We start from the raw sequence: 57227 nt of genomic DNA on the forward strand, positions 1-57227 counted from the left end.
CACGTGCCCTTCGGTGGCCGCAAGGGCTCCTCCCATGGCTCGCGCGAGCAGGGTCGCTACGCCGCCGAATTCTACACAACCGTCAAGACCGCATACACCCTGGCTTAATGGGCGCCGTCGCAGGCCCGCGTTACGGCGCGGGCCGCTCAAGGAAGGATAAGATGAAGAAGAAAGCTGAGTGGCCGCGCAAGCTGCGTTCGCAGGAATGGTTCGGTGGCACGGGGAAGAATGCCATCATGCATCGCTCCTGGATGAAGAACCAGGGTCTGCCCGCCGATACGTTCGACGGCCGGCCGATCATTGGCATCTGCAACACCTGGTCGGAACTGACGCCGTGCAACGCGCATCTGCGCGATCTCGCCGAGCGAGTGAAGCGCGGGGTCTACGAGGCGGGTGGTTTCCCGGTCGAATTCCCGGTGTTTTCCGTGGGCGAGAGCACGCTACGGCCGACGGCGATGATGTTCCGTAACCTCGCGGCCATGGATGTCGAAGAGGCGATCCGCGGCAATCCGGTCGATGGCGTCGTGCTGCTCGGCGGCTGTGACAAGACCACGCCGAGCCTGCTCATGGGGGCGGCGAGCGTCGACATCCCGGTCATTCTGGTCTCCGGCGGCCCGATGCTGAACGGCAAGTGGCGCGGCAAGGACGTCGGGTCCGGTACCGCCATCTGGCAGTTTTCCGAAATGGTGAAGTCCGGCGAGATGTCTCTGGCCGAATTCATGGATGCGGAGCAGGGCATGGCCCGTTCGGCCGGCAGTTGCATGACCATGGGCACGGCCTCGACCATGGCGTCGATGGCCGAAGCGCTCGGCATGACGCTGCCCGGCAATGCGGCAATTCCCGCTGTCGACGCCCGCCGGCGGGTGATCTCCCAGCTTTCCGGCCGCCGCATCGTCGACATGGTCAAGGAAGATCTGAAGCCGTCCGATGTCCTGACCAGGCAAGCCTTCGAAAACGCCATCCGCGTCAACGGTGCCGTCGGGGGCTCGACCAATGCCGTGCTGCATCTTCTGGCGCTCGCCGGTCGTATCGGCGTTGACCTGACGCTGGACGACTGGGACCGGCTTGGCCGCGACGTGCCGACGATCGTCAACCTGCAGCCGTCGGGCAAGCACCTGATGGAAGAGTTCTACTATGCAGGCGGTCTGCCGGTGGTCATTAGGGCGGTCGGCGAGATGGGCCTCCTCCACAAGGACGCCTTGACGGTTACCGGCGATACGATCTGGAACGGCGTCAAGGATGTCACCAACTACAATGACGATGTCATCGTGCCGCGCGAAAAGGCGTTGACGCAGTCGGGCGGCATCGCCGTGTTGCGCGGCAATCTGGCGCCCAAGGGCTGCGTACTGAAACCTTCGGCTGCGTCGCCGCACCTGATGCAGCACACGGGCCGCGCCGTCGTCTTCGAAAGCATCGAGGACTACCACGCCCGCATCAACCGCGACGATCTCGACATCGACGAGACCTGCGTCATGGTGCTGAAATACTGCGGCCCGAAGGGCTATCCCGGGATGGCCGAGGTCGGCAATATGGGGCTGCCGCCGAAGGTGCTGAAGAAGGGCATTACCGACATGATCCGCATTTCCGATGCGCGCATGTCGGGCACCGCCTATGGCACCGTCATCCTACACACCGCACCGGAAGCGGCGGACGGCGGCCCGCTGGCGCTGGTCGAGAACGGCGACATGATTGCGGTGGATGTTCCCGCCCGCACCATCCGGCTCGATGTTTCCGATGACGAACTGGCTCGGCGTCGGGCGGCGTGGGTTTCTCCGGTGAAGCCGCAAAAGGGCGGTTATGGCGGCCTTTACGTCAACACGGTGATGCAGGCCGACACCGGCGCCGACCTCGACTTCCTTGTCGGCACGCGCGGTTCTGTCGTCGAACGCGACAGCCACTAGCAGTTTGAGCCGCCACGGCCCGCCGATGCCGATTTATCCCGGCTTCGGCGGGCCGTGGTGGCTTTATTTTAGCGCATTCTTAAGATTGTCGAGTTCGCGAGTTTCACGCCGCCGGTATCCGGTGTAATGATGCAAGCGGAGTAGAATTTTGGGGACCGTGACGCTTTGCTCTCTTCCTGTCCGCAGGAGGCAGACGAGCGTCGCAGCATTGCATCTCAGACTATTGATTTAAGCTTCGTCTGTATTCGCGGGAGGTGTGTGTTGCTCTGCCGTGGTGCCGGTCGTTCACTTGCAGCAAAGCGGGTGATGCATGATCCTACGTGAACGGATCGATATTCCTGCCGACAAAACGTTCGACATTTGCATCGTCGGGGCCGGTGCGAGTGGATTGACGATCGCGTCGGATTTCGCCGGTGGACGCGTTTCCGTCTGCGTGCTCGAAAGCGGAGGGGCCGATGCGATCCCGACGGCCAGTGATCTCTCGGCGGGCGAAAGCACCGGGCTCACCTATGCCGAACTCGATACATGCAGGCTGCGCGGCTTGGGCGGCAGCACCCAGGCCCTGGGCTGGGGTGGTCTCTGCAAGCCGCTCGACGAGCAGGATTTCGCGGTACGCCCCTGGGTCCGGCACAGCGGCTGGCCCTTCGGCCGCGAGCATCTCCTTCCCTATTACCGACGCGCGCAGAAAACGCTAGGGATTGCGGATGTCGAGGCGCTTGGCCAGCGGCAGCCGCTGTTTCCGGGGAGGTCCGACATCATCTCCGTCGATCATCTCGAGCTCTGTCGGCACAATCGGCCCGGCAAACGCCTGCGTCATGCCCTCGAAAACGCTGACAATATCAGCATCCTTCTGCATTCCACGCTGCTCTATCTTTCGTTTGATGAAGAAAAGCGCACGGTCGGATCGGCTGTCGTCAAAAACGGGGCTGACGAAACCATTCACATCCGAGCGCGGACGTTCGTGCTTGCCGCCGGTGGCATCGAGAACGCGCGTCTCTTGTTGCTGAGCGGCGGACCGGGGAGCGACGACAGAACCACTGGGCGGTTTTTCATGGATCATCCGCGATTTTCCATCGGCACGCTGGTGCCGGCCAATGGCAGTGTTCTGAGAACTCTCAACGCTCTTGATCGAATCCGGATCGCGCGCGGCCAGCGGATCCGCGATGCGTTGAGTTACACGCGACAGCGCCCGTATCTCGTCAACGGGCTGACGCTGCCGGCGGAATTGCAGCAGCGCGAGGAGCTTCTCAATTATCGAGCATGGCTCGAGCCATGCTTCATCGGCCAGGACACAGCCAAGCTGCAGGCGATGAAAGAGAAACTGCTCGCTTACAGGGAGCAGCGGCTGCATGGCGTGGAGGCGAAGTCGGCGGTCCGCGCGGCGGGCAAGGAGGGTCTGGTCAGTTGGACCTGGCTCATGCATCTCGTGCGGCCCTCAAGCCTTCTGCGTTCCTTTCGCCTGCTTCACATCGTGGAGCCGGAACCGGAACCGGAAAGCCGCGTCATGCTGTCGAACAAGAAGGACCGTTTCGGATTGCCGATGGTCAATCTGCGCTGGCAGCTTTCGGCCAAAACGGTCGATTCCGTCATGCGTACGATCGCAATTTTAGGCAGCGAGTTGACGAAGACCGGCCTGGGCAAGCTGATCGTGAAACCAGAGGAATTGACCGGGCTCGAAAAGCCGATGTGGACCTGGCACCACATGGGCACGACACGGATGCACGTGGACCCCGGTCAAGGGGTCGTGGATACGCAATGCAAGGTCCACGGAACGGATAACCTTTTCATCGCTGGCAGTTCAGTTTTTCCGACGGCTGGAAATGATACGCCAACCCTTACCGTCGTGGCGCTCGCCCACCGCCTCGCCGACCATCTGCTGCAGGTGGTTGGCGGATAGCTTGTCGGTGACTGGGGCGGTCGACGCACCAGCCAGCGCAATCCTTCTCAAAGTTTCATCCGACCCCAGGAAAAACAGCTGCGCCGCGATCGTACGGCTTCATTTTTCCGTCGGCGCGCTGGCGCCGGCCAAATCCGGAAAGCCGCGTCATGCGGACGACCCTAAGCTGAATTTACGGCGTTTCAGGAGATGGTTCTGGGGGACCTTTAGGCACAGGCACGAGATGGAATTGCTCAGCCCAATGGCATAACCCCACCGCTCCAGCGTTGAGCGCTGTCCCGCTTTCCGTCAGTGAATAGACGACCTTGGTCGGGGAACCCGGATAGACTTTTCGGTTCACAAGCCCGTCGGCCTCCAGTTCACGCAATTGCTGCGTCAGCATCTTTTCACTGACCGCAGGGATAGACTGCCGCAGCCGGCCAAATCGACGGGGCGCTGTGCCGAGCTCGCAAAGGATAGTTATCTTCCACTTGCCGGCGACCATCTTCATCGCTGTCGAAAAACCATTGTCCATAGGCCAGTCCGTCCCATTCGCCTTACCTGCGGGTAACCACTTACGCTTCTGTGCGTATTGGCACAGTACTCTTCACATCGTAGCTCTCTCAACGGCAAGCGTACCGAGCGTTGTGCCGACCAATATGGGGTGTCGGAATGAGGCCTGCAATCAGTGTTTTGGGGACCGGACGCATGGGATCGAGGGACCGAACAGCATCTTGCGGCCAGCCAGCCGACCCCATGACGGCCAGCTGGTTCCGGCAAAAGAAGGAGGACGCGCTCGGGTCTTGTTGCCTGCGCAGCAATTCAAAGTGCTACAGCGACCTTTGGGCGTCAAATAAGACGCGCGGCGCTGTAGTCAGACCAATGATCCATAGGAGTAGAATAAAATGCCTTTAGCGCATCTCATCGATTCGTACTGCGCTGCATGGTCGAACGAGGACGGCGAGCAGCGGCGGGCGTTGCTGCTGCCGATCTGGGCCGACGGCGCAACGTATACGGATCCAACAGTTCATGCTGCTGGCGCAGAAGAACTGCTCGCGCACATCGCAGGAATACAGGCCAAGCATCCTGGTGCACGCATTGCACGGACAAGCGACGTGGATGTTCATCATGGGATCGCACGCTTCGCGTGGAGGTTTGTGATGCCGGACGGATCATCCTTCCCTGAGGGGCTGGACATCATCTTCCTCCACCCTGGGCAGGAGCGGATAACACGGGTCGTGGGCTTTTTCGGGCCGTTGGTAAGGTCTTCAGGGGCATAGGCCCCCAATGGCGTGCTGTGGAAGCCGATCTGCAAAGAGGGTGTCGGCCCGATGCACCGGCGTTTTCGGCATTCGATATCGTCGAACGAGATCGAGAATTGATGCCGGACGGAGTTCGATGGGGCGCACTGCGGTGCGCCCCATCGCCAACCTTATTGGCTTTGCGTCTGGCTCTGGCTTTGCGCCTGCTGCTCGACGGTCACCGATACCTTCAGCGTCTCGTTGGCCTCACCATGGATCAGACCCGATATCGGGGCCGCATCGCGGTAGCAGAGGCCGGAGGCGATGCGCACATAGCGGTCATCCGGGCAGATCTTGTTGGCGGCATCGAAGCCGACCCAGCCGAGGCCAGGCAGATGGATCTCGGCCCAGGCGTGGCTTGCTGTCTGCTCCGTTTGCCCTTCCATCATCAGGTAGCCTGAGATGTAGCGCGCCGGCATGTCGAGCGAACGTGCCGCCGAGATCAGGATATGGGCATGGTCCTGGCAGACGCCGTGGCCGGCCTCGAGCGCATCCTCGGCCGCCGTCTCGGCGTGGGTTTCGCCGGCCTTGTACTCCACCGCCTCATGGATCATCGCCATCAATGCATGCATGCGGGCAAGATCGGTGTCGCCCTCGGCCGATTTCGCCAGGTCGCGGATCAGCTTGCCCCCCTTGGTCAAAGGCGTTTCGCGGGCATAAAGCCAAAGCGGGACGTAGGACTGATGCGGGCCCAAGACGCCGTGGCGGTCCTCGGTGTGGACTTCGCCGCTGGCGGTAATGCGGATCGCCTCGCGGTCGCCATCGACGCTGACGAGATGGACGCGATTGCCGAAGTGATCGTCGTAGCTCACCTCCATCACAGCACCGTCGACGAGCGTCTGCCAGCCGAGCACGGTCTGGCCGACCCCGGTGATCGGCGTCAGGCGCAGCCGCTGCAGCGCATACTGCACCGGCTCGTCGTAGTGGTATTCGGTCGTATGGCTGATTTTCAGGTGCATGCTGTCCTCCCGAAATTCAGTTGAAACGATAGCCGTCGGAGATTTCCTGTCCCAGAAGATTGTTCTGGCTGATGAAATCCTCGAGATATTCGTGCAGGCCCTGGTCCATGATGTCGGTGATCGAGCGGCTGCGCAGCGCGGCCAGCGTACGTTCCGCCGTTTCGTGCGCCTCGTGGCGCTCGCCATATTCGCGCTCGAGATAGCCGAGGTTGCTGGCGATCTTTTCATAGCAATAGGCAAGCGAACGCGGCATGCGACCGTTGGAGATCAGGAAATGGGCGATATTCGCCGGCTTCAGTTCGGCATCATAGACCCAGCCGTAGGCGCGGTGGGCCGAGACCGAGCGCAGGATCGATTCCCACTGCACATTGTCCATCGACGAGCCGACGGCGGCGACCGCCGGCAGCAGTACGTAGTATTTGACGTCGAGGATGCGCGCGGTGTTGTCGGCCCGCTCGATGAAAGTGCCGATGCGTGAGAAATTGAAGATCTCGTTCCTGAGCATCGTGCCGTGGAAGGCGCCGCGGATGAGGCCGGCGCGACGCTTGATCGTGTCGATGATCTCCGGCATGTCGGTCGGACGCGCTTTCCTGGAGAGCATCGCCTTCATCTCGAGGTAGCATTCGTTGGTCGCTTCCCACGTCTCGCGCGTCAGCGCCGTGCGCACCATGCGGGCGTTGTGGCGGCCCGCCTCGATGCAGGACATCACGCTCGATGGATTGCTGCGGTCGCGCAGCAGGAAGTCGATGGCATCGATGCTCGTCAGCGCCTCGTGCACTTCGTCGTAGAGTTCGCGCACACCAGCGCTTTGCAGCACGCCGTCCCAATCGCCTTCCGTTGCGCCGCTGCGCGTCAGCGCCATGCGCAGGCCGGCATCGATTAGCCGGGCGCTGTTTTCGGCGCGTTCGATGTAGCGGAACATCCAGTAGAGACCGTTTGCAGTTCTTCCCAACATGGTCTCAGTCCTCCAGCACCCAGGTGTCCTTGGTCCCGCCGCCCTGGCTGGAATTCACGACAAGCGAACCAGCCTTGAGGGCGACGCGCGTCAGGCCGCCGGGAATGATCTGCACCTTGTCGGAGACAAGGACATAGGGACGAAGATCCACATGCCGGGGCGCGATGCCCTTGTTGACGAGGATCGGAACGGTCGACAGCGACAGTGTCGGCTGGGCGATGTAGTTGGTCGGGCGTGCCTTCAGCTTTTCGGCGAAGAGCGCGCGCTCCTTCTTGCTGGCTGTCGGGCCGACCAGCATGCCGTAGCCGCCGGAGCCGTGCACCTCCTTGACGACAAGTTCTTCCAGGTGTTCGAGCACGTATTTCAGGCTTTGCGGCTCGGAACAGCGCCAGGTCGGCACGTTTTCTAAGAGCGGCTTGCGGCCGGTATAGAACTCGACGATCTCGGGCATGTAGGAATAGATCGCCTTGTCGTCGGAGATGCCGGTGCCGGGCGCGTTGGCAATGGTGATGTTGCCGGCGCGGTAGACATCCATGATGCCGGGAACGCCGAGCGCGGACTCCGGGCGAAATGTAAGAGGATCGAGGAAGTCGTCGTCGACGCGGCGATAGAGGACGTCGATCGCCTCGTAACCGCGGGTCGTGCGCATCTTCACCTTGCCGTCGATCACGCGCAGGTCCGATCCCTCGACCAGCTCGACGCCCATCATGTCCGCTAGGAAGGCATGTTCGTAATAGGCGGAATTGTAGATGCCGGGGGTGAGAACGGCGACGCGCGGCTTGCCGCTGCAGCCGGGGGGCGCCAGCGACGCCAGGCTCTGGCGCAGCAGGTTGGGATAGTTCTCGACCGGGCGCACGCGGTTCTGATGGAAGAGTTCGGGGAACATCTGCATCATCGTTTCGCGGTTTTCCAGCATGTAGCTGACACCGGACGGCGTGCGGGCATTGTCCTCCAGCACGTAGAACTGATCCTCGCCGGTGCGCACGATGTCGGTGCCGACGATATGGGTGTAGACGCCGCCCGGCGGCCGGAAGCCGATCATCTGCGGCAGGAACGCCACGTTCTTCTCGATCAACTCGCGCGGCACCCGTCCGGCGCGGATGATCTCCTGCTTGTGGTAGATGTCGTCGAGGAAGGCGTTGAGGGCGATGACCCGCTGTTCGATGCCCTGGGCGAGCTTGCGCCATTCTCGACCTGAAATGATGCGGGGGATGAGGTCGAAGGGGATGAGCTTTTCGGAGCTGTCTGCGTGTCCGTAGACCGCGAAGGTGATGCCGGTTTTCCGGAAGATGTTCTCGGCGTCCTTTGATTTCGCTATGAGCCGATTTCTGTCCTGGCTGGCATACCATTCATGATAGGTCGAATATGGCTGGCGCGGACTGCTGTCCGCATTCATCATTTCGTCAAATGCCAAAGGCGTGATCCCCTTATTTTTGACCATTTGAGTACAACGCTGGATGCAATGCAAGAAGCGTGCACAGTCGCGGGACAAGAAAGTTTTGGCGCGTTATCCCGCCGCTTCCGGGCAAGGCGATGCTCAACAATGGGGCGGGGACGGCCAGTCACCCGATCGGCCCCGACTTTGGCGTCTTAGAAAATAAGCAAATGCTTGAAATTTGGGCGTGTCTGGGAAGCTAGCCCAGGCCGAACACGGTGATTGCGGCGGCTGCCAGACCGGCCAGAACCAGCAGCGACAGCATGGCGGCGGCGCTGGCGCGCGGCCCGGCATCGGCGAGCTTGCGGATGTCGACCTCCAGCCCGAGTGCCGCCATGGCGATGACGGTGAGCCATGTGGCGAGGTGAGCAGCACCGGCGGCGGCCGCGTCGGGGATCATCCCGCTGTTGCGGGCGACCGCCACGGCGAGGAAGCCGAGAATGAACCAGGGCACGAAATACGCAAACGTGGCAAGGCGCACGCGGCGATTGCCGGCAGGCAGGTTAGGCGCCAGGGGATGCGCCTCGCTCTCGCGGTTGATGATCGAGAAGCACAAGACGACCGGGCCGAGCATCAGCACGCGCACGAGCTTGACCAGCGTGCCGACCTGGACGGACAGGGCGCTGAACGGAGCGGCAGCGGCCAGTACCTGCGGTACGGCGTAGACGGTCATGCCGGCCAGAACGCCGAAGCCATAGGGCGACATGTCGAACCAGCCGCCGATCAGCGGCAGGGATAGAACGACGGCAATGCCGAGAATTGCGGTGAACGAGATGGCGGCGGCGACGTCATCGCCCTCAGCACCGATGGCCGGCGCGACGGCGGCGATCGCCGAATTGCCGCAGATGGCATTGCCGCAGGCGATCAGGGTCGCCATCCGCTTTGGCAAGCCGAGCAGCCGCGCTATCAGATAACCGGAGACGATCGACAGAAAGACGATGCCGACGATGGTTGCGAGCAGCACCGGGCCGCTTGCCAGGATCGCCTTGAAGCTGAGGGTCGCGCCGATGAGGACGATCGCCGCCTCCAGCAGCAGCCTGGAGGAAAAGCGGATGCCGGCCATCCAGCGATCGCCCGGTGTCCAGAAGGTGCGCAGCAGGGCACCGAGAAGGATGGCGATAACAAGCGCTTCCAGCCATGGCCGGCCGGTCCAGCTTGCCTCGAGGCGCTCAAGGCCGAAGGCGGCGAGTGCTACGAGACAACAGAGGATCAAACCCGGCGCGATGCGCGCTATGCGGGAAGAGAGCGTGGGTGCGGGGGCGGCCGATGGGGAATGCGATCTGGACATGGCCGCAACCTAGTCCGATTGATGAATCAGTCTAACGGATTGTTCTTGTCAATTCGATCGCTTTTTGCGATTGATTTTCCATGACCCTTGATCAACTTCGCATTTTCGTGGCTGTCGCCGAGCGTCTGCATATGACACGCGCGGCCGAGGCAATGAACGTCACGCAGTCTGCCGCCAGCGCGGCGATCGCGGCGCTTGAAACGCAACACAACGTCAGGGTGTTCGATCGCATCGGCCGCGGGCTGGCGCTGACGGAGGCGGGGAAGGCGTTTCTGCCGGAGGCGAAAGCCGTGCTTGCGCGCGCGACGGCTGCGACCGCTTGCCTCAACGACCTCTCGCATCTGCGCCGCGGCACGCTCGCGATCGCCGCAAGCCAGACGGTGGCAAGCTACTGGCTGCCGGCACGTCTCGCCCGCTTCACCCATGATTATCCGCATATCGACGTGAAGCTGACCGTGCGCAACACGGCGGTGGTCGCCGAGGCGGTCGAGGAGGGAACGGCGCAGCTCGGCTTCGTCGAGGGCAGGGTCGATGCGGAAAAGCTGGACCATCGCAGCGTGGCGGTCGACCGCATCGCGATCTATGCGCCACCCCGCCACCCGCTTGCCGGAAGGCCGGTCGATCTCGAAGCGCTGCTTGCCGCACGGTGGGTGTTGCGCGAGGAAGGATCGGGGACGCGGGCAATGTTCCTGCAATCGATGCGGGCACATGGTGCGGATATCGATCAGCTGAAGGTCGAACTCGAATTGCCGTCGAACGAGGCGGTACTGACGGCCGTCGAGAGCGGTCCCTTCATCACCGCCGTTTCCAGGCTCGCCGCCCAGCCTTTCGCCGATAGCGGCCGGTTGGTGGAATTGCCGTTCGAACTTGCCGAGCGCAGCTTCGAATTGTTGACGCATCGCGACCGCCAGTTCAGCCGCGCGGCCCGCGCTTTCGTCGATCTGCTCTAGGCGAACGCGAAGGCGATTGCCATCCGGTTCGGCTGCCCTAACAATAGTCGCGCCGGTCCCGGGCGGGCCGGTTCTGGTCTTGCCAGGAGGTGCACCGTGTTCGAAATCGTCGAAAGGCCGGCGCAGCGGATTGCCGGCTCCTTCTGGGAGGGGACCTTCGTCGAGGCGGCCGACGGGGCCGTTCGCCGGCTGATCGCTGAGATGCAGGAGCATCACCTGCGTGTCCATCCGAAGGACCATCCGACGCTCGTCGGTCTGTCGTGGAACGACCGTCCTGATGGCTTCCGCTATCTCGTCGGCTTTGTTTCCCAGACGGCGGAAACGACGCGTCACCCTGGCCATGTGGACCTACCGGCCATGCGTTTCGTCAGCGCCATGCACCACCCTGATGATGGCGACGTCTTCGCGCATTATCAGCACATGTTTGACTGGATCGGGTCTGAAGGGCTCGTGGTCGATACCGGCAGGCTGCACTATCGCGAAGAGTACGAGCCGGGCTTCGTCTCTCTCTCGCTGTCGTCGCTCAGGTTGATGGTTCCGATTACAGCGCCGCGCGTCAAACATGACGCGCAAAGGACGCTGTAACACTTTGAACTTGCTGCATAAGTTTGCCATTAATCGATTCCGATTTAAGGAACTATGCAGTAGCTGATCGTCAGTATCAGAAAAATTGCTTTGACCATCAACGCCCCCGCGTCTATCGCGGCTGACCTCCCTTTGCCCATTCGGATAGGTCAATGACACTCGCCCGCCTGGCTCCGGCCATCTTCGTACTGCTCTGGTCGACCGGTTGGGTCGTCGCCAAATATGCGGCCGTCTATGCCGATCCGCTGACGTTTCTGGTGCTGCGCTACACCCTGGCGATCCTGCTGTTCATCGGCTTCTGCCTGGTGACCGGGGCGAAATGGCCGAAGTCGTGGTCGGCCGCGGCCCATGCGGTCGTCTCCGGCATGTTTCTGCACGGGCTTTATCTCGGCGCCGTCTGGTGGGCGATCGGGCAGGGCGTGCCGGCTGCGATCTCGGGCATCATCGCCGGGTTGCAGCCGTTGATGACGGCCGTCGCCGCCTCCGTCGTCATCGACGAGAAGCTCAGCGTTCAGCAGAAACTCGGACTGGTGCTCGGCTTCTTCGGCATCGCGCTTGCCGTGCTGCCCAAGGTGTTTTCGATCGACACCGGCGCAACGCCGATCCACCTTTTCCCTGTCATCATCAACGTGCTCGGCATGGCCGCCGTGACCTACGGCACGCTCTACCAGAAGCGGCACCTCCAGAGCGGCGACATCCGTACGATCGCAGCGCTTCAATATCTCGGCGCCCTGATCGTCACGGTCCCGCTGGCCCTGGTGCTGGAGGATCTGCACGTCACCTGGAACCTGCAGATCTTTGCGGCACTCGCCTGGTCGGTGCTGGGGCTTTCCATGGGCGCGGTCGCGCTGCTGCTTTATCTGATCCGCCGCGGCCAGGTATCGCGCGCAGCCTCGCTCATCTATCTCGTGCCGCCGCTTGCGGCCGTGCAGGCATGGCTGTTCTTCGGCGAGGCGCTGACGCTGCCGATGATCATCGGCACGGTCATTGCCGTTGCCGGCGTCTATCTCACCAACCGCAAACAGCAGGCATAAAAAACGGCGGGCCGAAGCGACCCGCCGTTCTTATCACTTTGTTTTTACGCATTTCCTGATGGAAAACCTGCTTCGCAGGCTTTCTGAAAATGCGCTAGGCAATGTCTTGCCGATCAGCCCTGCTGGCCGCGGTTGCCGCCACCGGCGCCACGACGCATGCCGCCCTGGCCGCCTTCGCGGCGGTCGCCGGCCTGGCCTTCAGGGCGCGGGCCCTTGTTGCGCCATTCGCCCGGCTTCTGGCCGGGACGACCGTGGTGCTTCTTGGGTTCGTGGTTGCGGTTGCCTTCCGAACGGCCGTCGGCGTGGGGCTGGCCAGCCGGACGCTGATCGCGGCGGTCCTGCTTCGGGCGGTCGTCGCGCAGAAGATCGTCACCGGCAAAGCTGCTTGGAGCCAGTGCCGACTGGCGAGCCGGGCGTTCGCGGCGCGGGCGGGCGTCCTGACGCTGGCCGCCGCCGCCATTGCCGCGGTGCTGGCCGTTGCCATTGCCGTTGCCGCGACCGCCGCGTCCCTTGGACGGACGGGCCTGGTCGGCAGGCGCTTCGCCGCTGGCAACCGCGATGTTGATGCCCATCAGCTTCTCGATGTCGCGAAGCAGGCGGATTTCGTCCGGTGCGCAGAAAGCGATCGCGATGCCGTCGCGGCCGGCGCGGGCAGTACGGCCGATGCGGTGAACGTAGGCATCGGGAACTTCCGGCAGGTCGTAGTTGTAGACGTGGGTGACGCCGGGGATGTCGATGCCGCGGGCAGCGACGTCGGTTGCCACGAGCACGCGGATCTCACCGTCACGGAAGGACTTGAGCGCACGCTCACGCTGGCCCTGGCTCTTGTTGCCATGGATCGAGGCGGCCTTGAAGCCGACGTGGTCGAGATGCTTCATCAGCTTCTCGGCGCCATGCTTGGTACGGCTGAAGATCAGCGACAGGCCATCCGGATTGTCGGTCAGGGTCTTCTTGAGGATGGTCGTCTTCAGGTCCTTGCCGGGGACGAAATGAACATACTGTTCGACCTTGTCGGCGGCCTTGCCCGGAGGCGTCACCTGAACCTTGACCGGGTCGGTCAGATATTCGCCGGCGAGTTCAGCGATCAGCTTCGGCATCGTCGCCGAGAACAGCAGCGTCTGGCGGTTCTTCGGCACGAGCTTCGAAATCTTGCGCAGGTCATGGATGAAGCCGAGATCGAGCATCTGGTCGGCTTCGTCGAGCACGAGGTAGCGACCCTGGGTCAGCGTCACGGCCTTGCGGTTGATGAGGTCGAGCAGGCGGCCCGGCGTTGCGACCAGGATGTCGACGCCGCGGGCGAGCTGTTCGGTCTGCTTGTTGATCGAGACGCCGCCGACGACAACGCCGATCTTCAGCGGGGACTTCTTGACGAACAGCTTGAGGTTGGCTGCGATCTGGTTGACCAGTTCGCGGGTCGGCGCCAGCACCAGGGCGCGGATGTTGCGCGGGTCGGGGCGCTTGCCGTCGGCAACGAGCTTTTCGATCATCGGCAGGCCGAAGGCGGCCGTCTTGCCGGTTCCGGTCTGGGCGAGACCGATGAGGTCGTGGCCCTTCAACACCAGCGGAATGGCCTGCGCCTGGATCGGCGTCGGCTTTTCGAAGCCGTTGGCGGACAGGGTCTCCAGAATGTGTTCGGAAAGACCAAGATCTTTGAAGGTGGACAAATGTATATACCTTTTGGGGGCGCCAAACGCATTCGCCGGAACCGCTATCTGCTGTTCCGGTGTCGTTTGGCGTCAAGAACCCCGCGTGAATTGGGAACTTGTGGGTTAAGAAAAAAGTCGTCAAGCGCCTGTGCTGTCGCCGGTTACGGCGTATGGTTGCGCTTTTCCTTCTTCACGGCTTTCTGTGTTGCCGAGGGCGCGCTCACGCGGCGGCCTGAAGGTGACGCTGCGTCCATGTCGTCGTTTTGGCCCCAAAAGTCAAGGTCCATCTTTTCGCAGGTGCGAAATGAGGTGGGGGCTATTCGGCGACCGACAGCTCGAAATCGGCGTCGGCAGCCTCCTGGCCGTTGACGAGGATCACCACGCGATGGGTGCCGGAATAGTAACGACGGGTTGTGATTGGCCGAATCGCGTGACGCTTTTCGATCCTGATCGTCGCGCCCGGCTCCAGCGTCGCCGATGTCCACTTGAACACCTTGGGCGAGGTCGTGCCATTCGCTTTGCGGTGGTGTACGGCGTAGTCGATCATGATCTTCTGGGTGGTCTTCGCGGTGTGCCTGACCGAAAGCTTGAAGACGAGGCTTTCGCCGAGCGCGATGTCCGACCGGTCGAGCGAGAAGGCTGCGTCTATGCCGGCGGGTGCGGCAAAGCCGAAGTTCGAAAGAGCTGCCTCATGTCCCTGTTTCAGAAGCGTTCGCGAGGCATGGCGCAGCAATTGCTGCCGCTCCGGCGAGGCACCCACCATGTGTTCGGCCACGAAACCGGCCACCAGATCCGGGTGATCCTTGGCAATGTCGTTGAGGCTGTTGGCAACCGAGCGGCGCACATAGTCCTCGGGGTCGTCGAGGAGGGCCGTCAGGATCGGCAGGATCGGCTGGGGATCGCGGATGAGCTTCGGCAGCCGCATTGCCCAGGGCAGGCGCGGGCGGGTGCCTTCGCTCGCCAGACGCCTGACATGGTGATTGGCGTCCGTTACCCATGAGCCGATGATCGTGAGCGCCCGCTCCTGGTCCGTGTCGATGAACACGCGGATACCGAACTCGGAGGTGAAGTGCGGCGTCAAAGCGCGCAGCAGCCACAGCGATAGCTCGAAATCGCCAAGCCCGCGTGCGGCGACATATTGGCTGACGGGCAACAGGGTCCAGCCGCTGAGGCCGGGCCTCTCGTCGGTGTGCAGACAATCGCCAAGCTTTGCCGCGGCTTGCGGGAAGGACTGCGGTAGGGTTTCGATGAGCGCATCGCGGATCTGCAGCGATCGTTGCATCAGTTCCAGTGCCTCGAGATTGTCGCTGGCAAGCGCCTCGAACCTTTTGCGGTCGAATGTCGGGCAGACCGCGCTCAGGCGGTCTGCGATGGCGGTGACGACGCCCGGATGCAACAGGTTTTTCAGTGGCTCCGCCATCTCTCGGTACTCTCCCGGCTCAGATCTGCTGTTCGACAGCAAAATGCTGCATCAGCATTACCGCGCTGATTGCCGCCATGTAAGGGGCGAAATCCGGGTCGCGACGCACGCGTTCGCCTGCCGATCTGGCATCATCGAGCGTTTCCCACTCGACCAGATCCGCGAGCATGTCGGGCTTTTCGCACGAGCCGACGGCGCGCCAGGAAATGAAGCCCGGATAGTTTGAAACGGCCTGCATCGCCCGATGGCGCGCGGCTGCGGCCGCGGGCTTGTCCACAACGATGCAGACGGCGAGTTCGAGGATGCTCTTGGTGGTCATGTCATGCTCCATGTTGATTGCCGCTTGACTAAAGCACAGTGCAACTGACAGCCTTATGGCCATAGCCTTACATCGACATGCGATGGGAATACGCGAATGAGACCTGCCGACCGGCTGTTTCGAATCATCCAGCTCATGCGGGCGACCGGCCGGGCGATGACGGCGCAGGAAATCGCCGACAAGATGGAGGTGGCGCGGCGGACCATCTACCGCGACATGGAACACCTGATGGCTTCGGGTGCGCCGATCGACGGCGAGCGCGGTGTCGGATACCTCCTGCGCGAGAGCTTTGACGCGCCGCCGCTCGCTTTCACCTTCGAGCAGCTCGAAGCGCTGGCCTTCGGCGCGCGGGCCGTGCAGATGCTTGGCGACCACCGGCTGGCGCAGGCCGCGCGCGAGGCCATGGAAAAGATCGAACACGGACTTCCGCCCGAGCACGTGGCGCGGCTGCGCAGCGCCCCGATCCGCGCCTTCCGTTCGGCGCTGCAGCCGAAGCCGCCGCCGATGCTGGGTGACCTGCGCCGGGCGATCGCCGAGGAGCGCAAGGTGCGCATGGCCTATGAAAGCCTCGCCGATCAGAGCTCGGAGCGCACCGTCTGGCCGCTCGGCCTCAGCGTCTTCGGCCATCACTGGCTGCTGACCACCTGGTGCGAGCTGCGCCAGGACTTTCGCGACTTCCGGGTGGATCGCATCCGGGAGATGAAACTCGAGCGCGATCATTTCCAGTCGTCACCAGAGCGCAGCTTCGACGCCTATCTCTCGCGCATGTAGGATGACACCGTAAAAGTGCGCGCGATCGAGGAAAAGATGGAACCGGATCGGGCTTCATCCGTTTCTATTAAGGGCTTATTCTGGCCTGCCCACGAGCAACATCATTGCATGGGAGACAATCGTGCAGAACCGGACTTGGATACTGGCCGCGGATGGCAATACGGCGCGCTTCGTCAAGGGCGTCAACCTGCGGAAGGACGAACGTCAGCACCCGGAAGAAGAGGTTATTCACACCGACCCGAAACGCGCCCAGGATATCATGGCCGACAAGCCGGGACGCAGCCATTCGTCCGTCGGTCATGGCCGGTCGGCGATGGAATACAGCAGTGATCCGGTACGCGAGGAAAAGCATCGCTTTGCCGTCGATGTGGCCAGCAGGCTCGAAGGCTATCTGAACGACAACGCCTTCGACAGCCTGGTGATCTGCGCGGCGCCAAGGACGCTCGGAGATTTGCGCAAGCTGCTTTCTGCCAATGTAAGGCAGAAGACGGTGGCCGAAATCGACCGCAACTGCGTCACTGTGCCGATCGAGCAACTGATCGCCACCGCCCGCTCGGCCGTTTATCCCTGAAGCTTTTGCAGGGAAAGTGCTTAGCGGTTTCCCGTCTGGGCATGCGTAAGGCAGAGGGCGGAAATGCTCTCATACGCATGCCGCATCTTGATGTAACAAGGCGTCCCGTCAGAAATCCGTCGGGACGCCGCCTTCCTCCTTGCGTTTTGCAACGAAGGCGTCGAGTTCGTCTTCGATCACCGGGTCCAGCGGCGGCCGTTCGTATTCGTTGAGCTTCTGCTTGAAGACACGGTTGGCGTGGTCATAGGTCGTCGGCCGGCCCGCCTCCGTCCAGGTTTCGAAGTTGCGCCAGTCGGAAAGGATCGGCGAATAGAACGCTGTCTCATAGCGTTGCAACGTGTGCAGCGTGCCGAAGTAGTGCCCGCCGGGGCCGACGTCGCGCACCGCGTCGAGCCCGAGTGCATCCTCGCTGACATCGAGCGGCGTCAGGAATTCCGCCACCATCTGCAGCATGTCGACGTCGAGGATGAATTTTTCGAACGAGGCGGTCAGTCCGCCCTCGGTCCAGCCGGCCGCATGCATGACGAAGTTGCCGCCGCCTTGCGTCAGTGCCCAGAGCGATAGCGCGGACTCGTAGGCTGCCTGCGCATCGAGCGTATTGGCGGCGTTGGTGTTGGACGTGCGGTAGGGAATGTTGTAGCGGCGGGCGAGCTGGCCGCCGGCAATGACCGCCTTCATGTATTCCGGCGTGCCGAAGGCGGGTGCGCCCGTCTTCATGTCGACATTCGAGGTAAAGCCGCCATACATGACCGGCGCGCCGCGCCGGACCATCTGGGTGAAGGCGATGCCGCACAGCGCCTCGGCATTCTGCTGCACCAGGGCACCGGCGATCGTGACCGGCGCCATGGCGCCTGCGAGCGTAAATGGCGTGACCACCACCACCTGATTGCGCGAAGACATTTCGATGATGCCCTGCAGCATCGGCCCGTCGAGGCGCAGCGGCGAGGAGGTGTTGATGATGGTGAACAGCGACGGTTCGCGCTCCATCTGCTCCATGGATATGCCGCGACCGATGCGGGCGATCTCGATGCCGTCGGTGTTCCGCTCGCGGCCGAGCGAATAGACGTGGAAGACCTTGTCGGTGAGCTTCACCATGTCGGAGAGGCAGTCGAGATGACGCACGGATGCGTGCAGGTCGACCGGCTCGACGGGATAGCCGCCGGTGGTGTGGATGATGTCGTAGGACTGGGCGAGCTTCACCAGCTTGCGGAAATCCTCCTGATTGCCGGTGCGCCTGCCGCCTTCGCGGTCGGCCACGAAGGGGGCGCTGGCGATCTGGGCGAAGACCAGATTGTTGCCGCCGATCGCGACGTTGCGGGCCGGATTGCGCGCATGCATGGTGAAGGAGGAGGGAACCGAAGCGATCATCTCCATGATCAGCCCGCGATCGAAGCGCACGCGGTCGGTGCCGGGGGTGATATCGGCGCCCGCTGCCTTCATGCGCTGGCGCGCCTCGGGCAGGATGACATCCATGCCGATCTCTTCCAGGATCGTCAGCGACGCCTGATGGATCGCCTCGAGCGCGTCTTCTGACAGTACCGAGGATTTGCTCTGGGTGTTGACGAGATTGAGATATTTACCGCCTGAGGATTTTCGTGTGCGCTCGCCACTGCGGCCGCCGGGCCGGCGTCGCCGCTCGAGCGGGGCTGAGGAAGTTTCACCTGTGGCAGCATCCGGAAACTGATCGTCGTTCATGAAAAACCCACCGCGTTGCCGATGGATTTCTGTCGCAGATTTTTCGCGGTCATGCCCCTGCCATTTGCGACAGTTCAGTTCTCTGGTGGAGTAAAGGCCGTCAAAATGCCCGCGGACGCCGACTGCTCGCCTCGCTCAGCGCTTGTCTCCGCGCAGCATCTCGCGCTTCCCGGCGAAGCCCTTGCGCTTCTCGACGGCAAAGCCGGCCGCCTGCAGATTGCGGCGAACGAAGCCGGCGGCGGCATAGGTGGAGAAGCTGCCGCCGGCCGCGGTCTTGTCGAACACCAGCCGCATCAGCTCCTCCGACCACATGTCGGGATTGCGGGACGGTGCAAAACCATCGAGGAACCAGGCATCGAAGCGCTCCTTCGCTTGGGCGAGCCCCTCCAGTGCTGTGCCGCAAACGACGGTCAGGCGAACGCCATCGCCAAGATCGATCTCGATCCTGCCGTCGTTGGTTGCCGGCCAGCGATCGGTGAGGGCCAGCCGTTCGGCGTCGATCTCCGGCCAATGGGACAAGGCGCGGGAGATTTCCTCCGCCTGCATGGGAAAGCGCTCGAAACTGACGAAATGCAGCGTGCCGTCCGTGGTCGCCGTAGCTTTCCATTGCCGCCAGGTTTCACAGAAATTGAGGCCGGTGCCGAAGCCCAGTTCGCCGATGGTGAATGCCCCGCCGGAGGCCCAGCGTTCGGGCAGGCCGTTGCCGGCGAGGAACACATGTCCGCATTCGAGCCGACCGTCGGTGCGGCAATAAAAATGATCGCCAAACTCCCTGGAATAGGGCATATCGCCCTCGTGCCAATCGAGGCTTTGATGGGCCGGGGGCTGGTTCGGTTCTGCGGCGGATCCTGTCATGCGATGGCGATAATCCCGCCACCGGAGAAGGTCAATCGATGAGCGAACTTTTGATCGTCGGCGGCGGCATCATGGGGCTCTGGGCAGCCCTTACGGCAGCACGGACCGGCATGGACGTGCAACTGGTCGACGAGCATCGCATCGGGGCCGGCGCCAGTGGCGGCATACTCGGCGCGCTGATGCCGCACATGCCGGACAAATGGAACGCCAAGAAACAATTCCAGTTCGACGCCCTGGTGTCGCTCGAAAGCGAGATCGAAACGCTCGAGGCCGAAACCGGACTTTCGGCAGGTTACCGCCGCAGCGGGCGGATCATGCCGCTTGCGAAGCCGCATCTGCGCGAGATCGCTCTTCGCCACGAGCAGGATGCGACCCGCAACTGGCGGGCAGGCGACCGCCAGTTCTTCTGGCACGTGCGCGACGAGCTGCCGTCCGGATGGCTCAGTGCCGAGGCGGCGGCTTGCGGATTGGTGTTCGATACGCTTGGCGGTCGGCTTTCTCCACGCCAGATGCTGGCGGTTCTGCGTGCGGCACTGGCGCAATCGCCGAACGTGCGGATCGTCGAGGGGACGGGCGTTCGAGCAATCCATCCGGGCCAGGGCCGCGCCGAACTCGATGACGCCACGGAAATCGCCTTCGGCCATTGCATAGTTGCTGCCGGCGTCGACAGCTTTCCGCTCGTCGATGCGCTGTCGGGACCTCTCCGTGGACCGAGCGGCACGGGGGTCAAGGGCCAGGCGGCGCTGCTTCTGGCCGATGTCGATCCGCAATTGCCCGTCATCTTCACCGACGGCGTCTATATCGTCGCCCATGACGACGGGCATATCGCGGTCGGCAGCACCAGCGAGAACAAATATGCCGATCCGCAGTCGACGGATGAACTGCTGAATGAGCTGCTGGTGCGCGCCGAGGCGCTGGTCCCGTCCTTGCGCGGGGCGGAGGTGGTCGAGCGCTGGGCCGGCATCCGGCCGAAATCGACCGGCCGGGAGCCGATCGCCGGGCGCCATCCGGATCACGAAAACCTGTCGGTCCTGACAGGCGGCTTCAAGGTGAGCTTCGGCATCGCCCACCGCCTCGCGCGCTTCGTCGTCGACGAGATCACCGGCCAGCCGTTGATCGACATTCCGGGATCCTTCTTGTGCCAGAATCACATAGCGGCACTTCGCGAGAAACATCTTTAAGCTGGCGGCATAAGAACGGCCCCGCCATCGGCGGAGCCATGTCGGGACGATCGTAAACCCGATCCTTACATCCAGTAAGGCGGCACGCCGTAATAGTCATAGACCCGGCGTCCGTTCTCGCTGTTCCAGTCGTATTCCTCGTTGCCGTGATATTTCGGCGCCCGCTCGACCTGTTCGCGAGTCACATCAGTCCGATAGCCGCCGAGGTTCTCATCATAGGTCAGCTTGGCCCAAGGCAGTGGATAGTGATCTTCCCCGATGCCGAGAAAACCGCCGAACCCGAGCACGGCATAGGCCACGCGACCGCTGCGCTTTTCCAGGATAACGCGCTCGATCGAGCCGATGTGCTTGTTGTCGGCGCCATAAACCTTCGTGCCTTCAACCTTGTCGCTGGCGATCAGGTCATGGGTTTCCTTGATCCCGGCGTCCTGAAGGTTCGCATTGTGATAGGTCACGCTTCTTCTCCATCGTTGTTTGCTACCTCAGGGGAACGGCTGGTCGGTGGGATGGTTCCGAAAAAGCTGCGGGCGCGATCCGGACGGTAATCGCGTGGTATTGCCCCTTCCACTTCGTCAAGCTGTCACGCAAATCACCTAAGACGCGGGCAATAGAGCGTCGCGTCTTCCCGGGGAGGGTATTGTTGAAGCTCTAAGATTTTGAACCTGCGCACCCTGGCGACGATCGAGATCGATTGTCGCGGGTCTGTGCCAGAACGGATTTCCGGAGCATGCGCATGCGTTACGCCATTTGTTTCACGCCGCCGATGGCCGACCCGCTTTCAACGGTTGCCGCCAGTTGGCTCGGCCGCAATGTCTATTCCGGCGAGCCCACCGAGTTACCATCGATCTCCGGATTGACCGCATCCGAGATCGCCTTCCATACGGCTGTCCCGCGTCGCTTCGGCTTTCAGGCGGTGGTGATGTCGCCCTTCCGGCTTCACCCCGATATGGACGAGGCGCAGCTACTCAAGGCGCTGATGCATTTTGCCGGCGCCCAGACGCCGTTCGAGATCGAGCGCCTGGAAGTGGCCCGGCTCGGCCACTGCTGGGGACTGATGCCGCAGATCCCGAGCACGGCGATGCATCTGCTGGCCGCCAGCATCATCCAGGAATTCGACGCGTTCCGCGCGCCGCTCAGCGAAGACGACATCGAGCGCTCCGACCCCGACAGGCTGACGGCGCCGCAATTTTCCAACCTGCATCGCTGGGGCGATCCTCATGTGATGGATGAATATCGCTTTCACATGATGCTGACCGGGCCGCTCAATCTGGACGCGATGCGCAGCATCGAGGCACCGCTTCGCGACCTGTTCGAACCATGCCTGGCGCCGCCGCTGACGATCGGCAGCCTGGCGCTGTTCGTGGAGCAGGAATCGGGCGCGCCGATGCGCGTCCACTCGCAACACCCGCTCGGCAAGATTTCGGCGGCCAAGCGGGCCGAACGGATCAAGCGGCCGGCAGCCGAGGCGACGCTTGCGCCAGGCCCTATCCCGCCACTGTCGCGGATGGTCGCCTCGCTGATGGCCGGCCGCTAACCGTCTGCACCGACGTCATTTTGTCTCGACAATCCGGTCGGCGGTGATACCGTTCCGGAAAATTCGAAGGGTGATTTGATGTCTGAGACTTCCTATCCGCGTGACCTCGTCGGCTATGGCCGCAACCCGCCCAAGGCAAACTGGCCGGGCGATGCGCGTATCGCCGTGCAGTTCGTGCTCAACTATGAAGAGGGCGGCGAAAGCTGCATCCTCGATGGCGACCTGGCCTCCGAGAGCCTGCTCTCGGAGATCGTTGGTGCACAGCCTTGGCAGGGCCAGCGCAACCTCAACATGGAATCGATTTATGAGTACGGTTCGCGCTCCGGTTTCTGGCGGCTCTGGCGCATGTTCACCAGCCGCGACGTGCCGTTGACGGTCTACGGCGTGACGTTGGCGATGGCTCGCAATCCCGAAGCGGTCGCCGCCATGAAGGAAGCGGGCTGGGAGATCGCCAGCCACGGCCTGCGCTGGCTCGAATACAAGGATTTCCCCGAAGAGGTGGAGCGCGAGCATATCCGCGAAGTCGTTCGGCTGCATACCGAACTGACCGGCGAGCGCCCGCTTGGCCTTTACCAGGGCAAGCCTTCAAGCAACACGCTGAAGCTCGTTCTCGAAGAGGGCGGGTTCCTCTATTCCTCCGATTCCTATGCGGATGAGTTGCCCTATTGGGTGGCGGGGCTGACGGCCGACAAGCCGCATCTGATCATCCCCTACACACTCGACGCCAACGACATGCGCTTTGCGACGAACCAGGGTTTCAACTCCGGCGACCAGTTCTTCACCTATCTCAAAGACACGTTCGACGTGCTCTATGAGGAGGGCAAGGAAGGCAACGCCAAGATGATGAACATCGGCCTGCACTGCCGCCTCGTTGGGCGTCCAGGCCGCGCCGCGGCGCTGGCGCGGTTCATCGACTATGTCATGTCGCACGACAAGGTCTGGGTGCCGCGGCGCATCGACATCGCCCGTCACTGGTATGAACACCACAAGCCGGAAGGGGCTCTCTGATGTCCGATCGCGACGCCTTCGTCAGCCGCTTCGGCGGCGTGTTCGAGCATTCTCCATGGGTTGCCGAACGGGCCTACGACCGGGCGGCCGCAACGGGACTTTCGGCCGGCAACGTGCACTCGGCACTTTGCCAGGCCTTTCGCGCCGGTCTGCCGCGCGAAAGGCTGGCGGTGCTGCGCGCCCACCCGGATCTTGCCGGCAAGCTGGCGATCGCCGGCAAGCTGACGGCGGACTCGACGGCGGAGCAGGCGTCGGCCGGCCTCGACCGCCTTTCGGCCGACGAGCATGCCCGGTTCACGGCGCTGAACGAGGCCTATACGCAGAAATTCGGCTTTCCCTTCATCATCGCGGTCAAGGGCCTGACGAAGAACGACATTCTCGCCTCGTTCGAAAGGCGCATTGACAATTCGACCGAAGAGGAATTTGAAACCGCCTGTGCGCAGGTGGAGAAGATCGCCCGCCTGCGGCTGCAATCCATGCTTCCAGGAGACGAAAATGCCTGACATACCCGTTCGCTATCTGCGCTCATCTTTACCGAGGGCAGTCGAACCGGACCATGCCGACGCCGCCGGCAATGAGCACCGCGGGGCGATGGCCTGATGTCGCGTATTCTTTCGATCGAACCCCTGACGCAGGATGCTTTCGCGCCGTTCGGCACGGTCATCGAGGCTGATCCGGCTTCGATGCGGTACATCAATGGCGGGACCACCGAACGCTTCCATGGCCTGGCGCGTGCCGATGTTGTCGGCGAGGGTGCCGATGTCATCATCAATATCTTTCGCGGCCAGCCGCGCGCCTTTCCTTACGCGGTGGCGATGATGGAGCGACACCCCTTCGGCAGCCAGAGCTTTTCGCCGCTCGAGGACCGGCCCTGGCTCGTCGTCGTTGCCGAAGACGAGGGGGGCCGACCGGGAATGCCGCGGGTGTTCCGGGCGAACGGGCGGCAGGGCGTCAACTACGGGCGCAATGTCTGGCACCATCCGCTGATGTCGGTGGGCGCGGTCAGCGACTTCATCGTCGTCGATCGGGATGGGCCGGGAAACAATCTCGAAGAATATGTCTACGACGAGCCCTTCGTCATCGAGAGCGCAATATGAAGGAAGAGCAGCGATGAGCAGCACCGGCCGCCTGACCACCCATGTCCTCGACACTGCGCTCGGCACGCCGGCCGAAGGCTTGCGCATCGACCTCTTTTGGCTCGAAGGCGACGAGCGGCAACTGATCCGCACCGTTCATACCAACAGCGACGGACGCGTCGATGGGCCCATGGTCGAAGGCATCGGCTTCATGGCGGGCAGCTACGAGTTGGTCTTCCACGCCGGCGACTATCTTCGTCGTGTCGGTGCGGACCTGCCGGAGCCTGCCTTCCTCGACCTGATCCCGCTGCGCTTCGGCATTGCCGATCCGGCCAGCCATTATCACGTGCCGCTGCTTCTTTCGCCCTACGGCTACTCGACCTATCGCGGCAGCTGAGCGTGGGTGGATGAGTGTTCGCGGCGTAAAATTCAGTCGAAAACCGTCGCCTTGATCGGGATTGTGTGAGACGATTTTGAGACTCACGAGGGGAATTCGATGCGTTTCATCAATCCGATCCCTTTCGTCCGCGACATCGATCGATCCAGGGACTTTTACCGGGAGACACTCGGTCTGACGGTGTTGAAGGACTTCGGAAACTTCGTTCTCTTCGAGACCGGTTTTGCGATCCACGAGGGTCGTTCGCTGGAACAAACAGTCTGGCGGGAAGTCGGTCCCGCGGAAGAACCCTATGGGCGAGGGAACCTGCTGCTCTACTTCGAGCATGAGAATATCGAAGCGGCCTTCGAAAGCATTGCGCCGCAGGTGGAGCTGATCCACCCGATTGAGCGGCAAGCCTGGGGACAGCGGGTGTTCCGTTCTTATGATCCCGACGGGCACGCAATAGAGATCGGAGAGCCGCAAACTCTTGGATCTACTGCATAATTCCTCAAATCTGATCCGATTTGAGGATAGAATTATGCAACAAGTTTGAAGCGATACAGCGTCCTTTGCGCGTCATATTTGACGCGCGGCGCTGTAAAGGCGACCTGCATCAATCCTGAAGCTTACGACTGAACCGCCCGTCTCAAAGGACGGTTCGCCGCAAGAAACGATCGCATACGTTTAGTTTATGCGACCAATTTGGAACTGCAGGCATTCCACACACGTGTTGGAGGCCGGCCGCGAAGCCGCCCTTTTCAGGCAATCCGGCTTCGCCGGTTGGCGCGCTCGATCAATCCGCGAGAATGTCGCGGTTGACGTCGTTGATATCGCGCTTGCCGCAGAGCGCCATGGTGATGTCCATCTCCTTGCGGATGATTTCCAGCGCCTTGGTCACGCCTTCCTTCCCCATGGCGCCGAGGCCGTAGAGGAAGGGGCGGCCGATATAGGTGCCCTTGGCGCCCATGGCGACGGCCTTCAGCACGTCCTGGCCGGAGCGGATGCCGCCATCGAGATGCACCTCGATCTGGTGGCCGACCGCATCGACGATGCGCGGCAGCATGCTGATCGAGGAATGGGCGCCATCGAGCTGGCGGCCGCCGTGGTTGGAGACGATGATCGCGTCGGCGCCGGTCGCCGCCGCCATCTTGGCGTCTTCCGGATCGAGAATGCCCTTCAGGATCAGCGGACCGCCCCAGCGCTCCTTGATCCATTCGACGTCCTTCCACGAGAGTTGCGGGTCGAACTGTTCTGCCGTCCAGGCGCCGAGCGAGGACAGGTCGGTGACGCTCTTGGCGTGGCCGACGATATTGCGGAAGGTGCGGCGGTTGGTGCCGAGCATCTTCATGCACCAGCCGGGACGTGTCGCCATCTGCCAGAGATGCTTGGGGGTCAGCTTCGGCGGGGCCGACAGGCTGTTGCGCAGGTCCTTGTGGCGCTGGCCGAGGATCTGCAGGTCGAGCGTCAGCACCAGTGCCGAGCACTTGGCGGCCTTGGCCCGGTCGATGAGGTTCAGCACGAACTCGCGCTCGCGCATGACGTAGAGCTGGAACCAGAAGGGCTTGGTTGTGACCGACGCGACATCCTCGATTGAGCAGATGCTCATGGTCGACAACGTGAAGGGAACGCCAAAGGCTTCGGCCGCCTGGGCTGCCAGCATCTCGCCATCGGCGTGCTGCATGCCGGTCAGCCCCGTCGGCGCCAGCGCCACCGGCATCGACACTTTCTGGCCGATCATGGTCGTTTCCAGCGAGCGGTTGGTCATGTCGACCAGCACCCGCTGGCGCAGCTTCACCTTGGCGAAGTCTTCCTCGTTGGCGCGATAGGTGCCCTCGGTCCAGGCGCCGCTGTCGGCGTAATCGAAGAAGAGCTTCGGTACGCGGCGCTTGGCAAGGGCCTTGAGGTCGCTGATTTCGAGGATTTGCGTCATGGAAACGGCCTTCATCTGAAACACAGGTTAGAGCGGGATGCGGGCGGAAAGCCGCGGACACTTTTCCGCACCCAACTCTTGGGATGACTACCGAGGCCTTACCATGTTTGCCGGAGGCTTGTTAATAGCGCGGACGCAAAGAGGTCAATTTTTTTGACCTCTTTGCCAATGACGGTGAAGTCAGGCAGCAGCGAGTGCCGCCTTGGCCGGTTTTCCCGCCACATAGGTCTCGACGATCGCGCGGTCGTCGCCCATGGTCTGGAGCAGGAAAAGTTCATCGGCGAGTGAGTTGACCACTTCGGCGCGCAGCGCCATCGCCGGTGTTGCCGCCATGTTGAGCACGATGAAGTCGGCGTCGGTGCCGGCCTCGAGCGTGCCGATGCGATCGACCAGCGACAGCGCCTCGGCGTTGCCGCGGGTCATCATGAAGAAGCTGTCGAACGGGTTCAGCCGCTCGCCCTGCAGTTGCAGGATCTTGTAGGCCTCGTCGAGCGTCTTCAGCATCGAATAGCTGGTGCCGCCGCCGATATCCGAGGCGACCGAGGTGCGTACCGGCTTTTCGCGCCGGTTGAGCGCCCGCAACGGGAAAAGGCCCGAGCCGAGGAAGAGGTTGGATGTCGGGCAGAAGACCGCGACCGATCCCGTCTCGCACATCACGTCCGCCTCGCGGTCTGAGAGGTGGATGCAGTGGCCGAACAGGCTCTTCGGCCCAAGCAGCCCATAACGGGCGTAGACGTCGGTATAATCGGTGGCTTCCGGATAGAGTTCGCAGGTAAAGGCGATCTCGTCGCGGTTTTCCGACAGATGTGTCTGGACATGCAGGTCGGGAAACTCATGCACCAGCGATTTTGCGACGTCCATCTGCTCCGGCGTCGAGGTGATGGCAAAGCGCGGAGTGATGGCGACATGGTTGCGGCCCTTGCCGTGCCAGTCGCGGATTACCGCGCGGGTCTCGTCGTAGCCCATCTGCGGCGTATCGAGCAACCCCTGCGGGGCATTGCGGTCCATCATCACCTTGCCGGCGATCATGCGCATGTCGCGGCGTAGCGCCTCGGCGAAGAAGGCGTCGGCGGATGCCTTATGCACGGTGCAATAGGCGGCCGCCGTCGTCGTGCCGTGGCGGACCATTTCGTCGAAGAAACGGCTGGCGATGCGCTCGGCATGGGCGGTCTCGACGAAGCGGCACTCTTCCGGGAAGGTATAGGTGTTGAGCCATTCCAGCAGGTTGGCGGCGTAGGAGGCCATCACCTGCATCTGCGGGAAATGCAGATGCGTGTCGATGAAGCCCGGCACGATCAGGTGCGGGCGGTGATCGATCTCGACGATATCATCCGCTGCCTCGGCCTTCACAGTCGCGTAGGTGCCAGACGTTTTGATCCGGCCGTCTGCGACCAGCAGCGCGCCATCGCTTTCATAGGTGTAGGCGGCGCTGTCCTCGATTGCCATTGGCGCGCGGTGAAAGCTCAAGAGGCGGCCGCGGATGAGCGTCGTTGTCATTGTGTCTTGCCTTCCTCGACGGCGCTTTCGAACCAGGCTGCCAGCAACTGGCGCTCGTCCGTCGTCATGTCGGTTATGTTGCCGGGCGGCATGGCATGGCTGCGCCCCGCCTGGATATAGATTTCGCGGGCGTGGGCGGCAATCTCCTGATCGCTCTCTAACACCACGCCCTTCGGCGGCCGGGCGATGCCCTCATAGACCGGTTCGGCTGCGTGGCACATGGAACAGCGGGTCGAGATCGCGTCCTTGACGGCGGGGAAATGCGCATTCTCCGCAAACCGGGCAAAGACCGGCGCGACCTCGGCTTTTTCTTCGCCGGTCAGCACCTTCGGCACGGTCGACAGCCACATGATCAGGATGAAGAGGAGGACGGTGACGAGCCACGTCCAGGTAGGCCTACCCTTGCGGGCATGGGTCGTATTGAACCAGTGCCGGATGGTGACACCCATCAGGAACACCAGCGCCGCGATGATCCAGTTGAAGGCGGTGGCAAAAGCCAGCGGATAGTGGTTCGACAGCATGAAGAAGATGACCGGCAGGGTCAGGTAGTTGTTGTGCAGCGAGCGCTGCTTGGCCTGGGCGCCGAGCTTCGGGTCGGGCGTGCGCCCGGCGATCAGGTCGGCAACGACGATCTTCTGGTTGGGAATGATGAGGAAGAAGACGTTGGCCGACATGATGGTGGCGGTGAAAGCGCCCAGATGCAGGAAGGCGGCGCGGCCTGTAAACACCTGGGTATAGCCCCAGGCCATGATCACCAGCGCCACATAAAGAAGCGCCATCAGGCCCCAGGTGTTGTTGCCGAGCGGCGACTTGCAGAGCAGGTCATAGAAGACCCATCCGATGCCGAGCGAGGCGAGCGAGATCAGGATCGCGGACGTTGCCGAGATATCGAGCACGTGGCGATCGATCAGGAAAAGATCGGCACCGCCGTAATAGACCAGACAGAGCATGGCGAAGCCCGAAAGCCACGTCACGTAAGATTCCCATTTGAACCAGGTCAGGTGCTCGGGCATCGAGGCGGGGGCGACCAGATATTTCTGGATGTGGTAGAAGCCACCGCCATGCACCTGCCATTCCTCGCCGTAGGCTCCAACAGGCAGGTGGTCGCGCTTCACGAGACCGAGGTCGAGCGCGATGAAATAGAAGGATGAGCCGATCCAGGCGATGGCGGTAATGACATGCAGCCAGCGCACAGCAAAGGCCAGCCATTCCCAGGCGATGGCGAACTCGTACATTCAGGTCCCCTTTATTCTCTCCGTCAGCGCACCTTGCGCAAAAACCGGGAGTTGGGGAAGGGGGCGAATGCGCCTCCAAGCGTAAATTGCCGCGATCGGGACGATTTCGGGGTGAATTCACCCGGAATGATAAACCTGATGGATTCTAATGGGTTACCCTAGCTCGCGGAAGCCGCCTTGCGCTCTTCTACCCAATCGGCCCCGAACTGAACCGACGGGCAGAGTTCGCTGAGGATCCAGTCGCGGAAGATGCGGATCTTCGGGGTGTTGCGGCGCGCATGCGGGTAGGCCAGCCAGTAGTCGCAGCCGTCGCTGCAGCGCAGGTCGAAAGGCTGGTAGAGCCGGCCAAGCGCTACGTCGTCACCGTAGAATTCCGGTGTCAGGATCGCCACGCCCTGGCCGGCAACGGCGGCGCGCGCCTCGAAGGATTGCGCGCCGAGCCGGCTTGTCGGGCGGCCCTCGAGATCCGGATCGTCGACGCCGGCGGCCGAAAACCAGATCCGCCACCAGGGGTCGCCGGCATCGATGATCCTGAGCTTCAGGAGATCACGCGGCTCGCGGATGCCGCCAACGGTTTCGGCGAGTGCCGGGCTCAGCATCGGGCTGAACTCGACGCGCATCAGCGGATGTGTGTCGAGGCCCGGCCAGACGCCGGCGCCGGAGCGGATGGCGAGATCCGTGGGTTCCTTGGCAAAATCGACGAGGTTGTCGTTGGTGTCCAGGCGCACGGCGATGGTGGGGTGGGCGAGCTGAAACGAGCCGATGTTGCGGGCGAGCCATTGCGAGGCGAAGGTCGGGGTCGAGCTGATCAACAGTGTGCTGTCGATATCGCCGCGCGCTGAGGAGACGGCCTCCTGCAGCATCTCGAAGGCTTCGGTGACCCGTGGCGCCAGCCGCTGGCCGACATCGGTCAACGCGATCTGGCGTGGGCGGCGCAGGAACAAGGGCTCGCCGACGCTCTCCTCGATCAGCTTGACCTGGTAGCTGACGGCGGTCTGGGTCATGCCCAGCTCCTCGCCGGCCTTGGTAAAACTGCCGAGCCGGGCGACGGCTTCGAAGACCCTCAACGCATTCAGCGGAAACTGCTTGGACATCTTCATGGATAAGTTCTCTTGATGCATGCAGACGGATGTTCGATTGGAACTCAATCCTCTTCCACGGCATCCTGCAAGTCAACTTCCCAAGACGAACAGGTGCTCAAAATGACTTGCGACGTTATCGAACATACTGAAAGAAAACCGCTTCTTTCGCTGGATGCGGTCGTGCGGCTCACGTCCACCCTGTTTGGCCGTGCCGTTGTCGCCAAGCCGGTGCTCGACGTCAATGCGCTGTCCGACCATATCAAAAGAGACATGGGTTTCATGGATGGCCGTGGCCCCTATGGGGACGATGTCGAGGCGCAGGCCGACGCGCACCGCCTCGTCAACATCGACGAGCTGCCCCGGATCTGACCGGAGCTCTCACACGCCGCGCGTCGAACGGGATGCGCGGCGATGTCATCAATCAAGACGATTGTCGAAGGCGTTCGACGGCCATCAGCACGCGCTCCGGCGTCGCCGGCGCATCAAGGCGCGGGCATTCGCGATAATCGGCAACGCTCGCCACCGCCATCGACAGCGCCTCGAGCACGGAGATCGGCAGCATGAAGGGCGGTTCGCCCACGGCCTTTGACCGCCCGATGGTCTTTTCCGCATTTTCCGACCACTCGGCCAGTTTGACGTTGAAGATCTTCGGCCGGTCCGAGGCGAGCGGGATCTTGTAGGTCGAGGGTGCGTGCGTGCGCAGTCGGCCCTTGTCGTCCCACCACAGCTCCTCCGTTGTCAGCCATCCCATGCCCTGGACGAAACCGCCTTCGATCTGGCCAAGGTCGATCGCCGGATTGAGCGAGCGGCCGACATCGTGCAGCACGTCGACGCGATCGACCATGTATTCGCCGGTCAGCGTATCAACAGATACTTCCGACACCGAGGCGCCATAGGCGAAGTAGTAGAAGGGCGTTCCCCGTCCGGTCGCGCGGTCCCAATGGATTTTCGGCGTCTTGTAGAAGCCGGCGGCCGAAAGCTGCACGCGCGCCGTATAGGCAAGCTTGATGAATTCCGGGAAGGGTACCAGTTCTTCGCCGATCTTCACGTGATCGGGAACGAAAGTGACGTTTTCCGCCGTCGTCTGCCAGCGCTCGGCTGCAAAGGCGACGAGCCGTTCCTTGATCTGGCGCGCCGCATCGAAGGCGGCCATGCCATTGAGGTCGGAGCCGGACGATGCAGCGGTCGCCGAGGTGTTGGGGACCTTGCCGGTCGTGGTCGCGGTGACGCGCACGCGGTCGAGATCGACCTGGAAGCTGTCGGCGATGACCTGCGCGACCTTCACATAAAGGCCCTGGCCCATTTCCGTGCCGCCGTGGTTCAGGTGGATCGAGCCATCCTGATAGATGTGCACGAGGGCGCCGGCCTGGTTAAATGCGGTCATGGTGAAGGAGATGCCGAACTTCACCGGCGTCAGCGCGATGCCCTTGCGAATGACACGGCTCGCACGGTTGAACTCGATAATGGCCATGCGGCGCGCCTGGTAATCGGCGTCGACTTCAAGCTCGGCGACGATCCGGGCGATGATGTTGTCTTCGACCTGCTGGTGGTAAGGGGTGATATCCCGGCCGGAACCCTTCTCGCCGTAGAAATTGAGCTTGCGGATCTCGAGCGGATCCTTGCCGAGAGCGTAGGCGATCTCTTCGATCATGCGCTCGCCGCCGACCATGCCTTGCGGGCCACCGAAGCCGCGATAGGCGGTGTTGGAGACGGTGTTCGTCTTCAGCGGCTGCGACGTCAGTTTTACATGCGGGTAGAAGTAGGAGCTGTCTGCGTGGAACAGCGCGCGGTCGGTCACCGGTCCGGAGAGATCGGAGGAGTAGCCGCAGCGCGCAGCGTAATTGGCGTGAACGGCGTGGATGCGGCCTTCCTCGTCGAAGCCGACATCGTAGTCGACGAGGAAGTCGTGACGCTTGCCGGTGGCGGTCATGTCCTCGTCGCGGTCGGGGCGAAACTTGACCGCACGGCCGAGCTTTTTCGCCGCCACGGCTGCAAGGGCTGCGAACTGGTTGCCCTGCGTTTCCTTGCCGCCGAAGCCGCCGCCCATGCGGCGCACATTGACCGTGACCGCATTGGAGGGAACGCCGAGCACGTGCGAGACCATGTGCTGGATTTCGCTTGGGTGCTGGGTCGACGACCAGACGGTGACCTCGTCGTCCTCGCCGGGAATGGCAAGGGCGATATGGCCTTCGAGGTAGAAGTGCTCCTGGCCGCCGATGCGCATCCGGCCCTTCAGCCGGCGCGGCGCCTTTTCCAGTTCAGCGTCGGCATCGCCCCGCTGCAAGGTCAGGGGCTGGGTGACGAGCTCGCCGCCATGGGCTACCGTATCGGTGATATCGGTGAAATGCGCCAGGTCGCGATAGCTGATCTTCGCCAGCCGGGCAGCACGACGGGCGATGTCGCGCGTCTCGGCGATGACGGCAAAGGCCGGCTGGCCGTGGAACTGCACGATGCCGTCGGCAAGCACCGGCTCGTCATGCAGGTGGCTGGGGCTGATATCGTTGGAATGCGGCATGTCGCTCGCCGTCAGCACGCAGACGACGCCGGCCGCCGCGGCGACGGCCGAGAGGTCCATGGCGGTGATTTCGGCGTGGGCGCGGTCGGTCATCCCCAGCGCACCGTGCAGCGTGCCCGCCGGTTCCGGCATGTCGTCGATGTAATCGGCGGTGCCGGTCACGTGCTTGTGGGCGCTGTCATGGCGCTGGTGCGAATGCATCTGCCCCTTGATCGCCTTGCGTTCTTCGAAGGTCGACTTGTCCATGATTACCTCTCTCCCGCCGCGTAGCGCACGAGCTCCGCCGGCTGGCCGCCACTTTCCAGGAAAAAGCGCATCAGCAGGTTCTTCGCCGCCAGCATGCGATAGGTGCTGGTGGCGCGCCAATCGCTCAAGGGCTGATAGTCGGCCTCGAAGGCTGCCTGAGCGGCGCGCACCATTTCCTCGGTCCAGGGCTTGCCGATGAGCGCGGCCTCGACGGTTGCAGCGCGTTTCGGCGTGCCGGCCATGCCGCCAAAGGCGATGCGGGCGGTCTCTACCCGGTTGCCGTCAAGCGAAATGCGGAAGGCGCCGAGTAATGCGGAAATGTCCTCGTCGCGGCGCTTGGAGAGCTTGTAGGCCGCAAACAGCTCACCCGCCGGCAGCGCGGGCACGAAGACGCTCTCGACGAATTCGCCGGCTTTGCGGTCCTGCTTGCCGTAGGCGATGAAGAAATCTTCAAGCGGCAGCGTGCGCGTCCCTTCCGTCGAGCGCAGCGTGACAGTTGCCCCCAGCACGATCAGGGGCGGTGGACTGTCGCCGATCGGCGAACCGTTGGCGATGTTCCCGCCGATCGTGCCCATGTTGCGCACCTGTTCGCCGCCGATACGGTCGATCAACCGGCCGAAGGCTGGATAGGCTTTGCTGAGCGCTGCAAAGGCGGCTGAATAGCTGACGCCGGCACCAATGGTCAGGCCGCCGTCGCTTTCCTCGATGCGCTGCAGTTCGGCGATGCCGTTGATGAAGACGACGGGATCGATCGGACGCATCTGCTTGGTGACCCAGAGGCCGACATCGGTGGCGCCGGCAACCACCGTCGCGCCTTTGTGCTCGGCAAGAGCGGTCGCGAGGCCGGTGGCATCCGCCGGCACGATCAGACAGCTTTCACCGTGGCGGACGGTGATCGTTTTCTCGGGTTGAAGCGCCTTGAGGCGGGCGATGGTGGCCTCGCGCGCAGCCGTGATCGGATCGAAGATAGCAGAAGGCCGCGCGCTTGCGGCGGCCTCGGCCGCCTTGACGATCGGCTCGTAGCCGGTGCAGCGACAAAGGTTGCCTTGCAGCGCCTTTTCGATGTCGGCCCGGCTGGGATTGTCGTTCGAAAGCCAGAGGCCATAAAGCGACATGACGAAGCCGGGCGTGCAGAAGCCGCATTGTGAGCCATGGAAATCGACCATCGCCTGCTGCACGGGATGAAGCGTTCCATCCCTGGCGGCGAGATGCTCAACGGTGACCACATGGGTCGCATGCAACGATCCGACGAAGCGGATGCAGGCATTGACGCTTTCATAGACCAGCGTTTCGCCGGCGAGCCGGCCGACGAGCACGGTGCAGGCACCGCAATCGCCCTCCGCGCAGCCTTCCTTGGTTCCTGTCAGCCGGCGCTCAAGCCTGAGATAGTCGAGCAGGGTCGTGGTCGGCGCGACGTCGGAAAGCGCCACCTCGCTATCATTGAGGATGAAGCGAATGCTGTCGTCGTCCTTGCGTTCCCTAACCTTAGGCATGCCATTCATTCCTGCTGATGCATGGCCGCAAAAACCGGAAGCGTTCCCGGCGACGGACCATGCGCATTTTCATAGAGTTAGGGCGTCGTCCGCCTCGTCTCAATGGACGGGCGGCTCTCTATTGCGCCGTCCAGCCGCCGTCCATGGAAACATGCGTGCCGGTGATCTGCGCCGCATCATCGCTTGCGAGATAGACGGCGAGCGACGCTACCTGCTCGACGGTGATGAATTTCTTGGTCGGCTGGCCCTTGAGCATTACGTCGTTGATGACCTGCTCTTCGGTGATGCCGCGGGTGCGGGCCTGATCCGGGATCTGCTTTTCGACCAGCGGGGTCAGCACATAACCCGGGCAGATCGAATTGGCGGTGATGCCATTTTCCGCAACTTCGAGCGCGACGGTCTTTGTCAGCCCCATGATGCCGTGCTTGGCGGCGACATAGGCCGATTTGAACGGCGAGGCGACGAGCCCGTGGGCAGAGGCGATGTTGACGATGCGGCCCCCGCCCTTTGCCTTCATGCCGGGCAGGGCGGCGCGAATGGTATGGAAAGAGGAGGAGAGGTTGATGGCGATGATCCGGTCCCATTGCTCGACCGGGAAATCCTCGACCTTCTCGACATATTGAACGCCGGCATTGTTGACCAGAATGTCGACGCTGCCGAAGCGTTTTGCCGCCGTTGCCATCAGGTCGGCGATCTCGTCCGGCTTCGTCATGTCGGCCGGGTGATAGATGACCGTTCCCGTGGTGAGCGCCCCGACTTCGTCCGTCGCAGCCTTGATTTCGTCCGGCGTGCCGAAGCCGTTCAAGACGATGTTGGCGCCGCCCTTGGCAAAAGCCTTGGCAATGGCAAGGCCGATGCCGCTCGTCGAACCGGTGATGACCGCAGTTCTCGTCATTCCTGATCTCTCCCTTTGCAGCGCCGCTGATCTTGCCCGTTTTTTGCGGCGCAACAGCGTCAACCTACGCGTAAAACCGCTGAGGTGACAATTGTGTTTTTCAGGCCGCCGACGCAGAGTTGCGGCGGGAGGCCTTGTCACGATTTCTTGCGTTTTGTTTTCGTTTGACATTCGTTTTGCCATCGTATTGAAGTTTTTCGAAATGGACGCCACGCCCAAGAGGAAGGGCGTCGAGACACGTGATGTGAGGCCGGGGAGGGGCATATGGGCGGATATATTCTCGCGATCGATCAGGGCACGACATCGAGCCGGGCGATCGTCTTCGACGGCAAGCAGCAGGTAGCAGGCCTCGACCAGAAGGAATTCAGGCAGCACTTTCCGAAATCCGGCTGGGTCGAGCACGATCCGGAGGAAATCTGGGATAGCGTCGTCGTCACCGTCAACGAGGCGATCAGGAAGGCGGGGATCTCCCCAAGCGATATCGCCGGCATCGGCATCACCAACCAGCGCGAAACGGTGGTGGTCTGGGATCGCGAAACCGGCAAGCCGATCCACAACGCCATCGTCTGGCAGGACCGCCGCACATCAGCCTATTGCGACAAGCTGAAGAAACAGGGTCTCGAAAAGACCTTCACCAAGAAGACCGGTTTGCTGCTCGATCCCTATTTCTCCGGCACCAAACTCAACTGGCTGCTGTCGAATGTGAAGGGCGCCCAGGCCAGAGCTGCCAAGGGCGAGCTTTGCTTCGGCACGATCGATACTTTCCTGATCTGGCGGCTGACAGGCGGAAAGTCCTTCGTCACCGATGCGACCAACGCCTCGCGCACGCTGCTCTACAACATCGCCGACAATGCCTGGGACGACGAGTTGCTCGACATCCTGCGCGTTCCCCGCGCCATGTTGCCGGAGGTGAAGGACTGCGCCGCCGATTTCGGCGTCACCGACAAGGAGCGCTTCGGCACGGCGATCCCGATCCTCGGTGTTGCCGGCGACCAGCAGGCCGCCACCATCGGCCAGGCCTGCTTCAAGCCGGGCATGCTGAAATCGACCTACGGCACGGGCTGCTTCGCATTGCTCAACACCGGCAAGGACATGGTGCGCTCGAAGAACCGGCTGCTCACCACCATTGCCTACCGGCTGGATGGCGAAACCACCTATGCGCTCGAAGGCTCGATCTTCGTTGCCGGCGCGGCGGTGCAGTGGCTGCGCGACGGCCTGAAGGTCATCAAGGCGGCTCCGGACACCGGCACGCTTGCCGAAGGCGCCGACCCGTCGCAGGAGGTTTACCTCGTCCCGGCCTTCACCGGTCTCGGTGCGCCGCATTGGGATCCCGACGCTCGCGGCGCGATCTTCGGCATGACCCGCAACACCGGGCCCGCCGAGTTTGCGCGTGCCGCGCTCGAAGCGGTCTGCTACCAGACGCGCGATCTGCTCGAAGCCATGCACAAGGACTGGCGCAGCAACGGCAAGGAAACCGTGTTGCGCGTCGACGGCGGCATGGTCGTCTCGGACTGGACGATGCAGCGGCTTTCCGACCTCCTCGATGCGCCGGTCGACCGGCCGACCATCCTCGAGACGACGGCGCTCGGCGTTGCCTGGCTCGCCGGCAGCCGCGCCGGCGTCTGGCCGAAGCAGGAGGAGTTCGCCAAGTCCTGGGCGCGCGATCGCCGTTTCGAGCCGGCGATGGACGAAGCGACGCGCAAGACGAAGCTCAAGGGCTGGCGCAATGCGGTCAAGCGCACGCTGACCTAGAGCATTTCCAGGAAAAGTGCGAAGCGGTTTTCCGTCAGGAAATGCGTAAAAACAAGGAGATAGAGCGTTTCTGCGACTCCGCTTAAACCGGAAACGCTCTCGCCCCGGACCCTTGGCTTGATCCAAGCGCCGTTTGGCATCATCCGGGAAACACAGTGTTTCCCGGACGCGCATTTGCTGCTTTCGCCGGGGCCAACTATCTGTCGGTAGAACAACGATAGGATGGGCATCATGGAACTCGGGCTTTACACATTTGCGGATGTCGATCCGAACGCTGCCGACAAGGGCCGGGAAGGCCAGCGTCGGCTTGCCAATTTGCTGGAAGAGATCGAACTGGCAGATCAGGTCGGCCTCGATGTCTTTGGCCTTGGCGAACATCACCGCCCTGATTATGCAGCCTCGGCACCAGCCGTCATCCTTGCGGCAGCCGCCGCGAGGACGAAGACCATAAGGCTGACGAGTGCCGTGACGGTGCTGAGCTCGGACGACCCGGTGCGCGTGTTCCAGCAGTTTTCCACGCTCGACCTTCTCTCCAACGGCCGGGCCGAAATCATGGCCGGGCGCGGCTCGTTCATCGAGTCCTTCCCGCTCTTCGGTCAGTCGCTCGACGATTACGACCAGCTCTTTGCCGAAAAGCTCGACCTGTTGATGGCGCTGCGCGAAGCGGAAAAGGTCTCCTGGGCGGGCGAGATGCGCCCTGCGATCAGCGATCGCGGCGTCTATCCGCGTCCGCTGCAGGAGGTGCTGCCGCTGTGGATCGCCGTCGGCGGCACGCCGCAGTCGGTTGCCCGTGCCGGTGCCCTCGGGCTGCCGGTGGCACTTGCGATCATCGGCGGAGAGCCGCGCCGGTTCGCTCCGCTGTTCGATCTTTATCGCGAGGCCGCCCGTCGTGCCGGCCAGGATCCGGCAAAGCTGAAGACCAGCATCAATGTCCATGGCTTCATCGCCGATACGACCGATCTTGCCGCTGACCAGTTTTATCGCCCGCAGGCCGAGGTGATGAACCGCATCGGCCGGGAGCGCGGCTGGGGGCCGACGAACCGGGCGCATTTCGACCAGGCGCGCAGCCCTGCCGGCAATCTCTTCCTCGGCGACCCCGAAACCGTGGCGGAGAAGATCGTCGAGAACTGGAAGCTCTTCCGCAACGACCGCTTCCTGCTGCAGATGGCGATCGGCCCGATGCCGCATGCCCAGATCATGCGCGGCATCGAACTCTACGGCACCAAGGTCGCGCCGCTGGTGCGCAAGGCGCTTGCCGAGCAGGGGGCCGGACAGACCGTTTCGGCCTGAGCCGCCACAGGCCGTTCATGTCTCGCTTGTCGGCGCTGGAAAATCCGGCACCGACCGGTTACATGTGGGCACGAAAGCGAGACACGGATGACCCTCAACAACGAAGAAGATCTGCTGCGGCTGAAGGAAATCGGCCGCATCTGCGCCAATGCGCTGCAGGCTATGGGCGAAGCGCTCGAGCCGGGCATCACCACGGCGGAACTGGATGCCATCGGCCGCAAGGTGCTGGAAGAGGCAGGTGCGCGCTCTGCGCCGGAACTCTGCTACCAGTTTCCGGGCGCCACCTGCATCAGCGTCAACGAGGAAATCGCCCACGGCATCCCCGGCAGCCGCATCATCCGCGCCGGCGATCTCGTCAATATCGACGTTTCGGCTGAGAAAGACGGCATCTTCGCCGACACCGGCGCTTCCTTTCCGGTGCCGCCGGTCTCGGCAGCCATCGACCGCCTCTGCCGTGACGGCAAGCGGGCGATGTGGGTCGGCCTCAAGCAAGTGCGTCCGGACCAGTCGCTTGCAGCGATCGGCAATGCGATCGGCGATTTCGCCCGCAAGAACCGCTATTCGCTGGTCACCAACCTTGCCAGCCACGGCATCGGCCGCTCGCTGCACGAGGAGCCGAAGGAGATCGCGACCTGGCCGGATCCGAGCGAGCGGCGGCGCATGACCGACGGTATGGTCTTTACCGTCGAGCCGTTCCTCTCGATGGGCGCGGACTGGGCCGAGAGCGGCGACAAGGACGACTGGACGCTCTACAGCGAACCGCGGGCACCGACCGTGCAATATGAGCACACGGTCGTCGTCACGCGCGGCGGTCCGTTGGTGGTGACGCTGCCCGGCTGACGGGCCATCGTTCGATTCCTTCAATAGGACATTCAATTATAGTGATTTGTGGTGTTCGTTTTGCAGTGCAATAAAACTGCTTATGACCACGATCGACAGACCACATCACGCAAGCCTCGCCTCCACCGCTACCGCCGGCGCCATTGCCATGGCGGTCGCCATGGGCTTCGGCCGCTTCTCCTACACGCCGATCCTGCCGGCGATGATGACGGACCTCGGCCTATCGCCGGCGGATGCCGGCCTCATCGCCTCGGCCAATTTCGTCGGCTATCTCGCCGGCGCCGTGCTTGGCGCTTACGGCTGGGCGCATGGGCAGGAGCGAAGGATCGGGCTTGCTTCGCTCGCGGCAACCACACTGCTGCTGGCGGCGATGGGCCTGACGTCCTCGGTCTTGGTGCTCAGTCTCATCCGCTTTCTCGCCGGCCTTGCCAGCGCGTTTTCGATGATCTTCATCTCCGGCATCGTCCTTGGTCACGGGCTGTTGGCGCGGTCTGAACATGTGCCGGCCATGCATTTCGGCGGCGTCGGGCTCGGCATCGCCTTCTCCTCGCTCTGCGTCTGGTTGGCACCTCTCGCTGGCGCCGCCGGGCTTTCAGCGTCGCAAGCCGACTGGTTCACCGGCGCTCTTGTCGCGCTTGTCGGCACGGTCGTCGTCGCTCTGATGCTGCCGGCCGGTCCCGTCTCCGGCAACGGCGCCGCACGTGAAAAGCCGCTGACCTGGACCCGCCCCCTGACGGTGGTGACGCTGACCTATGGGTTGTTCGGCTTCGGTTACGTGATCACGGCCACGTTCCTGGTGGCCATGGCCCGCGACGCGAGCGGCGGCCACAGCATCGAGTTCCTTGCCTGGCTGTTGACGGGCCTAAGTGCAGCGCTGTCGGTCTATCTCTGGCGCTTCGCCGTGCCGCGCTTCGGGCTTGCCGGTGTTTACGCGATCGGTCTTCTGGCCGAGGCTGTCGGCCTTGTGCTCACCGTCAGCCTGCCGCTGCCCTATGCGCCGCTTGCCGGTGGCCTGATGCTGGGCGCCACCTTCATGATGATCACCGCCTACGGCCTGCAGATCGGCCGGCATCTGGCGCCGGAAAGTCCGCGCAAGGCACTGGCGCTGATGACGGCGGCCTTCGGTATCGGCCAGATCATCGGTCCGGTGGTTGCCGGCTGGTTGGCCCAGCGCACCGGCAGCTTTGCAGCGCCGACCTTGATCGCGGCCGCGGTGCTGTTCGTCTGCGGCGGGGTGATCGTTGCCGAACTCAGGCGGATCGCAGCGGCGCTGCCGCGCTGAGCGGCGGCGGGAAGGTTGCGCCGCTTGCCGTAACACATGATGAAATAACGGTAACGTTCATATTACCTGATTGTTGAAAAAGGTGCTTTGCCCTAGTTTCGGCGCTTCGAGAGGCGAGTTGTTCTCCTCCCCCGAAACGAGAGTGCCGTACTTTGTTCCTATCTTTCTTCCCGAAGCCGAAGCTCTTTTTCATTTCCTTTGTCGTCTGGTCGCTTGTCGCCATCGCCTTTTGGTATGGTGAAGGCGAGCAGTTGGGTGCAGTCTTCGGAATGCCGCCCTTGCCCTCGGATGCGCCGCCGATCACCGGGATTTCTGCCTTCTGGTCGCCCGCCTTCCTCTGGTTCTATCTCTACTTCGGGCTGGTCGTCGGGCTGTTCGCAGCATTCTGGTATGTCTATTCGCCACATCCCTGGCAGAACTGGTCGATCCTCGGCTCAGCCCTCATTCTTTTCGTCACCTATTTCCAGGTGCAGGTGAGCGTCGCGATCAACAATTGGTACGGGCCGTTCTGGGATCTGATTCAGGCGATCGTCTCGAAGACGAAGGTGGTGACCGCGGCAGAGTTCTACGGAGAAATCGCCGTCTTCCTCGGTATCGCCTTGGTCGCTGTCGCTGTCGCGGTCATGACCCGCTTCTTCGTCAGCCACTATATCTTCCGCTGGCGCACGGCGATGAACGAGTACTACATGGCCCACTGGGGCAAGCTGCGTCGTATCGAAGGTGCTTCGCAGCGTGTCCAGGAAGACACAATGCGCTTCTCCACGACGGTGGAGGGCCTCGGCGTCAGCCTGATCGACAGCGTGATGACGCTGATTGCGTTTACGCCGGTATTGATCCGGCTTTCGGCCAATGTCACCGAACTGCCGATCGTCGGTGACATTCCCTATCCGCTGGTTACGGCCGCTGTGCTTTGGTCGCTGTTCGGCACGGTGTTCCTGGCGCTCGTCGGCATTAAGCTGCCGGGCCTCGAGTTCCGCAACCAGCGTGTGGAAGCGGCCTACCGCAAGGAACTGGTCTATGGTGAGGACCACGCCGATCGCGCTCAGCCGCCGACGGTCGCCGATCTCTTCGAAAACGTTCGCCGGAACTATTTCCGGCTCTATTTCCACTATCTCTACTTCAACATCGCCCGCATTTTCTATTTGCAGATCAACGGCATCTTCTCGTTGCTGATCCTGGCGCCGTCGATCATCGCCGGCAAGATCACACTCGGCGCGTTGAACCAGATCTCGGGTGCCTTCGGGCAGGTGACGTCGTCGTTTCAGTACCTGGTTTCATCCTGGCCGACGATTGTCGAACTGCTTTCGATCTACAAGCGTCTGCGCGCCTTCGAAGCGGCAATCGACGATGAGCCCCTGCCGGAAATCGAGCAGAAGTTCATCGCGGTTGGTGGCGAGGAAGAACTGGCCTAAGCTGGGCCAGGAGAGGACCAATCAGAAGGCGGAGCGATCCGCCTTCTTTTTTGCCTGCTCGATCATCGGCAGCGCCTGGGCGTAGCTGACGCAGGCGACATCAGGCTTGCTGCAGACCTCGGTCAGCAGCCGGTCGAGCGCGCGCCAGTAGGCGCCGCCATTCATCTCGACGAAATGGAAGCCGAGCTGCAGCGGGATGCGGTTGCCGGCATATTCCTTGTCGAAGGCTTGTCTGTAGGCCTCGTAGGTGCGCGCTTCGAAGGTGGCGCTGTCCTTCTTGTTTTCGATACCCATGGAATGGCGCACGAACAGATTGTAGTCCATGCCGATCACCGGCCGCTTGGACGGCCCTTCCGGGATCAGCGGCAGGCCGAAGCGCGGCAGACCGTCCTTCTCCATCGGCCAGCCCGGCCCCTTGGTCACCAGGCTCGCGTCATAGGTAAAGACCGATGCCTTCAGGGCTGGCAGCAGGCCGTCGCTCAGCGACAGGTAGGGCGCACGGAAACCCTTGATGCCGGTGCGGGCAAATTCCGCCCAGCCTTGCGGCTCGGCATCCGGCCTGTCGGCCTTCTTCCAGGCATCGCGCAGGGCGATGTCGAATGTCGAGAATTCGCTTTGCCAATCGGCCTTCGTCCAGCCCTTGCCGTCGAAATGGCCGCAGGCGTGGCTGGCAATGTCGTGACCGTCGAGATGGGCCTGCCAGATGTGACCGGCGCGGGCCGCGATTTCCTCTCGGCTCTGGGCAAAGCCGACATTGGAACGACCCGGTTTCAGCCCCGGCGGTCTGTAGCTCTGCTTGCCGTCGGCGCGCGTCATCAGGAACGTGCAGGAGAGGAAATAGGTGAAATGCGCATTGGTGCGCTTGGCCATCGCCAGGCTTTTCTCCCACAGCGCGTTGTCATGCGCCCCATCGAAAGACACGATGACGAGCTGCTTGTCCTTGGCAGGAACGGTCGGTGCGGCCATATCGGGCGTGGGTTCGGCAGCCGCGACGAGGGCAGGGCAAAGGGCGAGGGAAAGGGCAATAAATGTTCGGATCATGATATCTGCGACGATTTGCGTATGCCGTCCCTTTATCCAGGAATGCGGCAATCCTTTGATCTGTCTGGAAATTTCTGTGCACTCCGGCTATGTCGATAGCCGACAGAACAATAATGAAGGACGGGTGACGACATGGCGCTACTGATATTGGGTATCGTGATCTTCTTGGGCATCCATCTCGTTCGCAGCTTTGCACCCGGCCTGCGCGCATCGGTGATATCGAGCAGCGGCACCGGCGCCTGGCATGCGATCCACGGTATCTGTGCGCTTGTTGGCCTCGGTCTGATTGCCTATGGCTTCGATCAGGCGCGCGCCACCACCGGCATGCTCTATACGCCCCCGGTCTTTCTTGCACACATCGCGCTGACCCTGATGCTGATCGCCAGCATCTGTCTTGTGGCCGCCTATCTGCCCCCGGGCAAGATCCGCGCGGCCACAAAACATCCGGCGATCCTCGCAATCAAGATCTGGGCACTTGCCCACCTGCTTGCCAATGGCGAGGCGTCGTCGGTGCTGCTCTTCGGCACCTTCCTCGTCTGGGCGGTGATCCTGCGCATTTCGATGAAAAAGCGCTGGCGCGCCGGCGAAATCACCTATCCGGCGTTCGTTTCCTATCGCTACGACCTCATCGCCATCGTGCTTGGTGCGGCCCTTTATGGCGTGATTGTGTGGAAGTTGCACGAACTGGTGATCGGTGTTTCGCCTATGGTTGTCGGCTAAATAACGCGCGCCCCCTTACAACAGCCGCAAAATCGGGTAGAAGGCGCAAAATCCTAATAGCGTGCAGGGAAGGCCGAGAGGCCGGGGCAATCGATGGCGAACCAAGACGACAGCTTTATCCGCGAGGTGAATGAAGAACTGCGTTCGGACCAGATGAAGAACATCTGGGCCCGTTTCGGCAGCGTCATCGTGGCGATTGCCGTGCTCATCGTTCTCGGAACCATCGGCAAGGTCGGCTACGACTACTGGCGTGACAACGCGTCGTCGAAGTCCGGCGACGAGTTCCTCCAGGCGCTGAACCTCGCCAAGGAAAACAAGGCCGACGAGGCGCTGGCCGCCCTCAACAACTTGCAGAAGGACGGCTATGGCGCCTATCCGGTGCTGGCTCGCCTTCGTGCGGCGACGCTGCAGGCCGAGAAGGGCGAGACCGATGCCGCCATCAAGGCGTTCTCGGAGATCGGCAAAGACACCGGCCTGCCTGAGGCGCTTCGCGACGCCGCCCGCCTGCGCGCCGCCTATCTGCTGGTCGATACCGGCACCTATGACCAGGTTTCGGCCGAAGTCGAACAACTGGCCGTGCCGCAGAACAATATGCGCCACTCGGCCCGTGAGGCGCTTGGCCTTGCTGCCTACAAGGCCGGCGATACCGCCAAGGCGAAGAGCTGGTTCCAACAGATCGTCGATGATCCCCAGAGCCCGCGCAATGTTGCAGGCCGGGCGCAGATGCTGCTCGACGTGATTGCCGCGAGCGGCAAAGCCTAAGCGCATATCCCTGAAGGCCGGCACCGGCCTTTGGAAAGGATATGTTGATTTTCAAAGTGTTGGAGCGCTGTATGTCTTGACGACGTGCAGCGCTTCAGGACGGAAACGGATACGTTCATGAGTTTCACCGTCGCCATCATCGGGCGCCCCAATGTCGGCAAGTCCACCTTGTTCAATCGTCTGGTTGGCAAGAAGCTGGCGCTCGTCGACGATACGCCGGGTGTCACCCGTGACCGCCGTCCGGGCGATGCCAAGCTCATCGACTTGCGCTTCCGCATCATCGATACCGCCGGCCTGGAACAGTCCGCACCCGACAGCCTTCAGGGCCGCATGTGGGCGCAGACCGAAGCCGCGATCGACGAGGCCGACCTGTCGCTGTTCGTGGTCGACGCCAAAGGGGGCCTGACGCCGGCCGACAACACACTTGCCGAGATGCTGCGTCGGCGCGGCAAGCCGGTCGTGCTCGTCGCCAACAAGTCCGAGGCCCGCGGTTCCGACGGCGGCTTCTATGACGCCTTCACGCTCGGTCTTGGCGATCCTTGCCCGATCTCGGCCGAACATGGCCAGGGCATGCTCGATCTGCGCGACGCGATCGTCGCTGCGATCGGCGAAGACCGTGCCTATCCTCAGGAAGACGACGTTGCCGAGACCGATATCGACCTGCGCCCGACCACCGGCGAAGCGGCGGAAGAGGACGACGAGGCCGAGCCTGCCTATGACGAGACCAAGCCGCTGCGCGTGGCGATCGTCGGCCGGCCGAATGCCGGCAAGTCGACACTGATCAACCGCTTCCTCGGTGAAGACCGGCTTTTGACCGGGCCGGAAGCCGGCATCACCCGTGATTCGATTTCGGTCGAATGGGACTGGCGCGGCCGCACCATCAAGATGTTCGACACCGCGGGCATGCGTCGCAAGGCCAGGGTGCAGGAGAAGCTGGAGAAGCTTTCGGTCGCCGATGCGCTGCGCGCCATCCGCTTTGCCGAAACGGTGGTCATCGTCTTCGACGCGACCATTCCGTTCGAAAAGCAGGACCTGCAGATCGTCGATCTCATCATTCGCGAAGGCCGGGCCGCCGTGCTTGCCTTCAACAAATGGGATCTGGTCGAGGACTGGCAGGCCGTGCTTGCCGATCTTCGCGAAAAGACCGAGCGGCTGTTGCCGCAGGCGCGCGGCATTCGCGCCATACCGATCTCCGGCCATACCGGCTACGGCCTCGACCGCCTGATGCAGGCGATCATCGACACCGACAAGACCTGGAACCGCCGTATCTCGACGGCGCGTCTCAACCGCTGGCTCGATTCCCAGCAGGTGCAGCATCCGCCACCGGCTGTCTCCGGCCGCCGCCTGAAGCTGAAATACATGACGCAGGTGAAGGCCCGCCCGCCGGGCTTCATGATCTCGTGCACGCGGCCCGACGCGCTGCCGGAATCCTATACCCGCTACTTGATCAATGGCTTGCGCAACGATTTCGACCTGCCGGGCGTGCCGATCCGCATCCACTATCGCGCGTCGGAAAATCCCTTCGAGAATAAGCGCAAGAAGCGCTGAGCCATCGGCGGCAGCGTCTGTGTCTTTGCAGCCCCTCGCGTCGATTTTGACGCGCAAGGGATGCTATCATGCCCAAAATCCGCAAGCGGCGGTCGGCTGCGGCGATGCCTCAGTCGACGAGCTTGTTCTTGTCGACCAGCGCGCCGTGATGGCCGATGACGCCGGCAGCGATGCGGGCGGCAAAGGCTGCAGATTCACTCGGCGTGTCGCCCGTGACGAGACGCGAGAGGAAGGCACCGTTGAAGCTGTCGCCGGCGCTGGTGGTGTCGACCACGCGCTCGACCGGCGTTGCCGGGACGTGGCTTGCTTCTGATCCCTCGAACGCCAGCGTCACACCCTTTTCCCCGTCCTTGACGACCACGTCGGCGACACCCAGCGCCTTGTAGCGCTCGATCGTCGCCTTGATCGAGCCGTCACCGAAATGCGTGACCTCGTCGTCGAAGCTCGGCATCACCAGGCTGGCGGCACGGGCGCCATCCGTCAGTGTCTGGCGCATGCGCTCGGCGTCGTCCCAAAGGCGAGGACGGATATTGGGGTCGAAGACGACGCGTTTACCCGCGGCCTTGGCGCGGCGCAGTTCGGCAAGCAGCGTTTCCACCGCCTCGGGCGCCAGGATCGCAAGGGTAATGCCGGAAAACAGGATGAGATCGGCGCCCTCGATGGCGCGGCGCAGATGCTCTGGGTCATCGGCGAGAAGTCTCGCTGCTGAAGCCGAGCGCCAATAGGAGAAGCTACGCTCGCCGTCCTTCAGATGGATCATGTAGAGGCCCGGCGTGCGACCCTTGATTTTGCGGACGGCCGCCGTGTCGATGCCCTTCTCGGCCATGAAGGCGAGCATTTCGTCGGAAACCGTGTCGGTGCCGACGGCAGAGCAATAGGCGACGGACCAGTCGATCGGCAGGAACAGGTGTGCATAATAGGCGGCGTTGAAGGTGTCGCCGGCATAGCTTTTGCGCAACAGGCCGCCCTCGGCCTGCATCAGTTCGACCATGCACTCCCCGATCGAAAGCATCGTTCCCGCCAACGTCTTCTCTCCCTTTGGTTTTTGCCGTGCTGACGGGATAAGGTTCAAGACCGGTCTCGGCAAGAGTTGTTTTTAGGGCGCTTGAGATTTGAGCGATGACTTGGCTGCCCTCCGGCGTTTACTCCCGCGCCGGGCGCGGTTACATCTTGGCGCACAGATCGGTTTCACGGGGGCAGGGCATGGCGTCTCAGCAGGTTTCGGGTGACGATTGGTGGCGCGGCGCTGTGATCTATCAGGTCTATCCGCGCTCGTTTCAGGATACCGATGATGATGGCATCGGCGACTTGAAGGGCGTCACGCGGCGGCTCGGCCACATCGCCTCGCTCGGCGTCGACGCCATCTGGCTGTCGCCCTTCTTCACCTCGCCGCAAGCCGACATGGGCTACGACGTCTCGGATTATTGCGACGTCGACCCGATGTTCGGCACGCTTGCCGATTTCGACGCGATGCTGGCGGAGGCGCACCGCCTCGGCCTCAGGGTGATCATCGATCAGGTGATTTCGCATTCATCCGACCGCCATCCCTGGTTCGTCGAAAGCCGGACCAGCCGCGAGAATCCGAAGGCAGACTGGTATGTCTGGGCCGATCCGAAGCCTGATGGCACCGCGCCCAACAACTGGCTTTCGATCTTCGGCGGACCGGCCTGGGAGTGGGACGGGGCGCGCAAGCAATATTACATGCACAACTTCCTTGCCTCGCAGCCGGACCTCAATTTCCACAATTCTGATGTTCAGGATGCAGTGCTGGATGCAGCGCGCTTCTGGCTCGACCGTGGCGTCGACGGTTTCCGGCTCGATACCGTGAACTTCTATTTCCACGACCGCCATCTCAGGGACAATCCGCCGCTGGTGCCGGATCCGGATGCGACGAGCAATGATGCGCCCGACGTCAATCCCTACGGCATGCAGGATCACCTCTACGACAAGAGCCAACCGGAAAACGTCGCCTTTCTCCAGCGGTTCCGGGCCTTGCTCGATGGTTATGGCGGCCGAACGACGGTCGGCGAAGTGGGGGACGGCGCGCGATCGTTGAAGACCGTGGCCGCCTATACCAGCGGCGGCGACAAGCTGCACATGTGTTATACCTTCGATCTGCTCGGCCCGGATTTCACTGCAGGTCATATCCGCCGCTGCGTCGACAATTTCCAGAAGGCTGTCACCGACGGCTGGGTGTGCTGGGCTTTTTCCAACCACGACGTCATGCGCCATGTCAGCCGCTTTGCGCGAAGCGATGCGGAACGGGAAGTGGTCGCAAAGCTGGCAATCACGCTTCTGGCGACCTTGCGTGGCTCGATCTGCCTCTACCAGGGCGAAGAGTTGGGTTTGACGGAAGCGGATCTTGCCTTCGAGGATTTACGCGATCCCTATGGCATCCGCTTCTGGCCGTCGTTCAAGGGGAGGGATGGCTGCCGCACGCCGATGGTGTGGGAGGCGGCCGCCAGGCATGCCGGGTTCTCCGTCGGAAAACCGTGGCTGCCGGTGCCGACAGAGCAGGCCCGCCTGGCGGTCGATACGCAGGAGGCTGGCGCTGGCACGGTGCTCAACCATTATCGCGCCATGCTGGCTTTTCGCCGGTCGCATGCGGCCCTGCACGATGGTGACATGTCGTTCATCGAGAGCAACCGCGACCTGCTGGCATTCATCCGCGAGAAGGATGGCGAGCGGCTGCTCTTCGTCTTCAACCTGACGCGCGTGCCGCAGGAATTTCTCGTTTCCGACGCGGCGATGGAAGGCGTGCCGTTGCCGGGTCAATCGGTGCGGGTCGCCGGCGGCGTGCTGAAACTCGATGCTCTGAGTGCCTATTGCGGGAAGCTCTGATGCGTGTGTTGCTAATGGACGGGGAGATGGTCGGCCGCTGGCTGGAGATGCGGCTTGCGCTCTGGTCCGACACGCCGGCCGCCGTGCACCGCGACGAGATCGATAGCAGTCTGGCTGCAGCCGAGCGACAGGCCGCGTTTCTTTGCGAGGACGATGCCGGTGTCGCGGTAGGCTTCGCCGAAGTGTCGCTACGCACCGACTACGTCAACGGCTGCGAGACATCGCCTGTTGCCTTCCTCGAAGGCATCTATGTGCTTCCGGGCTATCGCCGCCATGTCGTTGCGCGGGCGCTGATTACCGCGGCGGAACGCTGGGCGATCAGTCGCGGCTGCCGCGAGCTTGCATCCGACACCGATATCGACAATCTGGAAAGCCATGGCCTGCATATGGCGCTCGGCTTCGAGGAAACCGAACGCGTCGTCTATTTCCGCAAAGAGCTGTCGGTCGCCGCGGATAACTGAGCGAGCCGCGCTTCAGCCGATCAGCATGAACTTGTCGACGTCGACGAGGCCGCGGTCTGATATCTTCAGGTGCGGGATTACCGGTAGCGGCAGGAAGGCAAGTTGCAGGAATGGCTCTTCCAGCGTGGCGCCCAGCGCAAATGCCGCCTGGCGCAGATGGTGCAGGGTGTCGCGCACGGATTCGTGCGGTTCCAGGCTCATCAGGCCCGCGACCGGAAGCGCGATCTCGCCGGTGAGCTTGCCATCCTCGACGACGACGAAGCCGCCCTTGATCTCGCCAAGGCGATTGGCGGCGGTCGCCATGTCCTCGACGTTGACGCCGACGACGCAGATGTTGTGGCTGTCATGGCCGACCGTCGAGGCGATCGCGCCCTTCTTCAGGCCAAACCCCTGTACGAAGCCGTTGGCGTGGTTGCCGTTGACGCCGTGGCGCTCGATCACCGCCACCTTGATGATGTCGCGACCGAGGTCGACGCCGGTCTCGTTGCCATCCGCGGGCAGCCGGTAGCGGCGGTGCTCGGTGATGATCTTGCCCGGCAGGACGCCGATGACGGATGTCTCGCTGTCGGAGTAGGGCACGCCGAAGTCGCTGGCATTGACATGGCCGGCCTTGACGCTGTCGAGGCCGACGGGGGCGACCGGCTTGCGGGTGGCAAACAGTGCGTCGGTGACGCGGCGGCCGCCGGAAAAGACCATCTGCGCCCGGCAGCTTTCGAGACTGTCGACGACGACGAGGTCGGCGCGCCAGCCGGGGGCCACAAGGCCGCGGTCGCGAAGGCCGAAGGCGCGCGCGGCCGAGATCGAGGCGGCGCGATAGATCGCCAGCGGCTCGACGCCGGCGGCGATCGCGGTGCGGATCATGTGGTCGAGGTGGCCCTGCTCGGCGATATCGAGCGGATTGCGATCGTCGGTGCAGAGCGCCAGATAGGGCGAAAGCCGCTCGGTAATGATTGGCATCAGCGCGTGCAGGTCCTTGGAGACGGAACCTTCGCGCACCAGGATATGCATGCCCTTGCGGATCTTCTCCATCGCCTCGTCCGCGGTGGTGCACTCATGTTCCGTGCGGATGCCGGCCGAGAGATAGCCGTTGAGGTCCTTGCCGCGCAGCAGCGGCGCGTGCCCGTCGATGTGCCCACCCTGGAACGCCTCGAGCTTGGCGAGGCATACCGGATCCTTGTGGATGACGCCGGGGAAATTCATGAACTCGGCAAGGCCGATCACCTTCGGATGATCCCGGAAGGGCAGCAATCTTTCGATCGGCAGGTCGGCGCCCGCGGTCTCCAGATGCGTCGCCGGCACGCAGGACGACAGTTGCACGCGGATATCCATGATGGTTTCGAGAGCGGAATCGAGAAAGAACTGGATGCCCTCGGTGCCGAGCACGTTGGCGATCTCGTGTGGGTCGCAGATAACTGTGGTGATGCCGAGCGGCAGCACGCAGCGATCGAACTCATGCGGGGTGACGAGCGAGGATTCGATGTGCAGATGCGTATCGATGAAGCCGGGAACGACGATGCGGCCGGAGATATCGATCTCCTCGCGTCCCTCATAATCGCCATAGGTGCCAACGATGCGGCCGGCCGATATGGCGATATCGGAGGCGATCAGTTCACCCGTCACCAGATCGAAGAAGCGCCCGCCCTTGAGCACGATGTCGGCCGGCTCGCGGCCGACGCCCTGGTCGATCATTCGTTCCAAAGCCCTAGACATCTCTGCACCCCTCACTTCAGACCCGTAGATAAGATTAACCCTCTCCCCGTTGCCGGGGAAAGGGCCCTATTCGCAGATGGACGACGCAATCAGATATTGTTGACGAGAACGTCGCGAAGCTTGTCGAACAGCTCGTCGATCTCTGCCTTGGAGATGATCAGCGGCGGCGACAGCGCGATGATGTCGCCGGTGGTGCGGATCAAAAGGCCCTTTTCGTAGGCCTTCAGGAAGGCATTGAAGGCGCGCTTGGTCGGTTCGCCGGCGATCGGCTGCAGTTCGATCGCGCCGATCAGGCCGACATTGCGGATGTCGATGACATTAGGGCAATCCTTGAGGGAATGTAGGCCGTCTTCCCAATAGGAGGCAAGCTCGGCGGCGCGTGTCAACAGGCCCTCTTCCTTGTAGGTGTCGAGGGTGCCAAGCGCTGCAGCCGAGGCGATCGGGTTGCCGGAATAAGTGTAGCCGTGGAAAAACTCGATCAGGTGTTCCGGGCCGTTCATGAAGGCGTCATGGATTTCCGAGGTCACGAACACCGCGCCCATCGGGATCACGCCGTTGGTCAGCCCCTTCGCGGTGGTGATGATATCCGGCGTCACGTCGAAATACTGCGCGGCGAACGGCGTGCCGAGGCGGCCGAAGCCGGTGATGACCTCATCAAAGATCAGCAGGATGCCGTGCTTGGTGCAGATATCGCGCAGCTTCTTGAGATAGCCCTTCGGCGGGATCAGCACGCCGGTCGAACCTGCAACCGGCTCGACGATGACGGCAGCGATCGTCGAGGCATCGTGCAGGGTGACGATGCGCTCAAGCTCGGTCGCCAGATCTCCGCCATGCTCGGGCTCGCCACGGGTAAAGGCGTTCTGGGCCGGCAGGTGCGTGTGCGGCATGTGGTCGACGCCGGTCAGGAGCGTGCCGAACATCTTGCGGTTGGAGACGATGCCGCCGACCGAGATGCCGCCGAAATTGACGCCGTGATAGCCGCGCTCGCGGCCGATCAGGCGGAAGCGCGAGCCGTCGCCCTTGGCACGGTGATAGGCGAGCGCCACTTTCAGCGCGGTCTCGACCGATTCAGAGCCGGAATTGGTGTAGAGAACGTGGTTCATGCCCTCAGGCGCGATATCGACCAGGCGGTTCGCCAGTTCGAAGGCTTTTGGATGTCCGAGCTGGAAGGCCGGCGCATAGTCGAGTTCGCCTGCCTGTTCGCGGATCGCCTCGGTGATCTTCGGGCGACAATGGCCGGCATTGACGCACCAGAGACCCGCCGTGCCGTCGAGGACCGTGCGACCGTCATGCGTCGTATAGTGCATGTCCTTCGCGCCGACGAAGAGGCGCGGTTCCTTCTTGAACTGCCGGTTGGCAGTGAACGGCATCCAGAAGGCGCGCAGGTCGTTCGGCGTGGTGTTGAGGCGGTTCGACATTCCAGTTCTCCTCGGCATGGTCCCGTGTCGGGCGATCGCGCCCGCTTGGATTCTTTTACCCTTTGGTCAAACTATCAGGGCGCCGGTTCGGGTCAAGTCTGGAGCGCCGGCGCGTTATCGCTCAGGGCGCGCCCCGGAATTCGAGTGCGGTATATTCCGCTGGTGGCAAATGCCCGCCTATCCGAGGCGTCCCAAGAGTGGGAATTTCCGTTATCGGCTCAGACGTTTTCTCAAGTTTAACCTGTTTGCGTCAACGCTACCGCGCCGTGTATCGCCGGATCCATGGCAGTGTTTCCCGCCGTCCCCCGACGGTGCGGTCCGGTGGCGAAAGATGCGGAGTGGCGAGACAGTGTCGAGGTTGGGGATAGCGCCGGCGGCCATTGCCGTCCTCTTTCTGCCAGGCATGGCCGCGGCCGCCGACCTGATCGTCGACGGACGCTTCGAGCAAGGCCGGGACACTTTTTGGGCCGGGGAAGGCGTGGCTCTGACCCGGAGCGGAAGGCAGCTTTGTGCCGACGTTTCGGCGGGCGGTGACACCTGGGACAGGCTCATTGGTGTCAACGGGTTGAAACTCGAGCCCGGCCTTCACTACAGGCTCTCGCTGTCGACCGCGGCTGATCCTGCCCGTGCCGTGTCCGCCCGCATCCAGCGTGGCGCCGAGCCCTGGACGGTGCAGAGCGAGTTCAGCATCGCAGGCGCGCCGGAGCGTGCGCCGTTTTCGGCAGATTTCATGGCCTCCGAAGAGGATGAGGCCCAACTGATTTTCCCGCTCGGCGGCGCTGAAAAATCCTGGCGCTTCTGCATCGATGACTTGTCCTTGGTGGAGATCGAGGCCTCTGCTGGTGCGGCCAGCCGAGCGAACCAGGGGCCGGCCATTCGGGTGAACCAGCTCGGCTATTTCACCGATGGTCCAAAGCGGGCAACGGTGATCTCCGATGCGCGCCGCGCCATTTCCTTCCAACTGATCGATGCAGGCGATGCCGTCGTCGGCGAGGGGACAACGCGACCGAGCGGGTTTGATCCGTCCGCCGGCGTCAGGACGCACGTGGCGGACTTTTCCGCCTATGCCGTTCCCGGCAACGGGTACCGACTGGTCTCCGGTGACTGGACTAGCGATCGCTTTTCGATCTCTGACGATCTCTATGGCCGCCTGCGCGTAGACGCGCTCTCCTGGTTCTACCCGCAGCGCAGCGGTATCCAGATCCGCGGCGATATCGCCGGCAAGGCCTATGCCAGGCCGGCTGGGCATATCGGCGTCGCGCCGAACGAGGGCGACCAATCAGTCGGCTGCTTGACTGGCGACGAGGCCAAGGCGCTCTATGGCGACTGGTCCTGCTCCTATCGTCTCGACGTTTCCGGCGGCTGGTACGATGCCGGCGATCACGGCAAATACGCGGTCAACGGTGCGGTCTCGGTCGCGCAGCTGCTGGCGACATTCGAGCGCGGCCGTGTCTTTGGCGGTGCTGCCTCGCCCGTCCTCGGCGATCGGCTTTCGCACATTCCCGAAAGCGGCAACGGCATTCCCGATCTGCTCGACGAGGCGCGATGGGAGCTGCAGTTCCTGCTTGCAATGATGGTGCCGGACGGTGAGCCGCTTGCCGGGATGGTGCACCACAAGATCCATGACACAGAGTGGTCGTCGCCGCCGATGCTGCCAAGCGAGGATCCGAAACCGCGGGCGCTGCACCGGCCCTCGACGGCGGCGACCTTCGATGTGGCGGCCGTTGCCGCGCAGGCCTCGCGGCTGTTCGCGAAGGACAACCCGACCTTTGCCGCAACGCTGCTTTCGGCAGCGCGCAAGGCATGGGTGGCGGCCAATGCCAATCCGGTCCTGCTCGCGCCGAAATCCGACGGCAATTCGGGCGGCGGCGATTACGATGACGACGACGCGTCGGACGAACTCTATTGGGCCGCGGCAGAACTGTTCCTGACAACCGGAGAGGCGACGTACCTCGATGCGCTGCGCGCTTCTCCGCACTGGTCCGGCGATGTGCTGCCGTCGACCGGCGCGTTCCACTGGCGCAATGTTGCCGGTTTCGCCCGGCTGCAGCTGGCGCTCTACGGCGTAGCCCTGCCCAAGGCCGAACTCGACATGGTGCGAAGTTCGGTTCTGACGGCCGCGCGGACATTCCTGTCGCTGCAGGCAGCGGAACCGTTCGGGCAGATCTACCGCCCGGCGAACCACCAGTACCACTGGGGATCGAACCAATTGATCCTGCAAAACATCATCGTCCTGTCGACGGCCTTCGACCTTTCGGGCGACAAGGCCTTCCTCAATGCCGCGCGCGAAAGCATGGATTACATTCTCGGCCGCAATGCCATGGCGATGTCCTACATTACAGGTTATGGCGCGCGCTCGCCCGAGAACCAGCACAGCCGCTGGTACGCGCACCAGGTGGACCCGACCCTGCCCAATCCGCCGGTTGGCTCGCTTGCCGGCGGGCCGAATTCGACGCCGGTGGATGCGATCGCCAAGCAGCGGCTGCAGGGCTGTGCGCCGCAGACCTGCTATGCCGACGATATCGAGGCTTATGGCTCCAATGAGATCACCATCAACTGGAATGCGCCGCTCGTCTATGTCGCGTCGTTCCTTGCCGACGCACGCTAGGGGGCTGCAGCAATGACCGGGATAGCCTTTGTCGGAACCGGCTTCGTTGCCGACTACTACATGACGACGCTTGCCAACCATCCGCAACTGCGCCTCGCCGGCGTCTGGGATCGCGATGAAGCCCGCCTGGCGGCGTTTGCCGGCTACTGGAAGGTCAACCGCTACGCTTCACTGGACGCGGCGCTGGCGGATCCCGCGGTCACGATCGTCGTCAATCTGACGACGCCGGAAAGCCACTACATGGTAAATCGCGCAGCACTTCTGGCCGGCAAGCATGTCTATTGCGAAAAGCCGCTGGCCATGGATGTCGAGCAGGCCAGCGAGCTGGTGGATCTGGCGCGAGTGCGGGGGATGGTGCTTGCCGGTGCGCCGGCCAATGCGCTCAGCGAAGCGCACGCGCTCTGCACCTCGCTTCTTGCGAGCGGCGCCATCGGCACGCCACGCCTCGTCTATGCGGAAATGGAAGATGGTCCGGTGTTCCAAGCCAACTGGCGCGAGTGGCGCAGCCGTTCCGGCGCCCGCTGGCCCGGCGTGCATGAGTTCGAAGTCGGCTGCACACTCGAACATGCAGGTTATGCCGCAAGCTGGCTCGTTTCGCTGTTCGGACCGGTTGCCGAAGTCAGCGCCATTTCCGCCCTGACCTTCCCGGACAAGGGGCCGGGCACGGAAAACTTAAGCCTTGGCCCGGATTTTTCGGTCGGTTGCCTTTCCTTCCGCTCCGGCGTGACGGCTCGTGTGACCTGCGGGCTTGCGGCTCCGCGCGACCGCTCGCTGACCATCATCGGCGACAAGGGCACCATCGTCGTGCGCGATCTCTGGGACAACCGCTCGCCCATACATCTGGAGGCCTTCGGGGCGAAGCGCCCGCTGCAACACCGTATCCTCGACTGGGTCGAGTGGAAGGTCGGCCGCAAGCTGCCGCTCCGGCTCTATGCCGGCCGGAAGGTACGCTATCCTGCCCGGGTCGTGGCGTCGCAATTGCCCGCCTATCCCTCGAAGATCGATTTCGTTGGCGGGATTGCCGCCCAGGCCGAGGCGATCGCTCGTGGGGAAACGCCGTACTTCTCCGGCGCGACCGCGCGCCATCTGACCGAGATCGTGCTTGCGCTCAACAGCGGTCGTCAGGGCTATCGCCCGCTCGATCTATGACGGCGGTAAAGCACGGATCGTCTCGATGATTTCGATCGCCTGGATGCTGCGCGATGTCGGCATCAGGATGTGCTCGTGCCAGCCCTCCAGGATCGCCGCACTTGCCGCCTCGATCTCGAATTGCAGTCCGTTGCCCGGGAACGGCAGATCGAAGCGTTGAAGGCCGGGCAAGGAGACGCGCCTGGCAATGCGCGTCAGCATCTTTGCCCACGGGCCCTGGCCCCGAGGTGCGATGACTTTGCGGACAAGACCGTTGTCGCCAAGAAACAGTCGGCTCGCCTTCAGAAACGGCGCGTCGATGACGAGGGTGCCGCGATCGCCGTCGATGATGAACCGATTGTCGCCGTCGCGGTCGAAGCCGCAGGAAAGATGGGCCTGGAAGCCGGTGTAGGAAAGCCGCATTTCGGCCGAAAGATCGACGCCGGTGGGCGCGCTTTGCCAGCGTCCGTCGACCGCCCGTGGTTGTCCGAACAGGTTGAGGCACAGGGACAGTGGATAAATGCCGAGGTCGAGCAGCGATCCGCCGCCGAGCCTTGCGTCGAAGAAGCGGCTGGTGGGATCGAATGGTTTTTCATAGGCAAGCTCGGCTATGACATGCCGGATGCGGCCGAGAGCCTCTGCGCCGAGCAGGGTCCGGACTTTGGCGATCGCTGGCAGGAAGCAGGTCCACATGCCTTCCATGGCGAAAAGGTTTTTGGCTGCAGCCAAGGCTGCGAGTGAGCGCGCATCGTCGAACGACGTTGCCAGCGGCTTTTCGACCA

The 57227-nt window shown here is 62.8% G+C and carries 51 protein-coding genes (1 of these 51 running past the window's edge); 28 read left to right on the forward strand and 23 right to left on the reverse strand.

Annotated elements, in window-relative coordinates; all coding sequences use genetic code 11:
• Positions 1-161: 161 nt before the first annotated feature.
• Both araD and ASD52_RS17320 read left to right on the forward strand, forming a co-directional pair.
• Entirely contained in the window at positions 162-1901 is a 1740-nt protein-coding gene (gene araD, locus ASD52_RS17315; protein WP_057224999.1) for an L-arabinonate dehydratase, read from the forward strand.
• A gap of 310 nt (positions 1902-2211) precedes the next feature.
• Positions 2212-3798 carry a GMC family oxidoreductase gene (locus ASD52_RS17320; protein WP_057224980.1) on the forward strand — a complete coding sequence of 529 codons (1587 nt, stop codon included), beginning with the start codon at positions 2212-2214 and terminating at the stop codon, positions 3796-3798.
• Positions 3799-3970: 172 nt separating this feature from the next.
• Here the strand turns inward: ASD52_RS17320 and ASD52_RS17325 are convergent, their stop codons facing one another.
• Complete coding sequence (locus ASD52_RS17325) at positions 3971-4312, reverse strand: helix-turn-helix domain-containing protein (protein WP_025428038.1); 342 nt, start codon at positions 4310-4312, stop codon at positions 3971-3973.
• Between the two features lie 370 nt (positions 4313-4682).
• On the opposite strand from ASD52_RS17325, the gene ASD52_RS17330 reads away from it, so the two are divergent.
• Positions 4683-5057 (forward strand): hypothetical protein, encoded by a 375-nt coding sequence (locus ASD52_RS17330; RefSeq protein WP_025428037.1) that lies wholly within the window; start codon positions 4683-4685, stop codon positions 5055-5057.
• A 152-nt stretch (positions 5058-5209) separates the two neighbouring features.
• Here the strand turns inward: ASD52_RS17330 and ASD52_RS17335 are convergent, their stop codons facing one another.
• From ASD52_RS17335 to ASD52_RS17350, 4 genes are all read right to left on the reverse strand, one after another.
• A complete protein-coding gene (locus ASD52_RS17335) occupies positions 5210-6037 on the reverse strand; it encodes a transglutaminase family protein (protein ID WP_025428036.1) in 828 nt (275 codons plus the stop codon).
• A 16-nt stretch (positions 6038-6053) separates the two neighbouring features.
• Positions 6054-6992, reverse strand: coding sequence for an alpha-E domain-containing protein (locus tag ASD52_RS17340; RefSeq protein WP_025428035.1), 939 nt, complete (start codon positions 6990-6992; stop codon positions 6054-6056).
• Between the two features lie 4 nt (positions 6993-6996).
• Positions 6997-8391: a circularly permuted type 2 ATP-grasp protein gene (locus ASD52_RS17345; RefSeq protein WP_081788908.1), complete on the reverse strand. Its 1395-nt coding sequence runs from the start codon at positions 8389-8391 to the stop codon at positions 6997-6999.
• A gap of 235 nt (positions 8392-8626) precedes the next feature.
• Positions 8627-9715: a putative sulfate exporter family transporter gene (locus ASD52_RS17350; RefSeq protein WP_081788880.1), complete on the reverse strand. Its 1089-nt coding sequence runs from the start codon at positions 9713-9715 to the stop codon at positions 8627-8629.
• 80 nt (positions 9716-9795) lie between these two features.
• Between ASD52_RS17350 and ASD52_RS17355 the strand changes: the two genes are divergently transcribed.
• The 3 genes from ASD52_RS17355 (at position 9796) to ASD52_RS17365 (ending at position 12284) form a co-directional block, all read left to right on the forward strand.
• Positions 9796-10665, forward strand: a complete 870-nt coding sequence (locus tag ASD52_RS17355; RefSeq protein WP_025428032.1) for a LysR family transcriptional regulator — start codon at positions 9796-9798, stop codon at positions 10663-10665.
• Positions 10666-10761: 96 nt separating this feature from the next.
• Positions 10762-11250: a GyrI-like domain-containing protein gene (locus tag ASD52_RS17360; protein ID WP_025428031.1), complete on the forward strand. Its 489-nt coding sequence runs from the start codon at positions 10762-10764 to the stop codon at positions 11248-11250.
• A gap of 152 nt (positions 11251-11402) precedes the next feature.
• Positions 11403-12284 (forward strand): DMT family transporter, encoded by an 882-nt coding sequence (locus ASD52_RS17365; RefSeq protein ID WP_057224982.1) that lies wholly within the window; start codon positions 11403-11405, stop codon positions 12282-12284.
• Positions 12285-12397: 113 nt separating this feature from the next.
• Here the strand turns inward: ASD52_RS17365 and ASD52_RS17370 are convergent, their stop codons facing one another.
• From ASD52_RS17370 to ASD52_RS17380, 3 genes are all read right to left on the reverse strand, one after another.
• A complete protein-coding gene (locus tag ASD52_RS17370) occupies positions 12398-13948 on the reverse strand; it encodes a DEAD/DEAH box helicase (RefSeq protein ID WP_025428030.1) in 1551 nt (516 codons plus the stop codon).
• 298 nt (positions 13949-14246) lie between these two features.
• Positions 14247-15350 (reverse strand): DNA alkylation repair protein, encoded by a 1104-nt coding sequence (locus ASD52_RS17375; protein ID WP_057205781.1) that lies wholly within the window; start codon positions 15348-15350, stop codon positions 14247-14249.
• Between the two features lie 19 nt (positions 15351-15369).
• Positions 15370-15669: a hypothetical protein gene (locus ASD52_RS17380; protein WP_057212598.1), complete on the reverse strand. Its 300-nt coding sequence runs from the start codon at positions 15667-15669 to the stop codon at positions 15370-15372.
• A gap of 96 nt (positions 15670-15765) precedes the next feature.
• Between ASD52_RS17380 and ASD52_RS17385 the strand changes: the two genes are divergently transcribed.
• Both ASD52_RS17385 and ASD52_RS17390 read left to right on the forward strand, forming a co-directional pair.
• Positions 15766-16440, forward strand: a complete 675-nt coding sequence (locus ASD52_RS17385; RefSeq protein WP_025428028.1) for a YafY family protein — start codon at positions 15766-15768, stop codon at positions 16438-16440.
• A gap of 121 nt (positions 16441-16561) precedes the next feature.
• Positions 16562-17011 (forward strand): host attachment protein, encoded by a 450-nt coding sequence (locus ASD52_RS17390; protein ID WP_025428027.1) that lies wholly within the window; start codon positions 16562-16564, stop codon positions 17009-17011.
• A 108-nt stretch (positions 17012-17119) separates the two neighbouring features.
• On the opposite strand, the gene ASD52_RS17395 is transcribed toward ASD52_RS17390, so the two are convergent.
• Both ASD52_RS17395 and mnmD read right to left on the reverse strand, forming a co-directional pair.
• The gene (locus ASD52_RS17395; protein WP_025428026.1) at positions 17120-18706 is read right to left on the reverse strand and encodes a trimethylamine methyltransferase family protein; all 1587 of its coding nucleotides are present in this window, start codon (positions 18704-18706) and stop codon (positions 17120-17122) included.
• A gap of 135 nt (positions 18707-18841) precedes the next feature.
• On the reverse strand, positions 18842-19561 hold the full coding sequence (gene mnmD, locus ASD52_RS17400) for a tRNA (5-methylaminomethyl-2-thiouridine)(34)-methyltransferase MnmD (RefSeq protein WP_025428025.1): 720 nt from the start codon (positions 19559-19561) through the stop codon (positions 18842-18844).
• 38 nt (positions 19562-19599) lie between these two features.
• Between mnmD and ASD52_RS17405 the strand changes: the two genes are divergently transcribed.
• A complete protein-coding gene (locus tag ASD52_RS17405) occupies positions 19600-20742 on the forward strand; it encodes an FAD-binding oxidoreductase (RefSeq protein WP_025428024.1) in 1143 nt (380 codons plus the stop codon).
• Positions 20743-20807: 65 nt separating this feature from the next.
• On the opposite strand, the gene ASD52_RS17410 is transcribed toward ASD52_RS17405, so the two are convergent.
• Positions 20808-21197, reverse strand: coding sequence for a PRC-barrel domain-containing protein (locus tag ASD52_RS17410; protein ID WP_025428023.1), 390 nt, complete (start codon positions 21195-21197; stop codon positions 20808-20810).
• A 278-nt stretch (positions 21198-21475) separates the two neighbouring features.
• On the opposite strand from ASD52_RS17410, the gene ASD52_RS17415 reads away from it, so the two are divergent.
• The 6 genes from ASD52_RS17415 (at position 21476) to ASD52_RS17440 (ending at position 25243) form a co-directional block, all read left to right on the forward strand.
• Positions 21476-22276, forward strand: a complete 801-nt coding sequence (locus ASD52_RS17415) for a DUF1045 domain-containing protein (RefSeq protein ID WP_025428022.1) — start codon at positions 21476-21478, stop codon at positions 22274-22276.
• Between the two features lie 78 nt (positions 22277-22354).
• Positions 22355-23284: an allantoinase PuuE gene (gene puuE / locus ASD52_RS17420; RefSeq protein ID WP_025428021.1), complete on the forward strand. Its 930-nt coding sequence runs from the start codon at positions 22355-22357 to the stop codon at positions 23282-23284.
• Positions 23284-23787, forward strand: a complete 504-nt coding sequence (gene uraD / locus ASD52_RS17425) for a 2-oxo-4-hydroxy-4-carboxy-5-ureidoimidazoline decarboxylase (RefSeq protein ID WP_025428020.1) — start codon at positions 23284-23286, stop codon at positions 23785-23787. The genes puuE and uraD overlap by 1 nt, the downstream gene beginning before the upstream one ends.
• 96 nt (positions 23788-23883) lie before the next feature.
• Positions 23884-24381 (forward strand): ureidoglycolate lyase, encoded by a 498-nt coding sequence (locus ASD52_RS17430; RefSeq protein ID WP_025428019.1) that lies wholly within the window; start codon positions 23884-23886, stop codon positions 24379-24381.
• A 13-nt stretch (positions 24382-24394) separates the two neighbouring features.
• On the forward strand, positions 24395-24757 hold the full coding sequence (uraH, locus tag ASD52_RS17435) for a hydroxyisourate hydrolase (RefSeq protein ID WP_025428018.1): 363 nt from the start codon (positions 24395-24397) through the stop codon (positions 24755-24757).
• Between the two features lie 99 nt (positions 24758-24856).
• Positions 24857-25243 carry a VOC family protein gene (locus ASD52_RS17440; RefSeq protein ID WP_057224984.1) on the forward strand — a complete coding sequence of 129 codons (387 nt, stop codon included), beginning with the start codon at positions 24857-24859 and terminating at the stop codon, positions 25241-25243.
• Positions 25244-25532: 289 nt separating this feature from the next.
• Here the strand turns inward: ASD52_RS17440 and ASD52_RS17445 are convergent, their stop codons facing one another.
• The 4 genes from ASD52_RS17445 to ASD52_RS17460 form a co-directional block, all read right to left on the reverse strand.
• Positions 25533-26669: an alpha-hydroxy acid oxidase gene (locus tag ASD52_RS17445; RefSeq protein ID WP_025428016.1), complete on the reverse strand. Its 1137-nt coding sequence runs from the start codon at positions 26667-26669 to the stop codon at positions 25533-25535.
• A gap of 180 nt (positions 26670-26849) precedes the next feature.
• Positions 26850-28166 carry a guanine deaminase gene (gene guaD / locus ASD52_RS17450; protein ID WP_025428015.1) on the reverse strand — a complete coding sequence of 439 codons (1317 nt, stop codon included), beginning with the start codon at positions 28164-28166 and terminating at the stop codon, positions 26850-26852.
• On the reverse strand, positions 28163-29401 hold the full coding sequence (gene puuD, locus ASD52_RS17455) for a urate hydroxylase PuuD (protein ID WP_025428014.1): 1239 nt from the start codon (positions 29399-29401) through the stop codon (positions 28163-28165). The genes guaD and puuD overlap by 4 nt, the downstream gene beginning before the upstream one ends.
• A 158-nt stretch (positions 29402-29559) precedes the next feature.
• Entirely contained in the window at positions 29560-30501 is a 942-nt protein-coding gene (locus tag ASD52_RS17460) for a LysR substrate-binding domain-containing protein (protein ID WP_057212610.1), read from the reverse strand.
• Positions 30502-30603: 102 nt separating this feature from the next.
• On the opposite strand from ASD52_RS17460, the gene ASD52_RS17465 reads away from it, so the two are divergent.
• Positions 30604-30852, forward strand: coding sequence for a hypothetical protein (locus ASD52_RS17465; RefSeq protein WP_025428012.1), 249 nt, complete (start codon positions 30604-30606; stop codon positions 30850-30852).
• A 52-nt stretch (positions 30853-30904) separates the two neighbouring features.
• Here ASD52_RS17465 and xdhB read toward each other — a convergent pair whose 3' ends face one another.
• From xdhB to ASD52_RS17480, 3 genes are all read right to left on the reverse strand, one after another.
• Positions 30905-33244, reverse strand: coding sequence for a xanthine dehydrogenase molybdopterin binding subunit (xdhB, locus tag ASD52_RS17470; RefSeq protein ID WP_057224986.1), 2340 nt, complete (start codon positions 33242-33244; stop codon positions 30905-30907).
• 2 nt (positions 33245-33246) lie between these two features.
• Positions 33247-34737 (reverse strand): xanthine dehydrogenase small subunit, encoded by a 1491-nt coding sequence (xdhA, locus tag ASD52_RS17475; RefSeq protein ID WP_057225001.1) that lies wholly within the window; start codon positions 34735-34737, stop codon positions 33247-33249.
• Between the two features lie 118 nt (positions 34738-34855).
• Positions 34856-35632 (reverse strand): 3-hydroxybutyrate dehydrogenase, encoded by a 777-nt coding sequence (locus ASD52_RS17480; RefSeq protein ID WP_057224988.1) that lies wholly within the window; start codon positions 35630-35632, stop codon positions 34856-34858.
• Positions 35633-35896: 264 nt separating this feature from the next.
• On the opposite strand from ASD52_RS17480, the gene glpK reads away from it, so the two are divergent.
• The 5 genes from glpK to sbmA all read left to right on the forward strand — a co-directional run bounded on the left by glpK (position 35897) and on the right by sbmA (position 42208).
• The gene (gene glpK / locus ASD52_RS17485) at positions 35897-37384 is read left to right on the forward strand and encodes a glycerol kinase GlpK (RefSeq protein ID WP_025428008.1); all 1488 of its coding nucleotides are present in this window, start codon (positions 35897-35899) and stop codon (positions 37382-37384) included.
• 231 nt (positions 37385-37615) lie between these two features.
• Complete coding sequence (locus tag ASD52_RS17490) at positions 37616-38674, forward strand: LLM class flavin-dependent oxidoreductase (protein ID WP_025428007.1); 1059 nt, start codon at positions 37616-37618, stop codon at positions 38672-38674.
• 87 nt (positions 38675-38761) lie between these two features.
• A complete protein-coding gene (map, locus tag ASD52_RS17495; RefSeq protein ID WP_025428006.1) occupies positions 38762-39514 on the forward strand; it encodes a type I methionyl aminopeptidase in 753 nt (250 codons plus the stop codon).
• A gap of 82 nt (positions 39515-39596) precedes the next feature.
• On the forward strand, positions 39597-40796 hold the full coding sequence (locus ASD52_RS17500) for an MFS transporter (protein WP_164474910.1): 1200 nt from the start codon (positions 39597-39599) through the stop codon (positions 40794-40796).
• Between the two features lie 152 nt (positions 40797-40948).
• Positions 40949-42208: a peptide antibiotic transporter SbmA gene (gene sbmA, locus ASD52_RS17505; RefSeq protein WP_025428004.1), complete on the forward strand. Its 1260-nt coding sequence runs from the start codon at positions 40949-40951 to the stop codon at positions 42206-42208.
• A 21-nt stretch (positions 42209-42229) separates the two neighbouring features.
• On the opposite strand, the gene ASD52_RS17510 is transcribed toward sbmA, so the two are convergent.
• Positions 42230-43249, reverse strand: a complete 1020-nt coding sequence (locus ASD52_RS17510; RefSeq protein WP_025428003.1) for a polysaccharide deacetylase — start codon at positions 43247-43249, stop codon at positions 42230-42232.
• Between the two features lie 132 nt (positions 43250-43381).
• Here ASD52_RS17510 and ASD52_RS17515 point away from each other — a divergent pair, with 132 nt between their 5' ends.
• From ASD52_RS17515 to der, 3 genes are all read left to right on the forward strand, one after another.
• On the forward strand, positions 43382-43969 hold the full coding sequence (locus tag ASD52_RS17515) for an NnrU family protein (protein WP_025428002.1): 588 nt from the start codon (positions 43382-43384) through the stop codon (positions 43967-43969).
• Between the two features lie 93 nt (positions 43970-44062).
• The gene (locus ASD52_RS17520) at positions 44063-44731 is read left to right on the forward strand and encodes a tetratricopeptide repeat protein (RefSeq protein WP_025428001.1); all 669 of its coding nucleotides are present in this window, start codon (positions 44063-44065) and stop codon (positions 44729-44731) included.
• A 117-nt stretch (positions 44732-44848) separates the two neighbouring features.
• Complete coding sequence (gene der / locus ASD52_RS17525) at positions 44849-46279, forward strand: ribosome biogenesis GTPase Der (protein ID WP_025428000.1); 1431 nt, start codon at positions 44849-44851, stop codon at positions 46277-46279.
• A gap of 109 nt (positions 46280-46388) precedes the next feature.
• Here the strand turns inward: der and ASD52_RS17530 are convergent, their stop codons facing one another.
• Complete coding sequence (locus ASD52_RS17530; protein ID WP_025427999.1) at positions 46389-47303, reverse strand: sugar kinase; 915 nt, start codon at positions 47301-47303, stop codon at positions 46389-46391.
• Between the two features lie 179 nt (positions 47304-47482).
• On the opposite strand from ASD52_RS17530, the gene ASD52_RS17535 reads away from it, so the two are divergent.
• Positions 47483-49120, forward strand: coding sequence for an alpha-glucosidase family protein (locus ASD52_RS17535; protein WP_057224990.1), 1638 nt, complete (start codon positions 47483-47485; stop codon positions 49118-49120).
• A complete protein-coding gene (gene aac(6'), locus ASD52_RS17540; RefSeq protein ID WP_025427997.1) occupies positions 49120-49581 on the forward strand; it encodes an aminoglycoside 6'-N-acetyltransferase in 462 nt (153 codons plus the stop codon). Before ASD52_RS17535 ends, aac(6') begins: the two co-directional genes overlap by 1 nt.
• Before the next feature lie 12 nt (positions 49582-49593).
• Here the strand turns inward: aac(6') and ade are convergent, their stop codons facing one another.
• Positions 49594-51291, reverse strand: coding sequence for an adenine deaminase (ade, locus tag ASD52_RS17545; RefSeq protein ID WP_025427996.1), 1698 nt, complete (start codon positions 51289-51291; stop codon positions 49594-49596).
• 89 nt (positions 51292-51380) lie between these two features.
• Positions 51381-52709, reverse strand: coding sequence for an aspartate aminotransferase family protein (locus ASD52_RS17550; protein WP_025427995.1), 1329 nt, complete (start codon positions 52707-52709; stop codon positions 51381-51383).
• A 349-nt stretch (positions 52710-53058) separates the two neighbouring features.
• Here ASD52_RS17550 and ASD52_RS17555 point away from each other — a divergent pair, with 349 nt between their 5' ends.
• Both ASD52_RS17555 and ASD52_RS17560 read left to right on the forward strand, forming a co-directional pair.
• Complete coding sequence (locus tag ASD52_RS17555) at positions 53059-55317, forward strand: glycoside hydrolase family 9 protein (protein ID WP_244497480.1); 2259 nt, start codon at positions 53059-53061, stop codon at positions 55315-55317.
• A 12-nt stretch (positions 55318-55329) separates the two neighbouring features.
• Positions 55330-56466: a Gfo/Idh/MocA family oxidoreductase gene (locus ASD52_RS17560; RefSeq protein ID WP_025427993.1), complete on the forward strand. Its 1137-nt coding sequence runs from the start codon at positions 55330-55332 to the stop codon at positions 56464-56466.
• Here ASD52_RS17560 and ASD52_RS17565 read toward each other — a convergent pair.
• Positions 56461-57227, reverse strand: partial view of a Gfo/Idh/MocA family oxidoreductase gene (locus ASD52_RS17565; RefSeq protein WP_025427992.1) — the 3' portion only. Its footprint extends 280 nt past the window's final position; only the last 767 of its 1047 coding nucleotides appear in the window; its start codon lies off the right edge, out of view — the gene reads right to left on this strand; it ends in the stop codon at positions 56461-56463. The genes ASD52_RS17560 and ASD52_RS17565 overlap by 6 nt on opposite strands.

Origin of the sequence: Ensifer sp. Root142, assembly GCF_001426785.1 — a bacterium.
Classification (GTDB): Bacteria; Pseudomonadota; Alphaproteobacteria; order Rhizobiales; family Rhizobiaceae; genus Ensifer; species Ensifer canadensis.

Bases quoted from the DNA above. Each gene is read 5' to 3' on its own strand.
- araD (WP_057224999.1), top strand. From the start codon at position 162: ATGAAGAAGAAAGCTGAGTGGCCGCGCAAGCTGCGTTCGCAGGAATGG.
- ASD52_RS17320 (WP_057224980.1), top strand. From the start codon at position 2,212: ATGATCCTACGTGAACGGATCGATATTCCTGCCGACAAAACGTTCGAC.
- ASD52_RS17325 (WP_025428038.1), bottom strand. From the start codon at position 4,312: ATGGACAATGGTTTTTCGACAGCGATGAAGATGGTCGCCGGCAAGTGG.
- ASD52_RS17330 (WP_025428037.1), top strand. From the start codon at position 4,683: ATGCCTTTAGCGCATCTCATCGATTCGTACTGCGCTGCATGGTCGAAC.
- ASD52_RS17335 (WP_025428036.1), bottom strand. From the start codon at position 6,037: ATGCACCTGAAAATCAGCCATACGACCGAATACCACTACGACGAGCCG.
- ASD52_RS17340 (WP_025428035.1), bottom strand. From the start codon at position 6,992: ATGTTGGGAAGAACTGCAAACGGTCTCTACTGGATGTTCCGCTACATC.
- ASD52_RS17345 (WP_081788908.1), bottom strand. From the start codon at position 8,391: ATGATGAATGCGGACAGCAGTCCGCGCCAGCCATATTCGACCTATCAT.
- ASD52_RS17350 (WP_081788880.1), bottom strand. From the start codon at position 9,715: ATGTCCAGATCGCATTCCCCATCGGCCGCCCCCGCACCCACGCTCTCT.
- ASD52_RS17355 (WP_025428032.1), top strand. From the start codon at position 9,796: ATGACCCTTGATCAACTTCGCATTTTCGTGGCTGTCGCCGAGCGTCTG.
- ASD52_RS17365 (WP_057224982.1), top strand. From the start codon at position 11,403: ATGACACTCGCCCGCCTGGCTCCGGCCATCTTCGTACTGCTCTGGTCG.
- ASD52_RS17375 (WP_057205781.1), bottom strand. From the start codon at position 15,350: ATGGCGGAGCCACTGAAAAACCTGTTGCATCCGGGCGTCGTCACCGCC.
- ASD52_RS17380 (WP_057212598.1), bottom strand. From the start codon at position 15,669: ATGACCACCAAGAGCATCCTCGAACTCGCCGTCTGCATCGTTGTGGAC.
- ASD52_RS17385 (WP_025428028.1), top strand. From the start codon at position 15,766: ATGAGACCTGCCGACCGGCTGTTTCGAATCATCCAGCTCATGCGGGCG.
- ASD52_RS17395 (WP_025428026.1), bottom strand. From the start codon at position 18,706: ATGAACGACGATCAGTTTCCGGATGCTGCCACAGGTGAAACTTCCTCA.
- mnmD (WP_025428025.1), bottom strand. From the start codon at position 19,561: ATGACAGGATCCGCCGCAGAACCGAACCAGCCCCCGGCCCATCAAAGC.
- ASD52_RS17405 (WP_025428024.1), top strand. From the start codon at position 19,600: ATGAGCGAACTTTTGATCGTCGGCGGCGGCATCATGGGGCTCTGGGCA.
- ASD52_RS17415 (WP_025428022.1), top strand. From the start codon at position 21,476: ATGCGTTACGCCATTTGTTTCACGCCGCCGATGGCCGACCCGCTTTCA.
- puuE (WP_025428021.1), top strand. From the start codon at position 22,355: ATGTCTGAGACTTCCTATCCGCGTGACCTCGTCGGCTATGGCCGCAAC.
- uraD (WP_025428020.1), top strand. From the start codon at position 23,284: ATGTCCGATCGCGACGCCTTCGTCAGCCGCTTCGGCGGCGTGTTCGAG.
- ASD52_RS17430 (WP_025428019.1), top strand. From the start codon at position 23,884: ATGTCGCGTATTCTTTCGATCGAACCCCTGACGCAGGATGCTTTCGCG.
- uraH (WP_025428018.1), top strand. From the start codon at position 24,395: ATGAGCAGCACCGGCCGCCTGACCACCCATGTCCTCGACACTGCGCTC.
- ASD52_RS17440 (WP_057224984.1), top strand. From the start codon at position 24,857: ATGCGTTTCATCAATCCGATCCCTTTCGTCCGCGACATCGATCGATCC.
- ASD52_RS17445 (WP_025428016.1), bottom strand. From the start codon at position 26,669: ATGACGCAAATCCTCGAAATCAGCGACCTCAAGGCCCTTGCCAAGCGC.
- guaD (WP_025428015.1), bottom strand. From the start codon at position 28,166: ATGACAACGACGCTCATCCGCGGCCGCCTCTTGAGCTTTCACCGCGCG.
- puuD (WP_025428014.1), bottom strand. From the start codon at position 29,401: ATGTACGAGTTCGCCATCGCCTGGGAATGGCTGGCCTTTGCTGTGCGC.
- ASD52_RS17460 (WP_057212610.1), bottom strand. From the start codon at position 30,501: ATGAAGATGTCCAAGCAGTTTCCGCTGAATGCGTTGAGGGTCTTCGAA.
- ASD52_RS17465 (WP_025428012.1), top strand. From the start codon at position 30,604: ATGACTTGCGACGTTATCGAACATACTGAAAGAAAACCGCTTCTTTCG.
- xdhB (WP_057224986.1), bottom strand. From the start codon at position 33,244: ATGGACAAGTCGACCTTCGAAGAACGCAAGGCGATCAAGGGGCAGATG.
- xdhA (WP_057225001.1), bottom strand. From the start codon at position 34,737: ATGCCTAAGGTTAGGGAACGCAAGGACGACGACAGCATTCGCTTCATC.
- ASD52_RS17480 (WP_057224988.1), bottom strand. From the start codon at position 35,632: ATGACGAGAACTGCGGTCATCACCGGTTCGACGAGCGGCATCGGCCTT.
- glpK (WP_025428008.1), top strand. From the start codon at position 35,897: ATGGGCGGATATATTCTCGCGATCGATCAGGGCACGACATCGAGCCGG.
- ASD52_RS17490 (WP_025428007.1), top strand. From the start codon at position 37,616: ATGGAACTCGGGCTTTACACATTTGCGGATGTCGATCCGAACGCTGCC.
- map (WP_025428006.1), top strand. From the start codon at position 38,762: ATGACCCTCAACAACGAAGAAGATCTGCTGCGGCTGAAGGAAATCGGC.
- ASD52_RS17500 (WP_164474910.1), top strand. From the start codon at position 39,597: ATGACCACGATCGACAGACCACATCACGCAAGCCTCGCCTCCACCGCT.
- ASD52_RS17510 (WP_025428003.1), bottom strand. From the start codon at position 43,249: ATGATCCGAACATTTATTGCCCTTTCCCTCGCCCTTTGCCCTGCCCTC.
- ASD52_RS17515 (WP_025428002.1), top strand. From the start codon at position 43,382: ATGGCGCTACTGATATTGGGTATCGTGATCTTCTTGGGCATCCATCTC.
- ASD52_RS17520 (WP_025428001.1), top strand. From the start codon at position 44,063: ATGGCGAACCAAGACGACAGCTTTATCCGCGAGGTGAATGAAGAACTG.
- der (WP_025428000.1), top strand. From the start codon at position 44,849: ATGAGTTTCACCGTCGCCATCATCGGGCGCCCCAATGTCGGCAAGTCC.
- ASD52_RS17535 (WP_057224990.1), top strand. From the start codon at position 47,483: ATGGCGTCTCAGCAGGTTTCGGGTGACGATTGGTGGCGCGGCGCTGTG.
- ade (WP_025427996.1), bottom strand. From the start codon at position 51,291: ATGTCTAGGGCTTTGGAACGAATGATCGACCAGGGCGTCGGCCGCGAG.
- ASD52_RS17550 (WP_025427995.1), bottom strand. From the start codon at position 52,709: ATGTCGAACCGCCTCAACACCACGCCGAACGACCTGCGCGCCTTCTGG.
- ASD52_RS17560 (WP_025427993.1), top strand. From the start codon at position 55,330: ATGACCGGGATAGCCTTTGTCGGAACCGGCTTCGTTGCCGACTACTAC.